The 57671-nt window shown below is 47.1% G+C and carries 48 protein-coding genes and 1 riboswitch (1 of these 49 running past the window's edge); of the genes, 46 read left to right on the top strand and 2 right to left on the bottom strand.

All coding sequences use genetic code 11. The annotated features are described in order from the left end of the window. From dnaE to KGF70_RS06035, 32 genes are all read left to right on the top strand, one after another. A protein-coding gene (gene dnaE / locus KGF70_RS06190) for a DNA polymerase III subunit alpha (protein ID WP_216767801.1) crosses the window boundary here: on the top strand, positions 1-1521 show its end. It extends 1830 nt beyond the left edge of the window; only the last 1521 of its 3351 coding nucleotides appear in the window; its start codon lies beyond the left edge, outside the window; its stop codon occupies positions 1519-1521. 113 nt (positions 1522-1634) lie between these two features. Beyond that, a complete protein-coding gene (gene pfkA, locus KGF70_RS06185; protein ID WP_021336630.1) occupies positions 1635-2597 on the top strand; it encodes a 6-phosphofructokinase in 963 nt (320 codons plus the stop codon). 85 nt (positions 2598-2682) lie between these two features. Beyond that, entirely contained in the window at positions 2683-4443 is a 1761-nt protein-coding gene (pyk, locus tag KGF70_RS06180) for a pyruvate kinase (protein WP_216767800.1), read from the top strand. A 1201-nt stretch (positions 4444-5644) separates the two neighbouring features. Further along, on the top strand, positions 5645-6103 hold the full coding sequence (locus KGF70_RS06175; protein WP_021336629.1) for a DUF441 domain-containing protein: 459 nt from the start codon (positions 5645-5647) through the stop codon (positions 6101-6103). 51 nt (positions 6104-6154) lie between these two features. Further along, a complete protein-coding gene (locus KGF70_RS06170) occupies positions 6155-7042 on the top strand; it encodes a S1 RNA-binding domain-containing protein (RefSeq protein WP_050338584.1) in 888 nt (295 codons plus the stop codon). A 7-nt stretch (positions 7043-7049) separates the two neighbouring features. Further along, positions 7050-7940 (top strand): site-specific tyrosine recombinase XerD, encoded by an 891-nt coding sequence (xerD, locus tag KGF70_RS06165; protein WP_216767817.1) that lies wholly within the window; start codon positions 7050-7052, stop codon positions 7938-7940. 41 nt (positions 7941-7981) lie between these two features. Next, entirely contained in the window at positions 7982-8362 is a 381-nt protein-coding gene (locus tag KGF70_RS06160; RefSeq protein ID WP_003638856.1) for a hypothetical protein, read from the top strand. Continuing rightward, positions 8328-9095, top strand: coding sequence for a ScpA family protein (locus KGF70_RS06155; protein ID WP_082230249.1), 768 nt, complete (start codon positions 8328-8330; stop codon positions 9093-9095). Before KGF70_RS06160 ends, KGF70_RS06155 begins: the two co-directional genes overlap by 35 nt. Further along, a complete protein-coding gene (gene scpB / locus KGF70_RS06150; RefSeq protein WP_216786420.1) occupies positions 9082-9681 on the top strand; it encodes an SMC-Scp complex subunit ScpB in 600 nt (199 codons plus the stop codon). Before KGF70_RS06155 ends, scpB begins: the two co-directional genes overlap by 14 nt. Then, positions 9681-10397 carry a pseudouridine synthase gene (locus KGF70_RS06145; RefSeq protein WP_216767798.1) on the top strand — a complete coding sequence of 239 codons (717 nt, stop codon included), beginning with the start codon at positions 9681-9683 and terminating at the stop codon, positions 10395-10397. Before scpB ends, KGF70_RS06145 begins: the two co-directional genes overlap by 1 nt. A gap of 54 nt (positions 10398-10451) precedes the next feature. After that, a riboswitch (FMN riboswitch) is annotated at positions 10452-10573 on the top strand. 123 nt (positions 10574-10696) lie between these two features. Then, positions 10697-11281 (top strand): ECF transporter S component, encoded by a 585-nt coding sequence (locus tag KGF70_RS06140; RefSeq protein WP_216767797.1) that lies wholly within the window; start codon positions 10697-10699, stop codon positions 11279-11281. Between the two features lie 1385 nt (positions 11282-12666). After that, complete coding sequence (locus tag KGF70_RS06135; RefSeq protein WP_216767796.1) at positions 12667-13710, top strand: helix-turn-helix domain-containing protein; 1044 nt, start codon at positions 12667-12669, stop codon at positions 13708-13710. Continuing rightward, positions 13697-15136: an ATP-dependent DNA helicase RecQ gene (locus KGF70_RS06130; RefSeq protein WP_216767795.1), complete on the top strand. Its 1440-nt coding sequence runs from the start codon at positions 13697-13699 to the stop codon at positions 15134-15136. The genes KGF70_RS06135 and KGF70_RS06130 overlap by 14 nt, the downstream gene beginning before the upstream one ends. A gap of 61 nt (positions 15137-15197) precedes the next feature. After that, positions 15198-15830, top strand: coding sequence for a LysM domain-containing protein (locus tag KGF70_RS06125; RefSeq protein WP_216767794.1), 633 nt, complete (start codon positions 15198-15200; stop codon positions 15828-15830). Between the two features lie 36 nt (positions 15831-15866). Next, positions 15867-16553, top strand: coding sequence for a (d)CMP kinase (cmk, locus tag KGF70_RS06120; protein WP_050338590.1), 687 nt, complete (start codon positions 15867-15869; stop codon positions 16551-16553). Positions 16554-16642: 89 nt separating this feature from the next. Next, positions 16643-17929 carry a 30S ribosomal protein S1 gene (rpsA, locus tag KGF70_RS06115; RefSeq protein ID WP_003638847.1) on the top strand — a complete coding sequence of 429 codons (1287 nt, stop codon included), beginning with the start codon at positions 16643-16645 and terminating at the stop codon, positions 17927-17929. Positions 17930-18066: 137 nt separating this feature from the next. Further along, complete coding sequence (gene der / locus KGF70_RS06110) at positions 18067-19377, top strand: ribosome biogenesis GTPase Der (protein WP_050338591.1); 1311 nt, start codon at positions 18067-18069, stop codon at positions 19375-19377. Between the two features lie 250 nt (positions 19378-19627). Then, on the top strand, positions 19628-19903 hold the full coding sequence (locus KGF70_RS06105; RefSeq protein ID WP_003638844.1) for an HU family DNA-binding protein: 276 nt from the start codon (positions 19628-19630) through the stop codon (positions 19901-19903). Positions 19904-20109: 206 nt separating this feature from the next. Beyond that, positions 20110-21378 (top strand): lipopolysaccharide assembly protein LapB, encoded by a 1269-nt coding sequence (locus KGF70_RS06100; RefSeq protein WP_216767793.1) that lies wholly within the window; start codon positions 20110-20112, stop codon positions 21376-21378. A 116-nt stretch (positions 21379-21494) separates the two neighbouring features. Continuing rightward, on the top strand, positions 21495-22292 hold the full coding sequence (locus KGF70_RS06095; RefSeq protein WP_105921436.1) for a Cof-type HAD-IIB family hydrolase: 798 nt from the start codon (positions 21495-21497) through the stop codon (positions 22290-22292). A gap of 545 nt (positions 22293-22837) precedes the next feature. Continuing rightward, positions 22838-23623 (top strand): 4-hydroxy-tetrahydrodipicolinate reductase, encoded by a 786-nt coding sequence (gene dapB / locus KGF70_RS06090; protein WP_050338594.1) that lies wholly within the window; start codon positions 22838-22840, stop codon positions 23621-23623. After that, positions 23620-24843 carry a CCA tRNA nucleotidyltransferase gene (locus KGF70_RS06085; RefSeq protein ID WP_216767792.1) on the top strand — a complete coding sequence of 408 codons (1224 nt, stop codon included), beginning with the start codon at positions 23620-23622 and terminating at the stop codon, positions 24841-24843. Before dapB ends, KGF70_RS06085 begins: the two co-directional genes overlap by 4 nt. A gap of 56 nt (positions 24844-24899) precedes the next feature. Continuing rightward, positions 24900-25355, top strand: coding sequence for a hypothetical protein (locus tag KGF70_RS06080; protein ID WP_003638839.1), 456 nt, complete (start codon positions 24900-24902; stop codon positions 25353-25355). A gap of 819 nt (positions 25356-26174) precedes the next feature. Further along, entirely contained in the window at positions 26175-28094 is a 1920-nt protein-coding gene (locus KGF70_RS06075; RefSeq protein ID WP_216767791.1) for an ABC-F family ATP-binding cassette domain-containing protein, read from the top strand. Between the two features lie 12 nt (positions 28095-28106). Continuing rightward, on the top strand, positions 28107-29057 hold the full coding sequence (locus tag KGF70_RS06070; RefSeq protein WP_088771238.1) for a thymidylate synthase: 951 nt from the start codon (positions 28107-28109) through the stop codon (positions 29055-29057). A 14-nt stretch (positions 29058-29071) separates the two neighbouring features. Beyond that, a complete protein-coding gene (locus KGF70_RS06065; RefSeq protein ID WP_050338598.1) occupies positions 29072-29563 on the top strand; it encodes a dihydrofolate reductase in 492 nt (163 codons plus the stop codon). A gap of 105 nt (positions 29564-29668) precedes the next feature. Further along, a complete protein-coding gene (locus KGF70_RS06060) occupies positions 29669-30520 on the top strand; it encodes a DegV family protein (protein WP_021336613.1) in 852 nt (283 codons plus the stop codon). A 149-nt stretch (positions 30521-30669) separates the two neighbouring features. Continuing rightward, positions 30670-31614: an SGNH/GDSL hydrolase family protein gene (locus KGF70_RS06055; protein ID WP_105920072.1), complete on the top strand. Its 945-nt coding sequence runs from the start codon at positions 30670-30672 to the stop codon at positions 31612-31614. A gap of 13 nt (positions 31615-31627) precedes the next feature. Beyond that, a complete protein-coding gene (locus KGF70_RS06050; protein ID WP_105921434.1) occupies positions 31628-32266 on the top strand; it encodes a YpmS family protein in 639 nt (212 codons plus the stop codon). Positions 32267-32283: 17 nt separating this feature from the next. Next, on the top strand, positions 32284-32505 hold the full coding sequence (locus tag KGF70_RS06045; protein ID WP_050338602.1) for a YozE family protein: 222 nt from the start codon (positions 32284-32286) through the stop codon (positions 32503-32505). Between the two features lie 30 nt (positions 32506-32535). Then, complete coding sequence (locus tag KGF70_RS06040) at positions 32536-34014, top strand: S41 family peptidase (RefSeq protein WP_101873440.1); 1479 nt, start codon at positions 32536-32538, stop codon at positions 34012-34014. Between the two features lie 331 nt (positions 34015-34345). Further along, the gene (locus KGF70_RS06035; RefSeq protein ID WP_083202662.1) at positions 34346-35821 is read left to right on the top strand and encodes an MFS transporter; all 1476 of its coding nucleotides are present in this window, start codon (positions 34346-34348) and stop codon (positions 35819-35821) included. Positions 35822-35998: 177 nt separating this feature from the next. Here KGF70_RS06035 and KGF70_RS06030 read toward each other — a convergent pair whose 3' ends face one another. Further along, positions 35999-36925, bottom strand: a complete 927-nt coding sequence (locus KGF70_RS06030) for a LysR family transcriptional regulator (protein ID WP_050338604.1) — start codon at positions 36923-36925, stop codon at positions 35999-36001. 184 nt (positions 36926-37109) lie between these two features. On the opposite strand from KGF70_RS06030, the gene KGF70_RS06025 reads away from it, so the two are divergent. The 10 genes from KGF70_RS06025 to KGF70_RS05980 all read left to right on the top strand — a co-directional run bounded on the left by KGF70_RS06025 (position 37110) and on the right by KGF70_RS05980 (position 49689). Then, positions 37110-38258 carry a cobalamin-independent methionine synthase II family protein gene (locus tag KGF70_RS06025; protein ID WP_216767790.1) on the top strand — a complete coding sequence of 383 codons (1149 nt, stop codon included), beginning with the start codon at positions 37110-37112 and terminating at the stop codon, positions 38256-38258. 1137 nt (positions 38259-39395) lie between these two features. Continuing rightward, the gene (ylqF, locus tag KGF70_RS06020; RefSeq protein ID WP_050338606.1) at positions 39396-40250 is read left to right on the top strand and encodes a ribosome biogenesis GTPase YlqF; all 855 of its coding nucleotides are present in this window, start codon (positions 39396-39398) and stop codon (positions 40248-40250) included. Continuing rightward, the gene (locus KGF70_RS06015) at positions 40243-41010 is read left to right on the top strand and encodes a ribonuclease HII (protein ID WP_216767789.1); all 768 of its coding nucleotides are present in this window, start codon (positions 40243-40245) and stop codon (positions 41008-41010) included. Before ylqF ends, KGF70_RS06015 begins: the two co-directional genes overlap by 8 nt. Before the next feature lie 76 nt (positions 41011-41086). Next, on the top strand, positions 41087-41953 hold the full coding sequence (dprA, locus tag KGF70_RS06010; RefSeq protein ID WP_216767788.1) for a DNA-processing protein DprA: 867 nt from the start codon (positions 41087-41089) through the stop codon (positions 41951-41953). 88 nt (positions 41954-42041) lie between these two features. Continuing rightward, positions 42042-44189, top strand: coding sequence for a type I DNA topoisomerase (gene topA / locus KGF70_RS06005; RefSeq protein ID WP_050338609.1), 2148 nt, complete (start codon positions 42042-42044; stop codon positions 44187-44189). Positions 44190-44466: 277 nt separating this feature from the next. After that, on the top strand, positions 44467-45792 hold the full coding sequence (trmFO, locus tag KGF70_RS06000) for an FADH(2)-oxidizing methylenetetrahydrofolate--tRNA-(uracil(54)-C(5))-methyltransferase TrmFO (RefSeq protein WP_216767787.1): 1326 nt from the start codon (positions 44467-44469) through the stop codon (positions 45790-45792). An 87-nt stretch (positions 45793-45879) separates the two neighbouring features. Then, positions 45880-46824 carry a tyrosine recombinase XerC gene (gene xerC / locus KGF70_RS05995; protein ID WP_050338611.1) on the top strand — a complete coding sequence of 315 codons (945 nt, stop codon included), beginning with the start codon at positions 45880-45882 and terminating at the stop codon, positions 46822-46824. Then, positions 46808-47350 (top strand): HslVU peptidase proteolytic subunit, encoded by a 543-nt coding sequence (gene hslV / locus KGF70_RS05990; RefSeq protein ID WP_003638820.1) that lies wholly within the window; start codon positions 46808-46810, stop codon positions 47348-47350. The genes xerC and hslV overlap by 17 nt, the downstream gene beginning before the upstream one ends. Before the next feature lie 15 nt (positions 47351-47365). Then, entirely contained in the window at positions 47366-48784 is a 1419-nt protein-coding gene (hslU, locus tag KGF70_RS05985; RefSeq protein ID WP_050338612.1) for an ATP-dependent protease ATPase subunit HslU, read from the top strand. Between the two features lie 26 nt (positions 48785-48810). Next, positions 48811-49689 carry an aldose 1-epimerase family protein gene (locus KGF70_RS05980; protein ID WP_216786419.1) on the top strand — a complete coding sequence of 293 codons (879 nt, stop codon included), beginning with the start codon at positions 48811-48813 and terminating at the stop codon, positions 49687-49689. A 192-nt stretch (positions 49690-49881) separates the two neighbouring features. Here KGF70_RS05980 and plsY read toward each other — a convergent pair whose 3' ends face one another. Next, positions 49882-50508, bottom strand: coding sequence for a glycerol-3-phosphate 1-O-acyltransferase PlsY (plsY, locus tag KGF70_RS05975; protein WP_216767785.1), 627 nt, complete (start codon positions 50506-50508; stop codon positions 49882-49884). 471 nt (positions 50509-50979) lie between these two features. Between plsY and parE the strand changes: the two genes are divergently transcribed. The 4 genes from parE (at position 50980) to KGF70_RS05955 (ending at position 57548) form a co-directional block, all read left to right on the top strand. Then, complete coding sequence (gene parE / locus KGF70_RS05970) at positions 50980-52986, top strand: DNA topoisomerase IV subunit B (protein WP_003638815.1); 2007 nt, start codon at positions 50980-50982, stop codon at positions 52984-52986. Positions 52987-52999: 13 nt separating this feature from the next. Continuing rightward, the gene (gene parC / locus KGF70_RS05965) at positions 53000-55450 is read left to right on the top strand and encodes a DNA topoisomerase IV subunit A (protein WP_216767784.1); all 2451 of its coding nucleotides are present in this window, start codon (positions 53000-53002) and stop codon (positions 55448-55450) included. Positions 55451-55633: 183 nt separating this feature from the next. Continuing rightward, entirely contained in the window at positions 55634-56596 is a 963-nt protein-coding gene (locus tag KGF70_RS05960; protein WP_003638813.1) for a LysR family transcriptional regulator, read from the top strand. Between the two features lie 22 nt (positions 56597-56618). After that, positions 56619-57548: a manganese-dependent inorganic pyrophosphatase gene (locus tag KGF70_RS05955; protein ID WP_216767783.1), complete on the top strand. Its 930-nt coding sequence runs from the start codon at positions 56619-56621 to the stop codon at positions 57546-57548. Positions 57549-57671 lie beyond the last annotated feature (123 nt).

Raw genomic sequence — 57671 nt, 5'->3', positions numbered from 1 at the left:
GATAACTTCGAGTTAGTGGCGGCGGTCAATGCGTTGTACCGTCCGGGACCGATGGAAAACATTGACCGGTTTATCGCTCGTAAGCAGGGGCAAGAGCCGGTCACGTATCCAGCTGAGCAGCTGGCGCCAATTCTCGGGCCGACTTATGGCATTTTAGTCTACCAAGAACAAGTTATGCAGGTTGCCGCCGTGATGGGGGGCTTTAGCTTAGGCGAAGCCGATTTATTGCGGCGCGCAATGAGTAAGAAAAAACGGGCAGTCATCGATAAGATGCGAGAACAGTTTATTGCTGGGACAACGCAGAAGGGCTATTCAACCGACGTCGCGGTCCAGGTTTATCAATATATCGAACAGTTTGCGAATTACGGATTTAACCGGTCCCACGCGGTTGCCTATAGCAAAATGGCGTTCGAATTGGCCTACCTGAAAGTCCATTATCCAGGGGCCTTCTTTACGTCCTTGATGAACTCAGTCTTGGGTAATGGTACTAAGCTAAAGCAGTACCTGGCCGAGGCTCGTCAACACCAAGTGGGCATTGTGCCACCTGATATTAACCGCAGCGGGCAGTATTTTGACTGGAACGGGCAAGCCATCGTCTTTGGGTTGAGCTCAATTAAGGGCCTGCGTCGTGACTTTATTGCGAGTGTGCTGGATGAGCGTAAAGCCAACGGGCCGTTCAAAAATCTACAACAGTTCATGCAGCGGATCGATGCCAAGTGGCTCAAAAACGATTTAATGAATGCTCTGATCTATGCTGGTGCTTTTGACCGGTTCGGCCTTAATCGTGCGGAATTACTGACGAGTGTGCCCGAACTTATGTCGAGTGCCGAATTGGCCGGTGATAGCATGAGCTTATTTGAATCATTAGCACCAAAAATCAAAAAGCAACCTGAATTGCCGTTACGTGAGCGCTTGGAGAAGGAAGCGGCGACCCTGGGCGTCTACGTTTCTGGCCATCCAGTCGAAGCTTACGACTGGCTCGCACGGCAACGTCATACCCAATTAGTCAGCACGCTCACAAATGAACAACCGGCACAAATATTGGTGTATATTACCAAGGTGCGGACGATTCGAACCAAGCGGGGTCAACCGATGGCGTTTGCCACTGGCAGTGACCTGTCAGGCGAAATCAATTTGACGATTTTTCCGAATACTTTTCAACGCATCCAGTCGGAATTGCAGCCAGAAGCGATTGCTTTGATTGGCGGAAAGGTGGAGCAACAGCGCGATTTGCAAGTGATCGTCAACACTTGGCAATTAGCGGACCAGGTACCAAAACCAGCCGGGCAACTCTTTTTACGGTTGCAACCAGACCAGGCGGATGCCGGGACTCAGAAAGAAATTTTAAAAATCTTAAGTCAATTTCATGGACCTAATCCGGTTTTGATCTATTCCGCAGCTGCCCACCGAACAGTTGAACTAAATTCACAGTATTGGGTGGCTGAAAATCCAGATTTGGTTGCAGCGCTTACAACGTTATTAGGTCGCGATAATGTCGTCATGAAGAACGCTATCCCTTGATACGACAGCGTTTTTTAACGAATTTAATTTGCGAAAATAACAGACAATCCACATGAAAAGTGTTAGAATCACTTATGGAGTTACGAACTCAATTTATTGCCTGAGGTGAAAAAATGAAACGCATTGGTATTTTAACCAGTGGCGGCGACGCTCCTGGTATGAATGCGGCCGTTCGTGCAGTTGCTGGTAAAGCAATGGCAGAAGGGTTGGAAGCATACGGCATCAATTACGGCTTTGCTGGATTAGTTGCCGGTGACATTCACAAAATAGAAGCAGCCGACTTAGATGGTGTCATTCAACGCGGCGGAACCTTGTTATACTCCGCACGTTACCCAGAATTTGCCCATGAAGAAGGTCAATTAAAGGGGATCGAACAATTAAAGCGGTTTGGTATTGATGCTTTAGTTGTTATCGGTGGCGACGGTTCTTATCACGGTGCCTTGCGCCTGACAGAACATGGCTACAATACGATTGGTCTTCCAGGGACTATCGACAACGATATTCCTTACACGGACTTCACGATTGGTTTTGACACGGCTGTCAATACAAACGTGCAAGCTCTTGACCGGATTTATGATACGGCGCACAGTCATGACCGGACTTTCGTTGTGGAAGTTATGGGCCGTGGCGCTGGTGACGTTGCCTTATGGTCTGGTGTTTCAATTGGCGCGACTGCAATTGTCGTTCCAGAAGTTGACTGGAGCATGGAAGCCATTGCCAACAAGATTAAGCATAACCGGGCCAATGGTCATCGGAGTAACTTGATCGTGTTAGCTGAAGGCGTTATGGGTGCCCAGGAATTTGTTGAGAAGTTATCTGAATATGGTGACTTTGATGCTCGTGGCAACACCATTGCGCATATGCAACGTGGTGGTAACCCAACTGCTAAAGACCGTGTGATGGCCAGCAAGATGGGTGCGTACGCTGTGGAACTCTTACTTGCCGGTAAGGGTGGCTTAGCGGTTGGGATTCAAAACAACCAATTAGTTAACCACAACATCTTAGATTTATTTGAATCTAAGCACGACGTTGAAGTGTCATTAGATAAGCTGAATGAAGAAATCTCATTCAAGTAATTCTGCGACACTTATTCTTATTTTAATCTGATAAAAATGACGTTAATGTCTTTTTATAAAAACTTTCAAGGGAGAGATTTTTCTTATGAAAAAAACCAAGATTGTTTCAACACTTGGTCCTGCCAGCACCGATACTGACACTATTGTTAAATTGATCGAAGCCGGCGCAAATATTTTCCGTTTCAACTTTTCACATGGTGACCACGAAGAACATTTGGATCGCTTAAACAAAGTTCACGAAGCAGAAAAGATTACGGGTAAGACCGTTGGTATCATGCTTGATACTAAGGGTGCTGAAATTCGGACGACCGTTCAAGCTAACGGAAAATCTGAATACAAGATCGGTGACAAGGTTCGTATCAGCATGGACGAATCATTAGATACGACCCATGATAAGATTGCCGTTACTTACAAGAACCTCTATGATGATGTTCATGTAGGTGGCCATGTCCTCTTTGATGATGGTTTATTAGACATGAAGATCGACGAAAAGGACGAAGCTAACCGCGAATTGGTTACAACTGTTCAAAACGCCGGTGTCTTAGGCTCACGTAAGGGTGTTAACGCTCCTGGCGTTTCAATCAACTTACCTGGGATTACTGAAAAGGACTCAAGCGATATTCGCTTTGGTTTGGATCACGAAATCAACTACATTGCTGCTTCATTCGTACGTAAGCCACAAGATGTCTTAGACATCCGTGAATTACTTGAAGAAAAGCACATGGAACACGTTCAAATCTTCCCTAAGATCGAATCACAAGAAGGTATCGACAACGCCGATGAAATTCTTAAGGTTTGTGATGGGTTGATGGTTGCTCGTGGTGACATGGGTGTTGAAATTCCTGCTGAAAATGTGCCATTGGTACAAAAGAGTTTAATCAAGAAGTGCAATGCTTTAGGTATGCCTGTTATCACGGCTACTCAAATGTTAGACTCAATGCAAGAAAACCCACGTCCTACTCGTGCCGAAGCTTCTGACGTTGCCAACGCTGTCTTTGACGGTACTGACGCAACGATGCTTTCTGGTGAAAGTGCTAACGGTCTTTACCCTGTTGAATCAGTTGCCATGATGGCTAAGATCGACGAAAAGGCTGAAAACACTTTAGCTGAAAACGGCTCATTACAATTAAACCGTTTCGACAAGACTAGTGTTACGGAAACAATCGGTATTGCGATTGCCCGTGCTGCTAAGAACTTGAACATCAAGACGATTGTTGCTGCGACTGAATCTGGCTACACTGCTAAGATGATTTCGAAGTACCGTCCAAATGCTGATATCTTAGCAATCACTTTTGACGAACGGACTCAACGTGGCTTAATGGTTAACTGGGGTGTTCAACCAATCGTGGCTGACAAACCAGAAACCACTGATGACATGTTTGATTTAGCTGCTTCTAAGGCCGTTGAACTTGGCTTTGCCAAGGAAGGTGACTTAATCTTGATCACTGCCGGTGTTCCAGTTGGCGAACGCGGGACGACTAACATCATGAAGATCCAATTAATTGGTTCTAAGTTAGCTGATGGTCAAGGTGTCGGTGACGAAACGGTTATCGGTAAAGCCGTAATCGCAACGTCTGCTCAAGAAGCTATCGACAAGGCTGTTGAAGGCGGCGTCTTAGTTACTAAGACGACTGACAAAGACTACTTACCAGCAATCGAAAAGTCAAGTGCTTTAGTTGTTGAAAATGGTGGTTTAACTTCACACGCTGCCGTTGTTGGTATCTCAATGGGGATTCCAGTTATCGTTGGTGTTAAGGATGCAACGTCAGTTATCTCCGATGGTCAATTGATCACCGTTGACTCACGTCGTGGCCTTGTTTACCGCGGTGCTTCCAACACGCTTTAAGATCAAATTTAATTTGATACTGAAAAGTCGTCGCAATGCGACGGCTTTTTATATACATAAGGGACGCATTAGGCTAGTTAATTTGTCAGGAATTATGATTGAATCATGCTGTTTTCTAAGTTCAAAGTCGGCCAGCTGGGAACCGCTGGAAACAGTGCGAGTTAGCGTAAACTTGCAGTCGTGGCGTCGTCCTACACCGGCTTCCAGGCATTCTGTGCAATGGCCGTAACGTGGTGGACACAGATTTAAGCCGACAACCCACGTCTTAAATACTGGTCTTTCACTAACCAAGCCAAAAACGCTTGCTAAGTGAAATTTCACCACTGGGCCTTGCCCAGAATACCTTCCAGCCGGGATGCTGTTCGAAAGGCGGACATTTGCGGACTCAACTTTTTGTTGTATTAGTCGTTGGTTCCTTGTCGCACGGTCATTTTGGTATTAACTGTCAGACTGGTTTCAAACAATCGCTATATCTTTTATCCATGCTTTAAGGCTTCTGACGAGTAGCTTCATTAAATTTGTCAGAATTTTCTCTAGGCGACTGAGATAGCAAAATCTGGAATTCTAACGAAAATCATTTTAACGACTAAATTCAAGATCCGTGTCCGCTGAAATTGGTGGCATTGAGAATAGTGAACGCTGTTTGAGTGATGTTCTCAGCACTCAAATCTCCTCAAGCATCAACGGTTCCAAATTAAAAGTTCGCCTGAAGGACCAGTTACCAATATTCGGTGGTCAATTGTACCCAGATAGGTGGCTGTTCATCTGCCATTCGAGCGGCTTCCCGACTGGAGGGGCTGGTTGACAATGCTCAGTAGCCAAATTATTCTTAGTCGGAAGTGGGTTGCTTCCGGCTTAGAATAAGACTCGTATTTGAAATTGCGCAGTGGGTTTCTGCGTGAATTCAAATCGATGTCGGCTACGCTCCAGCAATTGTCAGCCGGCCCCGGAAGTCGGATTAGGACGAACAATGCTGACGAACAGTAATCCGAACTAACCGGCATGATTTAATCATAATTCATGGCAAAATTAACGAGCAGAACGCGTAGAAGCTGATTCATGTCTTCCATAGGATGAACTTGAAGCGTCGGCTAAAATCGGCGAGAGCCCACAGATTAAGCGTAAATTTAGGCTGTCAACGCTAACAACACTCGTAATTCAACCCATTTTCAGTTACAATTAATAACACGTGAGGTGTCGTATGGAAAGCTGGTTATTTTTACTCGCAATCTTAGTAGTCGCATGGTTTGGTAAGAATCAATCCTTGCAGATTGCCACTGTGGTTGTGCTACTGATTAAGTTGATCCCTAATACGAACAAAATATTGACGACCATTGGCCAAAAAGGCATCAATTGGGGTGTGACGGTGATTACGGTTGCCATCCTGATCCCAATTGCGACCGGGCAGATTGGATTTCGTGATTTATGGCACGCCTTCAAGTCACCAGTCGGTTGGATTGCCGTGGCTTGTGGGGTCTTGGTCTCGGTGCTGTCATTTCATGGTGTTGGACTGTTGTCAGCTACGCCAGAAATTACCGTGGCCTTGGTCTTTGGGACCATCATGGGTGTCGTATTACTTAAAGGGGTCGCCGCTGGCCCGATTATCGCTGCCGGCATCACTTATTGTATTATTCAAGTCTTACATTTAAGCTTACAGTAAAATCAAGAAGACGGGCGGCGACACATGTCAGTCGCTCAGAGGAGTTATCACATGGAGAGTATTATTGGAACGGTCGTTACTGCTAAGGTAACGGATGAAAATGACGATGCGTATTTCGTGCAGGTCGATGGCCAAACATTGATGGTCGACAAGACTGAACCTGAAAAGCCGCTGCATATCGGTGGGTTGTATGAAGGCTTTGTTTATGAGAATGAGGACCATCACCTGCAAATGACCCGGCTGGTCCCAGAGATTTCGTTTGACCACTTTGTCTGGGGGACGGTCGTACGGACACGCCATGATTTAGGGGTGTTTGTCGATGTTGGCTTGCCTAATAAGGACCTAGTTGTCTCACTGGATGAACTACCAACCATCAGTCGGTTATGGCCCAAAAAAGATGACCGGCTATACGTTAAGTTAGCGCGGGACAATAAACAACGCTTATGGGCAACTTTAGCTGAATTAACGGACTTTGAAGCAATTTCAAAGCCGTATGACCGGGCACAAATGAAGAATACGGATACGATGGCAACGGTCTTTCGCTTGAAAATGGCTGGGACTTCCGTCATTACCGATGACAATCATCTCGGGTTCATTCATCCTTCTGAACGTGAACAGGAACCACGAATGGGGCAGCACGTCAAGGTGCGGGTGATTGGCTTCTTACGCGATGGTGAATTGAATCTATCTTTGAAGCCCCGTGGCTACGAAGAAATTGGTGACGATGCCCAAATGTTGCTGGCTGCATTGCAACATCAAGCGGATCACACGTTACCATTTTGGGATAAGAGTGATCCGAACGACATTCGCAATTATTTTGGTATCAGCAAGTCGCAATTTAAACGGGCCGTCGGGAATTTACTGAAGCAACGCTTGATTAGCCAACAACCAGGTGAAATCAAGTTGGTTGAAACATCGGATGAGCAAGCCGACGATTGATCAAAAAATGCAGGACCAGCTTGCTGATTACCTGCATTTTTTGCGTGTTGAGCGCGGGTTAGTCGAGAATACGATCAAGAGTTATTCGCAAGATTTGACTGCGTTCAACCAATACTTAGCGACTCAGAAAATGACGGACTACCGGGCGGTTGATCGGTACGTGCTCTTGAATTATTTGCAGTATTTAGATGAAGCGGGCAAGTCCCGTAATACGATCATTCACAGTGTTTCTAGTTTACGGAAGTTTTTTCAATATTTAGCCCAGATGCACGTCATCGACAGTGATCCGATGCTCAAAGTCGATACCCCCAAACGGGCCCAACATTTGCCGCAAGTCTTATCACCACACGAGGTCGAACGACTGCTGGCAGTGCCTAAGCTGGATACGCCACTCGGACTGCGGGACCGGACTTTATTGGAAGTTATGTATGCGACCGGCTTACGGGTGAGCGAGACGATCAGTTTGACGATGGACGACTTGCACCTAGACTTGGGCTTGATCCAAACGATTGGTAAGGGTGACAAAGAACGAATCATTCCGATTGGTGACGTTGCCATCGACTTTATCGACCGGTATTTGAAGACTGCTCGACCGAAGCTGGCCTCACCGAAACGTCGTAACTCATATTTGTTTATTAACAATCACGGCGGTAAATTGAGCCGGCAGGGTGTCTGGAAGAATTTAAAAGCCGAAGTCAAAGCGGCGGGTATTGAGAAAAACGTGACGCCACATACATTGCGGCATTCGTTTGCGACTCACATTTTGGAGAATGGGGCCGATTTACGAGTCGTACAGGAATTACTCGGGCATGCCGATATTTCGACGACTCAAATTTATACGCATATTACGAAAAAACGTCTGGCTGAAGTTTATAATAAGTATCATCCGCGGGCCTAGTGTCCCGTGCGTCAGTCAGACGAGTAAAGGAGGAAGGAACCGTGCTGGTAAAATACCGTAAGGATTACGAGAAGGTCGCGATGGGCTTATTGTCGTTTATTCCTGACTTTAAAGACATCGCCCACTTGCAGACGGAAATGCAGTGGTACCAGTCCACTGATGACCACCAATTACTATTATGGCGGCAAGGCGACGGTGACTTCTGCGGCATCATGGGCATTGAAGTTGGCACTGATTTTATTTTATTGCACCACGACTCTTTGTCACCAGAAGAACGAACGGCGGCCAATCAATATCAGATGTTGGATGAATTGGCCGCATTGTACCCGGATCAGCGCGTGATGGGAACTTTAGAAATGGCACCAATTGTGGGTGCGTGGGAGCGTAATCGTGACAGACGAACAACAACCAATCACCATTAAGATTTCGGAATTTGAGGGACCGCTGGATTTATTATTGCATCTGATTCGGCAAAATAAGATGGATATTTATGATATCCCGATTGCGGCCATCACCCAACAATACTTAGATTATCTGCATTCCATGCGAGCGCTGAAACTCGATATTGCTGGTGATTATTTAGTGATGGCTGCAACCTTGATGACCATTAAAAGTCGCTTCCTGCTACCGCAACCGGAGCCAGAAGATGACGAGGATTTAGAAGATGACACTGACCCCCGTGATTCGCTGGTGGCTGAATTGTTGGCCTACAAGGTCTATCAAGAAGCCGCTGGAGAATTGCGGACCAAGGAACAGGAACGGCATCAACATTTCACACGCGAAGCCATGTTAGTGCCTGCTGATTTAAGTGCGCCTAAGTTGACCGCGGGCATCACGTTGGACGATTTGCAAGCCGCCTTTCGTCAATTAGTGGCAAAACGGCGACGTGTGCGGCCACTCACCAAGACGGTCGTCGCCGAGACGGTTAACATCGATGAACGGATGGTGCAAATTACCACCCAGCTGCAGCAACAACCGCACGGCATGGATTTTGCAGACTTGTTTACAGTCAGTGCAAGTGATGAAATGTTAGTGACAACCTTTATGGCTGTGTTAGAATTAACCAAGCAGGATCAAGTGTCGCTCCAGCAAGCGGCACCGCTGACCCCGATCCATTTATATTTACGACAGGATGAACAGCATGACGAACATTGAACAGATTGAAGGATTATTATTTGTTGCTGGGGATGAGGGCATTACCGTGGCTGAAATCGAACACGCAACGGGGTTTGCCAAGCCTGCAATCACCACGATGCTAACGGAACTTGCGACTCGCTATGAGCAAGACGAGGACAGTGCGTTGATGATTTTATCGACGGAGAACACGTATCGGCTGGCGACTAAGGCCGCAGTTGCCCCAGTATTGAAACGGTATTTTGAAGCACCACTGACGACCAGTTTGTCACAGGCCTCGCTAGAAGTGCTTGCAATCGTCGCGTACCGGCAACCGTTGATTCGAATCGAAATTGATGAGATTCGAGGCGTCCACAGTGGCTCGACGATTCAAAAACTGGTACTTCGGCAACTCGTGACTGAGACGGGGCGGTTAAATGAACCTGGGCGACCGATTCTATATGGGACCACGGAACTGTTTTTGGATTACTTCGGCTTGAAATCACTCGACGATTTACCTGCCATCGATTTGGCGGCGCTGAGTGATGCTGAACATCCCGCTCCAGAAACCGATCTATTTTTGAATGCATTTCAGGATAAACTAAAAGGAAATCGTGAGGAAAACTAATGGCAGAACGATTACAAAAAGTGATGGCAGAAGCCGGCATTACGTCGCGACGGAAGTCCGAAGTCTTGATTACTTCTGGTCACGTGAAAGTCAACGGCAAGACCGTGACAACGTTGGGCGTTAAGGTCGAACCACATGACCACGTCGAAGTTGACGGTGTGCCGTTGAACGCTGAAAAACTTGTGTATTACTTATTTTACAAGCCGCGGGGCGTCGTCACGACGGTTCACGATGAAAAGGGCCGTAAGACGGTCATGGACTTCTTTGAGGACGTGCCTGAACGGATCTATCCGGTGGGACGTTTGGACTATGACACTTCCGGCTTGCTCATTATGACCAATGATGGCGCACTAGCTAATCGGCTGACCCATCCGAAATACGAGGTCAAAAAGACTTATTTAGCGAAGGTTGAAGGAGTCCCGACTAATGCCGACTTGAAGCAATTACGGCTCGGCGTCGAAATCGATGGTCGCAAGACTGCGCCTGCTAAGTCGAATTTGTTAGATAGTGATCACAAGAAAAATAACGCGTTGGTTCAGCTGACGATTCACGAAGGCCACAATCACCAAGTAAAGAAAATGTTGGCAGCAGTCGGTCATCCAGTGACAAAGCTGAAACGTGAACGGTATGGGGTTCTAGATTTACAAAGTTTACAACCCGGCGAATATCGTAAATTGAAGCCGATTGAAATTAGTAAGTTAAAAGGTGAACGATAACGCTTGCATTTTTGAACGGAAGCCATTACAATGAACTTGTAAAAATAAATATTGGTTCATCTTCAGGGCAGGGTGCAATTCCCGACCGGCGGTAATAACCCGCGACCTATGCGTGTGCATAGTGATTTGGTGCAATTCCAAAGTCGACAGTAAAGTCTGGTATAAAGAAGATCGAGCTTATTTGCCAAGCGTTGCAAGTAAGTCCGCCCCGGATGACAGTTAGTGTGATCGGAGCGGATTTTTTTAGTTGAACAAATGGTAATGCGGTTCATTGAAGATGACCCATAGGAGGGTGCGTTATGCAACATACAACGTTACACCGACTAGTGGGCATAGCCTTACTCGGTGCCATTGCGTATATTTTAATGTTACTGGAGTTTCCGATTTTGCCGGTTGCGCCATGGATGAAGATTGATTTTTCGGATATTCCGATTTTGATTGGTCTATTTCTATTCGGCGTCGGCGGTGCGTTTGTCATCACCATCATCAAGTTATTACTGCACTCAGCCATGGTCGGCTTTGCAGTTTATAACTTAATTGGTTCGTTGGCCAGCTTCTTAGGTACGGCTATTCTGATTTTAGCCTTTGCCGCTGTGCTGCGCTATTATCGCGGCAATCCAAAGTGGCGGATGCCACTGGCGATTTGCGTCGCGACGATCGGACTAACGGTCATTGAATCGTTAGCCAACTTGACGTTCGTACTGCCATTTTACTTACAAGTGATGGGCATGAAGCTAAGCATGTCGTTGAATACGATCGTCTTAGTGGCCGTTGTCCCATTCAACTTGATCAAGGGCTTATTGGTCGGCAACGTCTTCTGGTTAGTCTACAACCGCTTAGCAAAGTGGTTGGGAACGCATAATCAATTGACAAGTCGCGTTTAAAAAATAACACGTGAAAAACGTGAGCAGTCATCAATTGCGTAATTGCATGGTGACTGCTTTTTTTTGACCGCCGAGCGTGCTATTCTTAAAGCATTGCGTTTTTTTGAATTGAGTTGATATCTGCGTTCAAATTTATGTTGTGAATGCGCCTGCGTTGTGCTAGCTGTTATTTAGCTTTAAAGATGATTAAATCGTGCCAATTCTAAGTTCAAAGGCTACCAGCTGAGACCCGCTGGAAACAGTGCGAATTACCGTAAACTTGCAGTGGTAGGATCGTCCTAGGTCGGCTTCCAGGCATTCTGGTCAATGGCCGTAACGTGGTGGACGCAGATTTAAGCCGACAGTTCACGTCTTAAATACTGGTCTTTCACGTTGCCCGCGATATTGCCGAAACATGTTCGGGTCAGACTGGGACTTCCGGTTAGCTACGCCAGAACGCCAAGCGGAAATGCGTTGCTTAACGCTCTAGCTAGGCTAATCCTCTGTCCCAAACCGTCTGAACCTCACACTCTAAGAAGCACTGGGCCTTGCCCCGAATACCTTCCAGCCGGGATCTTATTCTAAAGGCAGACATGTGCGGACCTAGCTTTTTGTGGAATTAGTCGTTGATTCCTTGGTACATGGAAATTTTGATAGTCAACTGTCGAACTAGTTTCTAACAACCACTAATTTTTTCGACTCATGTTTCAAGGTCTCAGAAAAGTAACTTTACTCAACTTGTCAGAATCTACACTGGTCGTTTGAGATAGCAAAATTTTGAATTCTACGCAAAGATAATTTTACCGACTAAATTCAGCACTAGTTGCCATTGAAATTAGTGAATCATATTCGGTAAGCTTCTCAGTGCTAAAATACCACAAGCATCATCAAGATAGATTTTAAGTTTGCTCGAAGGACCTGTCTTCTAACGTTCAGTGGTCAGTTGTACCCAGATAGGTGGTCGTTCATCTGCCATTCGAGCGGCTTCCCGACTGGAGGGGCCGGCGGACAATGCTCAGTAGCCAAATTATTCTTATCTGGAAGTGGTCTTCTTCCGGCTTAGAATAAGACTCGTATTTGAAATTGCGCAGTGAACTTCTGCGTGAGTTCAAATCGATGTCGGCTTACGTTCCAGCAATTGTCAGCCGGTCCCGGAAGTCGGAATATGGAGCGCGCCGGCAGACGAACAGTAAGCCAAACAAATGGCAAGTTTTAATCATGATTCAGGACAAATTAACTAGCACAAGGTGTGACTAATATAACGTGTACTCATCAATCTAGTGAATTTTTTCGGCTTGAAATAAGTCGCTGTGTTACTGTAATCAAGGCAAGTTCAATTCGAATCTACATAAAAGTCGTTGTGCTTAGATACCAACGACTAGTTAATTCAGGAAGGAGGTGCCACGGTGTTTACGGATTATGTGCTGCTCTTATTTGGGACGACGCCACGCCGCGCCAAAGGCATGTTCAATGTCTTACGCGGACGCCGCACGGTTTCAACGTTGTTTGCTGGTTTGACCGCGGGCTGTTTAGATTTGCTAGATAGCTGGCACGGGGTCCCCCTCGAAGATTTTATGGCGGCGACTGCGGTTCTGGAAGAGAACAGATTGCTAATTAGTCCGGAAGCGGGCAGTTGGCAGTTGACTGCGGCAGGACAGGCGCGGTGGGTAGCCATTCAGGAACACCGCTACTTGCCACAAGCCTTCAGCCGATTTCAGACGGTCGATGTGCGCCGTTTTCAGCAAGTTAGTCAGCTGGCGCTACAAGTGACTTCCGAGTTGGTCCATCATGAGCGTCGCTACTATCCGACCACGACGGATCCCAGCATTCAAGCGCTGGTCAAACGGTGGTTGCGACAACAGTCGACGACTGATTTGGGTGACCGCGTTCATGCGGCGTTGACCGCTTTTTTGACGATTGTCCCGACCGATGAATTGGCGACGGTGTTTGTTGACAGTTTGACGGGGTATCAGGCACCGGGACGGACCAATGACCAGTTAGCCATGATGCTGCATCGACAGCCGCTTGAGACTGGCTTGATGCGGACAGATGTGAGTTGTCAGTGGGTACGGTGGCTACAAGCCCATCCCGATGACCCGTTGTGGCCATTATTAGCGCCGCTCGTTCAGTCGAGCCCGGTCAGCAAAAGTGCCCAGCAAACCTATCAAGCGTTTACGCAGACACACGCCTTGACCAAAATTGCCACTGCTCGTAAGTTGAAATTGAGTACGGTCCGTGAACACTTGTTGGAAGTCGCTATTTGGTTGCCCAGTTTTCCGTTTACGACGGTGCTAGATGCTCAGGTCATTGAGACGTTAACGCGGTGCTTTGCAGGTCAACCAGAGATTGCCAGTTGGTCGTTTCAAGATGCGCAGGCTGCGTTACCGGAATTGGACTTCTTTGAATTTCGGTTATTTCAAATTATGAGGTGTCACCATGTCGGAAGCTGAATTGTATCAACTGTTAAAAACTAAATATGGCTTCGATGAGTTTCGCCCGGGACAATTGGCGGTTATTCAGGATTTGCTAGCAGGGCAAGATGTCCTGGCTGTTTTACCGACGGGAACTGGGAAATCCTTGATTTATCAGTTGGTCGGTACGGTGGTGCCAGGCATCGTCGTGGTGGTGTCGCCCCTGATTTCACTGATGCAAGACCAAGTCGCCCGCTTAAATTACCAGGGTGAAAAGCAGGTGGCCGCCTTAACCTCACAGCTGGATTTCAGTGCGCGCCAACAGTTGTTAGCCAATTTGAACCAAGTAAAGTTTCTCTTTATTTCGCCGGAAATGTTGCAACAGACCGTGGTTCAAGACGCCTTGGCAAAATTGACGATTGCGTTATTAGTGATTGATGAAGCTCACTGTATTTCGACTTGGGGTCCAGATTTCCGCCCGGATTATCGACGACTCGGCCCGATTCGCCAACAGTTAGGGACGCCGCGTACTTTGATGTTAACCGCGACTGCTACGCCGCAGGTTCGCCAAGATATTTTGACGCAGCTGAATGCGACTGATGCGCAACAAGTGTTGTATTCGGTCAATCGACCTAATATTTATCTGGCCGTGGAAGCGGTCAATGATGAGGTTGATAAACGCGCGACACTCCAGCACCTCGTCACGAGTAGTCGGGGGCCAGCAATCGTGTATTTTACGTCCAAACGCCAAACGGATCTGATTGCTGAATGGTTGCGGACAACGACCGAACTGCGCGTGGCGGCTTATCATGCGGGACTAGCGGCAGAGGATCGCTTTAAGATTCAGCAACAGTTTATGGCCGACCAGTTGGATGTCATTTGTGCGACATCCGCTTTTGGAATGGGGATCAATAAGGCCGATATTCGGTTGGTCATTCATTACCACTTACCGACCACCTTAGCGGATTATGTTCAAGAAATTGGGCGCGCTGGGCGGGATGGTCAACAAGCGTTAGCCGTGATGCTGTATGCACCTGGTGATGAAAACCTCGTTCGGAATTTAAACGAATTGACTGCTGCAACGCCTAACGAAGTCCAACAAGATTTTGCACGTCATCAGGCTGGCCAACCGGTCACTGATGATCGCAGTCGGGTGCTGGAGGCCTACTGGCAACAGGCGGTTTCGCCGGCCGAGGTCGCCGAAATTTTTGCGGCACGTCAGGCGGCCAAGGAACACGAGCTACGCGACTTGATGCGATATGTTCAAACGACGACTTGTCATCGTGCCGTCATGTTAGCTTATTTTGACGAGGCTGAACCGCCGCATACGGGCCGTTGTTGCCAGTTAGCAGGTGAGCCGCTCCCACTAGACGAACTAGGATTGACCGCGGTGAAACCCAGTATAAGTCCGACAGTTGTCACGTGGGAGCAGCGCTTAGCCCAATTGTTTTTACCAAATTCTTAAAGAAATCAATTCTGGGTTATGTTACAATATTGGTTGAAAGTTTTTTGAGGAGGAACACCCTATGAGTCAAAAAAATGATAATGATAAATCCCAAGCTGACAAGCCTTGGGACAAAACTTTTGAAGACGATCGGGATGACTCGGGCAATTTATCGCGAACTCAAAAACGAAAACAAGACAGTAGTAACTCGACTTTAACGACGGTATTAGTCGTTTTGATCCTGTTGCTCGCTTTGGCACCAATTGGCTACTTCTTGGTGAAAAAGAATTCGCTTAATAATCCGCAACAGACCGAACAAGTTGCTAGTTCGAGCTCGAAAAAGTCATCGGCCAGTGCTGCTGACAGTAAATCTTCAGTTGCTGCTAGCAAGAAAAAAGCGGCCGCATCGTCTAAAAAAGCCGCTGCTAAAAGCAGTAGTTTAGCTTTAGCTAGTTCGAAGGCGGCCAGTTCAAAAGCTGCCAGTGAGTCAGCCACCAGCTCCGAATCATCGGCGAGTACTGACGAAAGTAGTGCTAGTAGCAGTAGTAGCTCCTCAGAATCATCTTCAGGCACTAAGTACGTTACGGTAGAGGCTGGTCAAGGGGTCTACCGAGTCGCGACGAATGCCGGAATTTCAGTGGATAAACTGTTAGAACTTAACGGGTTGTCATCTGACTCGACGCTTTCAGCGGGACAACGGCTACGTGTCCGTTAATACACGATTTTTTTGAGATTGTGAGGAGTTAGTTTAATGGCTAAGCAAGCACTACAAGTGGCCATCGACGGTCCAGCTTCAGCTGGTAAAAGCACCGTAGCCAAACTCGTTGCGAAGCGGTTTGGCTATATTTATGTCGATACTGGTGCCATGTATCGGGCGGTCACTTATTGGGCCATGCAACACGACGTGGATTTGACCGACGAGACTGCGGTCATCGCGGCGATGAAGACGCTCAAGATTAGTTTCAAACCTGGCGAACCGGACCAGCTGGTCTTTGCCAACCAGGAAGATATTACGTCAGCGATTCGGCAGCCAGACGTCACGAACAACGTGTCGACGATTGCCGCTTTGCCACAAGTTCGGACCATTTTGACCGACCAACAACGGGAAATGGCAACGGCCGGTGGTATCGTGATGGATGGTCGAGATATCGGGACGACCGTGTTACCGAATGCCGAAGTCAAAATCTTCTTGGTGGCTTCTGCCGCTGAGCGGGCCAAACGCCGGTACGCGGAAAACATCAAAAAGGGAATCGACACGCCCTTGGATCAGCTACAAGCTGAAATCGAATTGCGCGACCATAAAGATTCAACGCGTAAAGTGTCACCATTAACGCAAGCAGCGGATGCCACATTAGTTGATACGACCCCGATGTCGATTGACGAAGTGGTCGCTGCAATTGCTGAAATTATTACAAAAAAACAAAGTTCAACAATCTAATTGCATTAACTTAATGCTTTTAGCTAGCTTTTCATTGCATTTTCAGCTATGATATAGGTTAGAGTTATTGTTGACAGGAGGAAATTTGCATGAGTGAAAACGAAAATAGCCAAGAGAAAAATGAACTTTTAGACGCTTTAAACAGCGTCGAAGAAGTAAACGTCGGTGACGTTGTTAAGGGTGAAGTCTTAGCAATCGACGACGACAAACAAGTAATTGTTGGTATCCAAGGTACCGGTGTTGAAGGGGTCGTTCCATTGAAGGAACTCTCAACACAACGGGTTGACGATGTCAACGAAGCCGCTAAAGTCGGTGATGTTTTAGACTTGGTTGTCATTTCTCGGATTGGCAGCGACAAGGAAAACGGTAGTTACTTACTGTCACATCGTCGGTTAGAAGCTCGCAAAGTTTGGGACGACGTTGAAAAAGAATACGAAGCAGGTCATACGATTAAAGCTCCGGTAACACAAGTTGTTAAGGGCGGGTTAGTCGTTGACGCTGGTGTTCGTGGCTTCATCCCTGCCTCAATGATTGATGATCATTACGTTGAAGATTTAAATGCCTACAAAGGCCAAGAACTTGAACTTAAGATTATTGAAATTGAACCTAGCGAAAATCGCTTGATCTTATCACACCGTGCAGTTGTTGAAAAGCAACGTGAAGCACAACGTGAAGAAGCTTTGAAGACTTTACAAGCTGGCGATGTTGTCGAAGGTAAAGTGGCTCGTTTGACGAACTTCGGTGCTTTCGTTGACCTTGGTGGCATTGATGGGTTAGTTCACGTTTCAGAAATTTCATACGAACGGGTTGAAAAGCCTGCTGACGTTTTGAAAGTTGGTCAAGAAGTTAAGGTTAAGATCTTATCTGTTGACGCTGACCGCGAACGGGTTTCACTTTCAATCAAAGCTACTTTACCAGAACCTTGGGATGGCATTGAAGAAAAAGCCCCTCAAGGTGCCGTACTTGACGGTAAAGTTAAGCGTTTGACGAGTTTTGGTGCCTTTGTGGAAGTCTTCCCTGGTGTTGAAGGGTTAGTTCATATTTCACAAATTTCACACCAACACATTGCAACGCCTAATGACGTGCTTAAAGTTGGTCAAGAAATCAAAGTTAAGGTCTTAGACGTTCGTCCAGACGAAAAGCGGTTAGCTTTATCAATTAAAGCTTTGGAAGAAAAGCCACAAACTGCTGACGATGATAACGAAAGCCAACCAGAACGTCGTAACAACAACCGTCGTCGCAACAACAACCGCGACAACCGGACTGCTAGCGAACGTTCAACGGCTAATGCTCCAGAAGAATCAACTGGATTTACTTTAGGTGATTTGATTGGTGACGAATTGAAGAACGCTGAAAACAACAATGATGAAAACTAATCATTGATTGGTTAAAAATACCCTTCAAGCTTGCCTTGAAGGATATTTTTTTAGGAACAGATTAATTGGGACGTTCCAGTTAATTGATGACTCGTACCGTCCTTGACGGCTGCGAGGGCAAAGGAGGAATTAATACCATGGCAAAACCAGTTGTCGCAATTGTTGGTCGCCCTAACGTGGGTAAGTCGACCATTTTTAACCGTATTGCTGGTGATCGAATCTCAATCGTCGAAGATACGCCCGGGGTTACTCGTGACCGTATTTATGCCAATAGTGAATGGCTTGGGCAAGATTTCAGTTTGATCGACACGGGTGGGATCGATATTGACGATGCCCCGTTTATTAAGCAAATCACACAACAAGCGGAAATCGCGATTGACGAAGCTGACGTCATTATTTACTTGGTCAGCATCAAAGAAGGTGTCACGGATGCCGATGAGCACGTGGCCCAGATTTTGTATCGCTCTAACAAACCAGTCGTCTTAGCCGTCAATAAGGTCGATAATCCCGAATTACGGAGTGAAGTCTATGACTTTTACTCACTCGGATTTGGCGACCCGTACCCAATCTCTGGGGCGCACGGTCTTGGCTTAGGTGACTTGTTAGATGCCGTCATCAAGAACTTCCCTGAAAAGAGCGGTGAAGATGAACCTGGCACGATTCGGTTCAGTCTGATTGGCCGCCCCAACGTGGGTAAGTCTTCGATTGTCAACGCGTTGTTGGGTGAAGAACGGGTAATCGTCTCAGATGTTGCCGGGACGACCCGCGATGCCATTGATACGGCGTTTACGGATGAAGACGGCGACCGCTTCGTGATGGTCGATACGGCCGGAATTCGTAAAAAGGGTAAGGTCTACGAAAATACCGAGCGTTATAGCGTCATGCGGGCGCTAAAGGCGATTGATAATAGTGACGTGGCTCTATTCGTCATTAATGGTGAAGAAGGCATCCGTGAACAAGATAAGCGGGTTGCTGGCTACGCCCATGAAGCGGGTAAAGCCATCGTGATCGTGGTCAACAAGTGGGATACGGTCAAAAAAGACAATCACACGATGCAAGAGTTTGAAGCTTATATTCGTGATCAGTTCGTTTATCTGAGTTACGCGCCAATCATCTTCGTGTCAGCCAAGACTAATCAGCGTTTGGCTCAACTGCCAGCACTGATTAAGAAGGTCAATACGAACCATATGCGTCGGATTCAATCATCCGTCTTAAATGATGTCATCATGGATGCGATTGCGATGAATCCAACGCCAAGTGATAACGGTAAGCGGCTCCGGGTCTACTATGCGACTCAAGTGGCGATTCAACCACCAACCTTCGTGGTCTTCGTCAATGACCCTGATATGATGCACTTTTCGTATGAACGTTTCTTGGAAAATCAGATTCGAAATGCGTTTGATTTTACCGGAACGCCAATCCATATGATCGAACGACGGCGTAAGTAGTCAAAAGCGCATAAGGTCGGCATTTTAGCACATTTTGAGATTGATGTAAATAAATATCACTTTTTTGCGATATTTTAGCTGAAAACGCTAAAAAAGCTTGCTATTAAGGCATTCCTATGCTATCTTTGATGAAGAAATGATGCTTGTTATCGTTTCTCTCATTTTTGGACCACTCAAAAATGATCATCTGGATCAACCGTGTTAAAAAGCGCGGTGATCCTTCACTCTGTAACGGGGAGGTGAATCAAACATGGCAAACAAAGCTGAATTAGTTAACAACGTTGCTGCGGCAACTAACTTAACGAAGAAAGACGCAACTGCTGCAGTTGACGCAGTCTTTGCATCAATCCAAGAAACCCTTGCAAAGGGCGAAAAAGTTCAACTGATCGGATTTGGTAACTTCGAAGTACGTGAACGTGCTGCTCGTAAGGGCCGTAACCCACAAACTGGTGACGAAATCCAAATTCCTGCAAGCAAAGTACCTGCATTTAAGCCAGGTAAAGCTTTAAAGGATGCAGTTAAATAATGCAGATCATTAATTGAAATGCAACCGGAAAAGTCAGTATAGCGACCGTTATACTGGCTTTTTTGGTGTCGTCTGCGTTATGATTATATGTCAGGTAAATCGACAGAACGGGTGGTCGAAATTAATGAGACCGACGTTCGCCTAAATAAAATTGAGTGACTAGTGGGCCGTTGGATGCGGCCGCACTAGTACAAAGGACGGGTGTAATGAGTTATTCAGAAAAAATGCTCGCAGCACTATCGAACGGGCAAATCGACACAGCCAAGAAACATTTTGCTTGGGCACTGCGCAAAGACGACGATGACACACTGTACAGTTTGGCTGAAGAATTATACGGACTGGGCTTTTTGAAGCAAGCTGAACGCACTTACAAAAAGCTGCTCGCTAAGTATCCCGATGAAGATGACTTGCGAACTAGTCTTGCAGACATTGCGATTGATGAAGATGATACGGACACGGCGCTGGATTTTTTGCACCAAGTCAAGCCGGATTCACCAGCCTATGTGCAAGCACTACTGGTGGAAGCTGACTTGTATCAAACGCAAGAGTTGTTCGAAGTCAGTGAGCAAAAGTTGAAGGAAGCCTACGAATTGGCACCAGATGAACCCATCGTGGAATTTGCGTTAGCCGAATTTTACTTCTTGATTCGCAACTACCGCCAGGCGATCCGTTTTTACTTGGATTTGATCAAGCAGGGTGAGTTGGAAATCTCCAAAGTCAATCTGGTTGAACGTCTGGGGGTATCCTACGCGGAGTCCGGGCGTTTTGAACAAGCGGTCGGCTACCTTGAACAGATCAAACCGGCCAAGTTAACACCAGACAGTCAGTTTGAACTGGGCTTTACCTACCTGCAGCTGGGCGAACCGCAAAAAGCCATCGATATTTTTAATAAGTTACGGGAATCTGACGACCAGTACGCGTCACTGTATCCTTACTTAGCGCAAGCTCAAGAACAGCTGCATCAGCTTGATAAGGCGTTATTGACGCTACAAGAAGGGTTAGCGGTAGACCAGTACAATGAGCAGTTGTACTTGCAAACGGCCCGCTTAGCCCTGAAATTGGACGATCAGGAGCTGGCTGAAAAGTACCTGCGCGAAGGCTTGAGTATTGACCCTGACAATTTGACGACCGTTTTGGAGCTCTCTAACTTGCTCGTTCAACGCGAACGGTATCAAGACAACGTCGATTTATTGGATCAATATCTCCAAAGCGATGAGTTTGACCCGCAGTTCTACTGGAACTTGGCGATTTCAAATGATCGATTAGACAACTTCCAAGCGGCCAAGGATAACTACGAGGCAGCTTATCCCTTCTTCGAACATAACAAGGACTTCCTCAAACCTGCCATTTACTTCTTCCGTGAAGCTGGGATGGCGGATTCTGCGGTGGCCGCCTTACGCAATTACTTGGTGATCGAACCAGACGATGGTGAAATGGTCGCGATGTTAGAAGATTACGAAGACCAGGGTTACTAGTTGAAAACACTTTCATTTTTGGTAGAATGAACTTAGTTACGAATGCCTTCGTCGGTTGCGTTCAATGAACCGATGACTGATTCGTTTAGATTAAGTTAAGTGAGGAGCCAATTATCGTGAAAGTAGCCATCATTGCCACGGATTTAGACGGGACATTTTTAAGAGACGACCACCAGTTTGACCATCCGCGTTTTCAAGCTCAGTTAGACCAGATGAACGCGCAGGGTCAACACTTTGTTGTGGCCAGCGGAAACCAATTACAGCACTGTATCGACGTTTTTGATGGCATTCACGGCGAGCTGACCTACGTTGCCGAAAATGGGGGCCTGGTGATCGACAATCACGGCAAGGTCCTGGCTGAAAGTCTGATTGACTTGCCACTGTATCAAGAATTGTTGACCTTTGTCGCCACTGAACCGGCGTTAGCGGGAGCTGAGATCTCAGTTTCTGGCAAACAAGCCGCCTATATTCGACCACAGGATGATAGCCCACTGATGCGCTATTATCTGAGTCGGTTGCGGGTCGTGCCATCCTTGATGACGATTGACGACCATATTTATAAGGCGACGTTTAGCTGGCAAGATACGGATGCCAACGCTCACGCTGATCTGATTAATCGCCAGTTTGCGGGCCGACTGCGAGCGACGGTCAGTGGTGGTAACGGGCTAGATGTCATCCCACCACATGTCAATAAAGCGACCGGACTCGCGTATTTGCAGTCACACTGGCACATCAACGCCAGCCAGACGGCCGCTTTCGGCGACAATGGGAACGACCTAGAAATGTTGCACGAAGCCGATTACAGCTTTGCTATGCAGAACGCGATTGCACCGGTCAAGCGAACGGCGACCTATTTGACGCCCCATGACAATAATCATGATGGCGTCTTAGCGGCGATCGATACGTTGATTTAAACAATGCGGCTTTTAGATGCTTGTTTTATTGCGGCTAAACCGTGCGAAATCGTTGCCGACTCAGATAAGTTTTGAATTTTGCGCTTCGAAGGCGTCCGGAAATGCAGCTGGCCCCGATGTCGTTTGGCGCTCGTGCAATTGTCAAGGACTGACTTCGGCTTACAAAACCAACACACTGCAGACTCAGTGCGACGTCCACATGGTTAACAAGGCAATACTAGTCCAATAAATCCTATTTAACAGTGATGATCCGGTCAAATGATGACTAGGTCACCACTGTTTTTTTGATTTCTAGTGAGGCGATTTCAGGGCGCAAGTGGAATACAAGTCGACGTTCTCGCGAGTGATAGACAATTCTACTGCCTAATTGCGTGATAGTCTGCTAAAATATAAGGGTATACGCGGTGGCGGATGCGTGAGTGGTGAAGGTGCCACTTGACTTGATTGGCACGCCAAAATAGCTCAGGTGGCGAGTAACTAGTATTTGCGGCGCTTGAGCAACCAGCCACCGTGTCAGGTAGTTTAATCTTGAGGAGGAATTTATTGTGGTAAAAGTAATTGTTGCCGGCTACAAGGGTCGGATGGGTAGTACTGCTGCACAAATGGTGATCGATAATCCTGATTTTGAATTGGTTGGGGTCTATGACGCCCGCAGTAAGGACCAAAATTTAAATGAAGATGACCGTTTTAAGAGCCAAGACGTCCCAGCTTTTCATGACTTAGACCAAATCAAGACCGATGCAACGGTGTGGATCGACTTTACGATTCCAACTGCGGTCTATGAAAATGCCAAGTTTGCGCTCAATCATGGTATTTCACCAGTGATTGGGACAACCGGGATGACCGACGAACAAGTCGCAGACCTACAAAAATTGGCTAAGGAAAAACAAGTCGGCGGTTTGATTGCACCCAACTTCGGCATCAGTGCCGTCTTATTGATGCAATTTGCCCAACAAGCGGCCAAGTACTTCCCAGATGTTGAAATCATTGAAATGCACCATGATGACAAAATCGATTCCCCAAGTGGAACGGCCATCAGTACGGCCAAGAAGATCGCGGAAGTGCGTCAGCCTAAACAACAAGGCAATCCTGACGCCACTGAAACGTTACCAGGGGCGCGTGGTGCGGAATACGAAGGCATGCGGATTCACGCTGTTCGGTTACCAGGACTCGTTGCGCACGAAGAAGTGATGTTTGGTGGCCCAGGTGAAGGCTTGACGATTCGCCAAGATTCCTTTGACCGGATCTCATTTATGACCGGGGTCAAAGTTGCGGTTGAAAAGGTCAACCAGTACCACGAACTCTTCGTTGGTTTGGAGCACTTACTATGATTTTGACGCAATTACCAGCGGCGTTTCAAGCGGCCAAACCAATCATTGAAACGATCGAAGCGGCTGGTTTTGAAGCGTACTTTGTTGGTGGCTGTGTCCGCGATACGATTCTCGGCAAGCCACTGCATGACGTCGATATTGCGACTAGTGCTTTTCCAGCCGAGGTCAAACAACTGTTTAAGCGCACCGTCGATACCGGTATTGAGCACGGGACCGTCATGATTTTAGACCATGGTAACGGCTATGAGACGACCACGTTTCGAACTGAGTCGGGCTACCAGGATTTTCGGCGTCCGGACCAAGTGACGTTTGTGCGTTCACTAAAAGAAGACCTGAAGCGCCGTGATTTTACGATCAACGCGCTGGCGATGACGGCCAAGGGTGAAGTGATCGACTTATTCGATGGCTTGGCTGACTTAAAACGTGGCGTGCTGCGGGCCGTGGGTGTCGCGGAAGAACGCTTTCATGAAGACGCGTTGCGGATGATGCGGGCGGTCCGCTTTGCTAGCCAGCTGGATTTTGCCATCGAGCCCCAAACGCAACAAGCAATCACCGATAATGCGGCCTTACTCACAAAGATTGCCGTTGAACGGACCCGTGTGGAATGGGAGAAGTTACTAATGGGACAGCATCCCGATGCCGGGTTGAAAAGCTTGCTGACGACCGGATTATACCAGTACATGCCAATGATGGCGGCCCAAAAGCCGATGCTACAACAACTACTAGCGCTACCAGATTGGCACTTATCGACGATTGAGAGCGTCTGGACCTTGTTGAGTTGGCAAATGCAGCTGCGCGATGCCGCTGCGATTCGCCACTTATTAAAGACTTGGAAGACGAGCAATGAGTTGATCAGCCACGTCACAGCCGCTGTCAACGCGCTCAACGCCTTAGAACGATCTGGTCGACTAACGTCCGAGGAAAACTTCTACACTGGCTTAGACGCGCTAACAACGGCCAATCAGGTGGCAACGATATTAGGCTTCGGTCAGGATCAAGCTCAGTTAGCCCAATCGTATGCCAGTCTACCGATTCATGATAAGCATGAATTAGCAGTTAATGGCGGCGATTTGTTGAAAGCGAAGTTGGTGACACCGGGACCGATGATGGGGTCGATTTTGGCTGCTTGTTTGCAGGCCGTCATCACTGGAAAAGTTGAAAATCAGCAAGACGCTTTGCTTGATTTTGCACGGATGGTAGCGGATTCAAAAAACCATTGATATTTTCTATGAATCTGTTACGATTAAAGTGAAACTAATTCAATGAGGTGATTTAAATGGAACGAGCATTAGAAGCATTGAAATTTCATTTTCGGAATGGTGACACTTGGACGGTGCATCATCAAGATATCTCCGACCTGTGGATTGGCCGTGTAACGACGAGTTACGGCCGTATCAAGGGTGGTCACATGACGATCATTCATCCTTGCAAGTCCTTCAAAGCTGAATTCAAGCCAGATGCCGACGCAATCGACCCTGAAACGACCCAATTGTCTTCTGTGACAAGTGGGATGTTCGAACGGGTGACCCATTACCAAGATATTGAAAAAATCGATATTTTATTTGGTGACGAACGGGGTAGTGAACAAATCTACCTCCCATTCAAGCCACGGGATGCAGACGGTATCGACAACATTTATCAAACCAGTTCATTAGCCAGCGACGGCAAGTTACACTTAGTTGTCGATGACGAACGGACCGTCTTTGATGTTTATGGTGACCGGAACAAGTAAGCGCTGGTGCCAAATAAATTAATTGAACGTTGAAGTAGCTGCCTTAGGAGACAATTTCCTAGGGCGGCTATTTTTGTCCTGATCATTTGTTGTGAGGCATGATTAAAAGGCGTTAGTTCTTAAGCTCAAAGGCCACCAGCTCAGACCCACTGGAAACAAGGAGAACTTTGCGTAAACTTGCAGTGCTTGGTTCGTCTTACGCCAGCTTCCAGGCATTTATGACAACGCTGGAACGCGATAGACACAGACTTGAGCCGACAACCCACGTCTTAAATACTGGTATTCTACGTTCTATGCAATATTGCCGAAATGTGTTCGGGTCAGACTGAGACTCCCGGTTAGCTACGCCAGAACGCCAAGCGGAAATTCACCGCTTAACGCTCTAGCTAGGTTAATCCTCAGTCCCAACCGGTCTGAACCTCACAGGCTATGAGCCGCTGAGCATTGTTAGAAACGCCTTCCAGCCGGGATGGTATTTGAAAGGCGAGCACGTGCGGACCCAACGATGAATGAAATGCTCACTATTACTTGATAACCATAACGCTGCCTTTGAACTGTGAGACTAGTTCCTGATAACTTCCTAGCTATCTTACTCGATGGAATATTAACATTACTGCATATTGTCAGCCAGCCCCGGAAGTCGGAATCGGACGCGCATTGGCTGACGAACAGTAAACCAACCAATCGGGCCTTTCAACCATGATTCATGTCACTCAGCTTTCCAAAATATTAATCGGATTTGCGCGTTTGTCAGTTGTGTTTTAGGCCAATTCTAGCTAAGATAGAACTTAATGATGTAAAAAAGGGTGGATCGTGAGAATGCAAACTTTAAGAGCAGAAAATCTGACCCGAACTTATGGTGAGAAGACGTTATTTCATGATATTTCGTTTATTGTGAATGAACATGACCGGATTGGTGTCATTGGCGTTAACGGGTCCGGGAAGACGAATTTATTAGACGTATTAGCGGGCGTGACGGCACCAGAAGCTGGTCAGCTGATCATGCCAAAGAATTATACGATTGGTTATTTAAAACAAAAACCAGAACTGGATGAAAACTTAACGGTGATCGATGCCGTTTTGGCTGGTAGTCAGCAAGTCTTTCGGACGATTCGGCACTACGAGCAAACGCTCGCGGTCTATGCCGACCATCCAGAAGACCCCGCTGCGCAAAAAGCATACGTGGCCGCTGAAGACCAGATGAATCAGGAAGACGCGTGGACGGCGGAAAGTGATGTCAAAACGATTTTGACCCAGTTGCACATTACGGATTTGACGAAGACGATCAAGCAGATGTCCGGGGGTCAGCAGAAGCGGGTCGGCCTGGCACAGGTTTTGATTCAATCGCCAGATTTACTGTTGCTAGACGAACCGACTAACCACCTCGATTTTGATTCGATTGAATGGCTAGAAAGTTACTTGGCGAGCTATAAAGGTGCACTGATTGTCGTGACCCATGACCGGTATTTCTTAGATCAGGTCGCTAATCAGATGTTTGAGCTCTCGTTTGGTGAGCTGCACAAGTACACTGGAAACTACCAAGACTTCGTGCAAGCCAAAGCTGAACGGGTCGCCCGCGACGTGTTGGCCGAACATAAGCAGCAACAGCTGTATAAAAAGGAACTGGCCTGGATGCGTGCCGGTGCGCCTGCCCGGAGTACCAAACAACAGGGGCGTATCAATCGGTTCAACGATTTAAAGGACAATTTGAACACCTTACAAGTGGATGGTGACGTCGATATTTCACTGGGCCAGCAACGGCTTGGTAAAAAGGTAATCGAGTTAAAAGATGCTAGTCTCCAATTTGACCAACAGACGATTCTGGACCACTTTTCCATGTTGATTCAGGCCAATGACCGAATCGGAATCACTGGGATCAATGGTGCCGGCAAGTCCAGCCTGTTAAACGTGATTGCTGGGCGTTTACCACTAGACAGCGGTACGGTGACGATTGGTGAAACGGTCAAAATGGCCTATTACACGCAACAGACCGAACCGATTCCAGGTGATAAACGGATCATCAATTACTTGCAGGACGTCGGTGAGACGGTGCTCAGCAAACAGGGTGAACACGTGTCAGTGACCGAATTGTTAGAGGAATTCCTCTTTCCACGGTCAATGCACGGAACGTTGATCCGCAAGCTCTCTGGTGGTGAACAGCGGCGGTTATATTTGCTGAAATTATTGATGCAACAACCAAACGTGTTACTACTGGATGAACCGACCAATGATCTGGATATTGGGACGTTGACCGTCCTTGAAAATTACCTGGATGACTTTGCCGGTACCGTCATTACCGTTTCACATGACCGGTACTTCCTGGATAAAGTCGGCACGAAGCTCCTGATTTTTGATGGCCAAGGCCACATTGAACGGTACGCGGGGCGTTTCTCAAGTTATTTGAAGGACCAAAAAGCGGCTAGTACGGATGCTTCAAAGTCGCACACGAAGTCCAGTTCAGCCAAATCAACTAGCGCTGCTGATAAGGAACCAGCATCCGCCGCGGCACCTAAGCAAAAAGTAAAATTGACGTATGCTGAACAGTTAGAATATGACAAGATTGAAGAAGTCATTGAAGGACTCGACAGCCATAAGAGTGAGATTGAAGAAGCGATGGCCGCCAATGCTAGTGATTACGGCAAGTTAGCGGACTTACAAAAAGAACTGACCAAAACCGAGCAGACCATTGATGAAAAGATGGAACGTTGGGATTACCTCAGTCAGTACGCAGAAGCCTGAAAGGATGATCGCATGTTAGAAGATAGTTATTTACAACTCGCGCGCACCATTTTAGAACATGGCACGTACAAGGATGACCGTACCGGAACTGGGACTTACAGTATTTTCGGTTATCAGATGCGCTTTGATTTGAGTCAGGGTTTCCCATTACTGACGACTAAAAAGGTGCCATTTGGGTTGATCAAAAGTGAATTGTTATGGTTCTTACACGGTGACACGAACATTCAATATTTGTTAAAACACCACAATCATATCTGGGACGAATGGGCCTTTAAGAATTGGGTCACGAGTGCCGATTATGATGGCCCGGACATGACGAATTTTGAACATCGACGGTTGGATGACCCGGCATTTGCACCGGTTTATCAAGCCCAAATGAAAGCTTTTGATGACCAAATCGTGAATGACGATGCCTTTGCGGCCAAATTTGGTAACTTAGGTGACGTTTACGGTGCACAGTGGCGTCATTGGCAAACACGTCAAGGGTCGACGATCGACCAAATCGCCAATGTCATCGACATGATCAAGACGCATCCTGATTCACGCCGTCTGATCGTTTCGGCGTGGAACCCAGAAGACGTGCCAAGTATGGCGTTACCGCCTTGTCACACGCTGTTCCAGTTTTATGTCGCGGATGGCAAACTCTCTTGTCAGCTCTATCAACGTTCAGGAGACGTCTTCTTAGGGGTGCCGTTTAACATTGCGAGTTATGCGTTGTTGACCCATCTGATTGCGAAGGAGACTGGACTAGAAGTCGGCGAGTTCGTGCATACGTTGGGGGACGCCCATATTTATACCAACCACATCGAACAAATCAAGACGCAGTTGGCACGGCAACCCAAGCCAGCACCACAGTTAGTTCTAAATGGTGCGCATACCAGCATTTTTGATTATCAGATGAGCGATATTAAGTTAGAAGGCTATGACCCCGCACCGGCCATTAAAGCGCCGGTTGCAATTTAGGAGGCTGGATGACGATGATTGCTTTGATCTGGGCGGAGGACCAAAATGGCCTGATTGGCAAGCAGGGCCAGTTACCTTGGCACCTGCCAGCGGACATGCACCGTTTTAAAACATTGACGACAGGACACCACGTGGTGATGGGACGCAAAACTTTTATGGGATTCAAACGCCCGTTGCCACACCGGACAAACTGGGTCCTGTCGCAACAGTCGGACCTCGCATTGCCGGCGGGGGTGCAACAACTGACTGATTTGGCGGCCTTAAAGGACCTGGCCGCCAAAAATCCGGATGAACTGATTTTCGTCATTGGGGGCGCGGTGGTCTTTCAGGCCGTGCTGCCAATTGCGGACTATCTCTATCGGACGCGTATCAACGCGCGTTTTGACGGTGACACTTGGATGCCTGCGATCGACTATTCGCAGTGGCAACTCGTCACTAAGCAGGTTGGAACGGTGGACGACAAAAACCGTTATCCGTATGAATTTGACGATTTTCGCCGCCGTTAATTCAGCGCGAATCGTGAAAGTCAAGCAGATTTCTGCTATACTGAAAGCATTAATTTATTGTAACGATTTTATTAACGTTACAAGTATAAGAAAGCGTGGCAAAGTATGACGAAAATCAAGATTGTGACCGATTCTTCGGCAAATTTGACGGATGCCGAGGTAAAAAAATACGATATTACCGTGATTCCGTTAACTGTCATGATCGATGGCACTATTTACGTGGAAGATGAAACCATCACACGTGAGGAATTTATTAGCAAAATGGCAACGGCCAAGTCCTTGCCTAAGACGAGTCAGCCCGCGCTGGGAACGTTTATTGAAACTTTTGACAAGTTAGGTGCGGATGGCTCAAGCGTGATTTGCATCAACATGCTCGAAGCGATTTCAGGAACGGTTCACACCGCAGAACAGGCCGCATCGATTACCAAGACCGATGTAACGGTGATTGATGCGCGCACCACGGACCGGGCGTTGGCCTTTCAAGTGATTGCCGCAGCCAAGTTAGCCCAGGATGGTGCTGACAAGCAGACGGTGATTGATCAAATCCACACCACTCAGGCCCACACCAAGTTATTTATGGGTGTGATGACGCTCAATAACTTAGTTGCCGGTGGCCGTATCAGTCGTTTGACCGGGGCAATCAGTACGTTACTGAACGTGAAAATTGCGCTCGAAGTTGACGATGGCACTTTAGATGTGAAGATGAAGGGCCGCGGCGTCAAAGCGATTAATAAGTTTTTTGATAAAGTTCTTGAAGATATTATTGCGACACCGAACGTGGTGGAAGTCGCAATCTCACACGTTGGTGCGACGGAACGCGTTGAAGAATATAAGGCGCGCTTGCAAGCCGCTTTACCAAGCTTACGGGTCAGCGTTCAACCAACAGTACCGATCATCGCAACCCATGGTGGTCCGGGCGCTTTTGCGGTGGAATATCATACCCAGGCACCAGCTTAAAGTTAACGAAGGCTTACAGACGACCTGTCTGCGAGTGCTAACGGTAAATGGTGATCGTCCCAGTTTGGGGATGATGACCATTTTATTGTTTTAGGGGTAAGTTGTCAGCCAATCGTTCAAATAACCAGTGTCAGAAAGGTTGGAGGTTCATGTCCAAAATTAAAGAAACCATCAAAGTCGTACTGGTGGTTGCAGTCCTCGCGGTGGCCGTCTTTTTCGGCGTCAACTACTTGATGCATCCGCACGACGAGGCCACTACGACCAAGCCCACGACGACTAAAAAGGCCACGCAAAAAACGACCCCGCACAAGAGCAGTATCAACCTCGTGGCAGTCGGGGATTCATTGACAGAAGGGGTCGGTGATGAATCCGAAGGCGGCTATGTCGGTCAGATCAAGCAGACGTTAGCCAAGAAACAAGATTTGACGGTCAAAACGACCAATGCCGGTAAATCCGGTGACCGCAGTGACCAGATTTTGGCGCGAATCAATAAGTCTAAAGCGTTGCAACAAAAAATTGCTAAGGCCGACGTTTTAACAGTGACGGTCGGAGGTAATGACTTGTTGCAGACGTTGGAAGGATCGATCACGTCGAATAATACGGCTAAGAACAATGCCACGGTCGCCAAGGCGCAGACCTTGTATGCTACGAAGCTGACGAAACTGTTTAATAAATTACAAAGTTTGAATGGATCAGCGTCGATTTTTGTCTTTAGCATCTATAATCCAATTTATGTGAACTTCCCGAATGTGACGTCGATCACCCACTATATCAGTCAGTGGAATGATCAGACGCAGACGACGGTCAGTCAATATAAGCATACTTATTTTATGGATATTAATTGGACGATGTCACATGGTCAGTACAAGACGGCCGCGCAAATTCGCAAGTTGAAGCGAGCAGCCAGTGCCACAACGCTGACGAGTCTCACGAGTGCGAAGGCCATCAATGGCGCGTTGGCGACGGAGAATAAGACCAATGACCTGATTTCGACGAGTGATAATTTCCATCCGAATAAACGGGGTTATCGGGTCTTCACGTCGAAGCTGTACCAGACGATGATGACGCACGATGCCTGGTTACTTAAAAAATAAAGGAGGAATTGAGATGCGGGAAGCACAACACACCAAAACGACGAGTCCGAAGCCGCCCAAGTCGACGGGGCCCGTCAATATTTGGAAATGGGTCGCAATCGTGTTGATTGCCTTAATTATTGGGACCGGCGCTTACGTTGGAACGCAAGTGTTTCGGTCACCAAGTGAAAGTACCAGTTTGACCACCAGCCGTAATGACGCCGCTAGTGTACCAATCACCATGAATCGCAAGCAATTGAACGCCTTAGCGAGCTACTATCTAGCCGACTTACAAAAGGGTCAAGACATGAAGTATCGCTTCGTCGTCCGGTCCACGGGCGCCTACCTGTTAGGGACGACCAAAGTATTAGGTCAGGATGTTTCGTTTGTGATTACCATGAAGCCAAGCGTGATCGATGATGGTAATATTTCACTGAAGGCCACGAACTTATCGGTCGGCACAATGTCGTTGCCAATCAGCTTCGTTATTAATTACATCAATAATAATTACAAAACGCCTAAGTGGGTCAAGTTGAATGCCAAGAATAAGACGATCGACCTGTATTTGAATAAACTGGTCGGTAAACACGATGTTCGTTATAGTGTTGATAAGCTTGATTTGAAGAACGATCAGTTCAAGTTTGAAATGCACATTCCAAAAACTAGTGATTAAGAAGATGAGGTGAATACATGCACAAAACATTTTATACGTTTTTGATGACCCAACGGAACCCTGATAGTACCGATGCGATTGCTGAATTTGCGAACAATGCGTTTCTGGATCAGTCGTTTCCGAAGCAGAGCAAGGATTTTCATGAGGTCTCTCAATATTTAGAATTGAACGCGGGTTACCTGCCTTCAATGACGATATTTGATGATGCGTGGCAAGCCTATCTCGCAAGTGAAGCATAAATTTATTCGTAGGAAAGAGGACGTTCGGTTATGTCAGAGGAACCCAAACAAACCAATCCGCATTTGAAAAAAACACCGCGGCCCAAACGACGCGTCGGCTTATGGACTTACATTATTTCCGTCGTCGTTGCGCTCGGGATCGGGGTTGGCGGAACGTACTGGTTGATTGGTCGGCAAGTTAATGCCCAACTCAGCAGTATGCAACAGACTAGTAAGGCAATGAAAAAGATTGAATCGGTCTACGAGACCATCAATCAAAATTATTATAAACCGGTCAATGCCAACAAGTTGGCGAATGGTGCCATCAACGGGATGGTCAATTCTTTAGGAGATAAATTCTCCGAGTACATGGATAAGAGTGAGACCGAGAGCCTGAACGACACCATCGATAGTTCATTTTCTGGGATTGGGGCTCAGGTTCAAAAGTCCGGCAATTATGTTCAAATTATCTCGCCAATTGCCGGTACCCCTGCCAAGAAGGCCGGTTTAAAGCCTAAGGATATCATCAAGGCGGTCAATGGTAAGTCTGTTTCTGGCAAGACATTGACACAAGCGGTCAATATGATGCGCGGTAAAGTCGGCACGACCGTTAAATTGACGATTGAACGTAGCGGACAGACCTTCACAGTGAGCCTGAAGCGGGCCAAGATTCCGGTGACGACCGTTGACTATAAACTCGTCGGCGGTAGCAAGAAGATCGGCTACATCACCGTCTCGACTTTCTCGACCAATACGGCCAAAGAATTCAAGACTGCATTGAAGGCTCTCGATAAGAAGGGCGCCAAGAAGTTAGTTATCGATATGCGTGGGAACCCCGGTGGTTTGATGACGGCAGCGCTCAAGATGGCCTCTATCTTCCTGAAGAACGGGAAGACTATCATGCAAGTCGAAGCACGGGACGGTTCAACTGAGAAGTACACCGCTTCTAAGAAGTATGACGGTGGCTTTAAGGAGACCAAACCAACGACCGTTTTGATCGACGGTGGGAGTGCCTCGGCTGCAGAAATCTTCTCGGCCGCCTTGCACCAGTCTGCTGGCGTTAAATTAGTTGGTTCACAGTCCTATGGTAAAGGGACGGTCCAAACAGTCACGACCTTTAGCGATAAGACCGAAATGAAGATTACCGTTGCCAAGTGGCTCACGCCGAATGGCACGTGGATCAACAAGAAGGGCTTGACGCCGGATGTCAAAGCGGATGAACCAAGTTATGCTAGTTTGACGGTCATCAGTAAAGTGAGTGACTTGCAAGCAGATAAGGTCAACAGTAACGTCAAGACGTTCCAGAAGTACTTGCAAGCGTTAGGTTACTTCAAGGGAACGGTCAACGGTTACTTCGGTGATTCCACCACGGCAGCTGTCAAACAATATCAGAAGCACGCAAAGTTGAGTGCCACTGGTAAAGTTGACAAGCAGACGTTGACGAAGATTGAAACTGAATTAGCAAATAAAATCAGCGACAACGACCGCGCCTATGATGCGGCCATGAAGTTGATCGAAAAAACGAATTAATTTAGAAACCAAGCTTGGGCTTTTCCGGGCTTGGTTTTTATTTAGCTGTGTGTTTGGACACGCGCGCTTCATTTATTGGTGAGCAATGGACTTCATGATCGGATTTACTGCTAAGCTCAGCGCAGCGGATTGGTTTTAAGATTACTAGTCGCAAATAACTCGAATTCTGTTCGTAAAAAGACCGTTTGGGGCTTGCCAGGGGATGGAGCGGTATACTAGAAAGCGTACGTTAATTTGCAGGCGCGTATTTTCGGATACCGCCTGTTTTTTGCGGGAAATTACAGGTCACCACAGCGGTTACGGTGGTGACGGCATAGAAAGAAGTCTTTTTGTGAATCGACGCGCCATTTATTTTGTTCAAGGGGCCCTCTTACTCTCAAACGTGATGGCCGGAATCGATAGTACTAACGTGAATACGGCGTTACCCGCCATTATCGCGGATTTGCACGGGTTGCGATTGATGGCCTGGATCGTGGCCGTCTTCCTGCTTGGAACGGCTGTCTCCACTTTGATTTGGTCGAAGTTGGGCGAGCGGTTAGGGAATAAACGGGCCTACCAGATGACGACTAGCCTGTTTATCGTTGGCTCGTTGTTACAAGGTCTCGCACCTAATATCTGGTTCTTGATTATTGCCCGTGGTATCGCCGGGCTGGGTAACGGTGGGATGATCTCACTGCCATACATTATGTACGCGGATATTTTTAAGGATCCGCGCGAACGGATGCGGGCACTGGGCTTGGTCTCAGCTTGCTTTAGCATGGCAACGATCATTGGGCCAATGGTCGGCGGGGTGATCGTCGATGTTTGGTCCTGGCACTGGATCTTTTATCTAAACGTGCCGATTGGGATCTTATCGGCCGTGCTGTTGCAGATCTTCTATCAGGAACCCAAACGACAACATAACTTGCAGCCGATGGATCGCGCCGGTGCGTTGTTGATGGCAGTCGGCATCATCAGCCTGCTTGGTGGTATCGAATTGATTGGGATGGTCTCACTCTGGATCGTGGCGATCGTCATCGTGGCGGCGCTGGTCATACTTGGCAGTTTAACAATTGTTGAGCGACGAGCAGTCGATCCGGTCATTCCTGGCCGACTGTTTAAAAACAGCCCCTTAGTGGTCGACTTCGTCTTATTCGTGCTCATTTGGGGTGCGTTCGTGGCCTTTTTGACCTATAGTCCTATGTGGGCGCAGGGCTTATTAGGAACGTCGGCATTAATTGGGGGTGCCACGCAGATTCCGAGCGCCTTTGCCAATTTTGGCGGCAGTGAGTCGGTACCGCGGATGCGGCGGCGTTTGACCCCGCATCAGGTCTTGACGATTAATATTATTATTTTAACGCTGACCTTCGTCCCATTGATGCTTGGTGGTGTCAAATTACCATACTGGGTCTTGCTTTTGGCTGGCTTTTTCGAAGGTTGGGGCAACGGGGCTTGCTTTAATGAGCTACAAGTTAAAGTGCAAGTTGATGCGGATCAGCGCGATATTCCAGTTGCGACCTCTTTTAGCTATTTAATTCGAATGCTGAGCCAGACCTTTACGACGGCCATCTTTGGTTTAATCATGAACCAAGCCTTAGCTAGTGGTGTCGCCCGTTCCGATGGCAAAATCACCATGGCGATGATGAATCAGCTCAGTGATGCGAGTCGCGCCGGACGGTTGCCTGCCAACCTCGTCCCGATGATGCGCCAGATTCTGCATACCGGACTACAGAATATCATGATTCTAGCGTTTGGGCTGATGATTGCCGCCTTAGTCCTGAATCTGTGGGCGCAACGGCGAGAAGCCCGGCGGCAGGCAGAAGCGTGATATACTTGAATAACGCGCAGCGAATTATGTCGTGACTAGTCGTGTGTTTCGATGAAACGATGCTAGATCATAAAAGGACCTTCCAGGTGGGAGGTCCTTTTATAATCCGTGGTGAATTCGCGGTAGCCTGCTGCATTAAGTCCCCATTTGCGTTGCCCCGAGGCTAAAAATTGGCATCTAATCATCAAAAACGTCGAACCCATACCCCCGAATATGCTGCTTCAGCAGTGCCAAGTAGCGTTGGGCCGTCGCACTCAATTCGATTTTTTTATGCCGCAGATAGCCCAGCGTCATGGCATCGTCGACTTTGAGCGGAATGGCGACGATTTTTTCGTCATTGAGTTCGCTACTAATGATTCCAGAACTGATGGTGTAGCCGTTTAAGCCGACCATCAGATTAAAAATCGTGGCGCGGTCACTGATGCGGATGTGCTTTTTGTGCGGCAAGGTGCTGAGAATTTCTTCTGAGAAATAAAATGAGCTGGTGTCGCCCTGCTCATAAGAGAGATAGGGGTAATCTTGAAGGTCGGCCAGCGTCAACGTCTTTTTGCGCGTCAGCGGGTTGTCGCGCCCCACAAAGACGTGCGGGTGTGCTTCAAAGAGTGGGACGAACTGTAGGTCTTTTTCGGCAATCAGGCGGCTCAGGACGGTCCGGTTGAATTGATTGAGGTAAATGACGCCGAGTTCGCTCTTCAGCGTCTGGACGTCATTGAGCACGTTTTCGGTTTCCGTCTCGCGCAGGGTAAACTGGTAGGTATCGCCACCAATTTCTTTGACTAGTTGGACAAAGGCGTGAACGACGAAGGCATAGTGCTGGGCCGACACACTGAAGATTCGCTTGCGAACGGTCCCCTGACCAAAATGTTCGTTGAGCAGGTTGACTTGGTCGAGTACGCTGCGCGAATAGTTGATAAATTCGCGGCCGGCATCCGTTAGCGTGATCCCGGTCTTGCTACGATAAAACAACTGGACTTGATATTCCCGTTCCAGTTCCTTCATCGCTTGCGAGAGTGACGGCTGACTGATAAATAACTGTTTGGCAGCCTCGTTGATCGAGCCAGTGGCCGCAATCTTTTCTAAGTATTTTAATTGTTGGATTCGCATGTCAGGGTAACCTCCTTGAAGATGATGACGAAAATGTGGGCGTAACGCGGTGCTGATTTCAGCGTTTCGCTCGCGTGACGTTATAGGTAATGCCTATTATATCATCTAAGCAATCCGTCTTATCTATTTTCTAATCTGATTGTTATAATAAACTCATCAAATCAAAGACGGAGGCTGTCAATTTATGACAAAAACACATTTTCAATTGGTCGGTTCACTGTTACGGCCAGCCAGCTTACTGAGTTACAAGAATCAAATCGAACATCGGGATGACATTCAATATCCATTTTATGATGCTTTTCCAGGTTACCAAGCGGCTGAAGCGGCGGCCGTCAAAAAAGTAATCGCAACTGAAAAGGCCCATGGGATCGATGTGCTGACTGACGGGGAATATACCAAATCAATGTGGCATCTGGACTTTGTCTGGGGCTTTAGCGGAATTCGCCGTTTTATCGCGGATGAGGGTTACAATTTCCGTGACCATGACGGTAGTGATTTTGAAACGCGTAAGGATATCGGCATTGAGATCACGGCGCCACTCTCTGGCAAACATCATCATTTTATTGATATTTACAAGCAACTGAAGGCACAGGCGGATGATAATGATGTCAAACTAACCATCTGGAGCCCAGCGCACGCCTTCGTGGAATTCGGATACATCGACAAGCTGTATGGTCCAGACCAGGTCTACAAGACCGTGGATGAACTCCACACCGGCTTAGTCAAGGCCTACAAGGAGTTTCTGACAGATTATCAGGCAGCGGGCGGCCAAATCATTCAATTTGACGACTGTCTGTGGGAAGTGTTTGCTAGCGATAATCAACAAAATCCCTTCGGTGCCGGCAATGGTAGCCTCCAGGAACTGGCGGATGTGGCGGTCAATACGAATAATGAATTGGTCGATTTCGGGCATCAGCTGGGGTTAAAGGTCTGGACCCATAATTGTCGTGGTAATTACGAAAGTCGCCATTTTGCGGAAGGTAGTTACAACACGATTGCCAAAAAATTCTTGCATGACCAACATTACGACCGCTTCTTCCTCGAATGGGATGACGACCGTGCCGGTGACATTTCGGTGCTGAAGGTACTAGAAGACCGGCCCAACGTTGAAGTTGTCTTGGGACTACTATCAAGTAAGACCAACACTTTAGATGACGAAGACCGGGCCCTGCGACTCTTGACGCAGGCCAGCCAGATTTTAGATAAAGACCGGCTCTACTTATCGCACCAGTGTGGTTTCGCCTCCTGCGATTCAGGTAACGAATTGACCGAAGCCCAGCAGTGGGCCAAGATCGACCAGGGACAACAGATTGCGGCGAAGTTCTGGGATTAAGTTAGTTCAATAACCATAAAATAAACGCAGTAGATGAATAAAAATGATTGTGCAGTTGAAACATCAATTGATTTTATATTTATCAAGTATAAAAAAGACAATAGCTGTCATGATAAAACATAAGATGAGTTCGAACGTGTCTGTGCTTAGTTGAGCTGTGTCGAGGATGGGCAACAGATTAGTAGTGATCTTAGACTTGGAGTCGATGATGAACCAAACCAATTTGTAGGCAGTAACTATAGTAATCATAATATTTGAAACAGATGTTAACACTTGAATCAAGATATATGAAAATGTACTTTTTACCCATGCTGCAAAAAGTAAGAAGAGTAGATTTAGTAATATGAGTAAAAGACCTAAGGCAAAAGCTCTCATATTTTTGTTTTCTAATGACAGAAGTCCATTATGACCTTGCCACGTTATCGAGAAAGCCAATCCATACACGATTAAAAGAGTGGCATAAAAAATAGATACAAGATATATAAAGGTAGCCGTATTCTCTATTATGAGTTTGGTCTTTGTGTGTGTGGACCAGTATATGCTCACATGATAATGAAGAAGACAAATAAGAATTTGGAGTAGAGGTATTAAAAATGGAATTGCTTGGTTACTTAATAATCGGTACTGCATACATTTTTCTCACTTTCGGCTATTATCTGAAAGTAAATATACACTTCTAATCTGTGAATTTAATGGAAATTCGGTATTGATTTAAACGGTCCTCAATTTGATAGTCTACTGAAAAACTATATTGTCGAATTTAAGTTCGTCATTATCAAAGTAAAATAAACCCTCAAAGTGGAGTTGAATTTCCATTTTGAGGGTTTGTTTTGTGCCTTTGGGAGACGTTGACAAAGCCTTTTATAAATCGGTGACTTCTTCAGTAGCCACCAATTAGTATGATAGGTATAAATGAATAATAGACCAATAAATCTGTCTTTAGTTGAGAGTTGTACATGATAATACGAGCATGTTCTGCATGACAAAGTTTTAAAGATACAGCGAACCTATTTTAAAAATGGTAGAATGAGAATTGCTAATTGTTAAGTATTAACTCTATGAATGTAATCATGACCAATTGAGACACCGTGAAGAAATTCTCATAAATTCAATCAAAAATTGTAAAGGAGCTATCACATGGCAAACATTCAATGGTATCCCGGTCATATGGCTAAGGCGATTCACCAAATTCAAGACAATTTACACTTAGTAGACATCGTCTTTGAATTGGTGGACGCCCGTATTCCAGTGGCCTCACGTAATCCAGAAATCGAAAAAACGATTCAACAAAAACCACACTTATTGATCATGACCAAGAAGGACTTGGCGGATCCGCAAGCGACGGCCGATTGGGTCAAGTATTATGAAGCGCAAGGCCAAGTCGCAATCGCTGTTGATTCGCGTAGTCGCACGATTGGTAAACAAATGACGCAGGCCGCCACCGACATGTTGGCGGATAAACTAGCCAAGATTGCCGCACGGGGTATCACTAATCGCCCGATTCGTGCAGTCTGTGTCGGGATTCCGAACGTGGGTAAGTCGACCTTATTAAACCACATCGTCAACAAGAAGATCGCCAAGGTCGGGGACCGTCCCGGGGTGACGAAGGGTCAACAGTGGCTCAAGGCCTCTAAAAAGCTTGAATTACTCGATACGCCCGGTATTTTGTGGCCAAAATTTGAAGACCAAGTTGTCGGTACGAAACTAGCGGTTACGGGCGCCATCAAAGAAAATATTTATCCTAATGATGACGTCGCCCTGTTTGCCTTAGACTTCTTCAAACAGCACTACGCTGATCGGTTAGTTGACCGATATCATTTGACGACTGACCAATTGGCGCTACCCAATCCAGAGCTCTTGATTGCGATGACCAAGAATGCTGGGATGCGTGATGATTGGGAACGCTTCTGCGTCGCCTTTCTACTGGATATTCGCAAGGGGCGTCTCGGGCGTTTTACGTTGGACTTAACGGGGGATCAGCCGGATGCCTGAACGAACGATTGCGGAATTTAAACGTTTGTTAGCCGACCATCCGGATGAAGACGTGTTAACGGCCGCGCAAGCTGACAGTCGTAAAGGGGTTCAACAGGCTTATCAACGCTATCTTCGCCAAGCTGAAAAACACGCAGCGTTAGTGACCCGGTTTAATCAGCACATGCAACTCGAACGTGACTTTTGGGCACGCGGTGGGCAATACGTCGCTGGCATCGATGAAGTCGGTCGGGGGCCATTAGCAGGACCGGTCGTGACTGCGGCAGTCGTGTTGGATAACCAGTTCGATTTAATCGAAGTCAATGATTCCAAACAATTGACAGCTAAAAAACGGGCGGAATTGATGCCCAAAATCTTAGAAGAAGCCGTGGCGGTGGGGATTGGTGTCGCGGATGCCCCAACGATCGACCGGCTCAATATTTATGAGGCCACCCGGGTCGCGATGGCCCAAGCGGTCAATAACCTGCCTGTCCGCCCAACGCGCTTATTGGTGGATGCGATGCAAGTGCCAGTTCCCATCGAACAGACCCGCTTGATCAAGGGTGATGCTAAGAGTGCCAGCATCTCTGCGGCCAGCATCGTGGCCAAGGTCGTCCGGGACCATTTGATGGTGATGTATGACCAAGTCTATCCCGGCTATGATTTCGCGGATAATATGGGTTATGGGACGGCCAAACACCTCGCTGGGCTAGCGACTTACGGGGCGACGCCGATTCATCGCCAATCTTTTTCGCCCGTTCAAAACGCCAGCCGTCATTAAAGACGTAACTACTCTGTATCAGCAGTCCGCCGTTCATGCAATTAACGGTTCGGACTGACTCAGAGGAGTGGCAAACATGCAACTACGTAGTTTATTAATTCGGCTTCAACTGGCTCACGGCATCGGTTATGCTGGGATGGTGCGAGTGCTCCAGGCTTGTCGACGACGGCAAACGGTGGTGACCGACCCACAACAGCTCAGTCAGATTGCCCAGCTAACGGCTAGTCGCCGGTCCCGGTTTATCGCGGATTGGCAAGCGGCTGACTTTCAGCACCGCTTAAAACGGCACGCCCAGGTCGATATTTTGACGATTTTGGATGCCGATTATCCACCCGCCTTACTGGAAGGCTACCAACCACCACTCGTGTTATTTTTGCGTGGCCACCGGGAGCTATTAGCGAGTCGCCAATTAGCGGTGGTCGGGGCCCGGCAAGCAACGGGCTATGCTGAACGGGCGGTCAAGCACTTACTAGCACCATTGGCGACAGACCCGGTGACGATCGTGAGTGGTTTGGCCAAGGGGGCGGATGGATTAGCTCACCGCGCCGCCTTACAATTCCACTTACCAACGATTGCGGTCATCGGGACGGGACTAGATATTAGTTACCCCCGTCAACACTCGGAATTGCAAGAACAAATCGCCCGAGCTGGTTTAGTAGTCAGCGAGTACCCTTTAGGCGTTGGTCCGGAACCATACCACTTTGTTGCCCGCAATCGTATAATCGCCGGTCTGTGTCAAACGCTGATTGTGGTGGAAGCCCAGGCCCACTCGGGTAGCTTGATTACTGCCAACATAGCGTTACAGAACAATCGTAACGTGCTCGCAGTACCTGGACCAATCGACGCGCCGTACTCGGTTGGCTGCAATGAATTGATCGTCGCGGGAGCCAAACCAGTCTTAAATTCGCGACATATAATAGAAGAGTTTTTACCAAAAATTTGACAAGCCGTTTTTTTTGAAATATGATTACAGGGATTTCTTAAAGTGATATTTATAATAATGATAACGAAACCTGTAAGGAGCTGATCGAGTGGCTGCAAGTACAACGAAAGCCAAACCGGCGGCAAAGCGGAAAACCGCAACTAAGACCGCTACTAAGCGGAAAAGCAAAACTCCCGCTAAAAAATTAGTGATTGTGGAATCACCTTCCAAAGCAAAAACGATTGAAAAGTATTTAGGCCGTTCTTATAAGGTCGTTGCTAGTCTGGGCCATATTCGGGATTTACCGAAGAGCAAGATGGGCGTCGACGTTGATAATGAATACGAACCGCACTATATTTCGATTCGTGGTAAGGGCGATGTGATCAAGAGTTTACGGAAAGAGGCCAAAAAAGCTAAAGCCGTCTACCTCGCATCTGACCCGGACCGTGAAGGAGAAGCGATTGCCTGGCACTTGTCCTATTTATTGGGCTTGGACCCTAAGGACAAGAACCGCGTCGTGTTCAATGAAATTACCAAGGATACGGTCAAAAATGCGTTCAAAGAACCACGTTCGATCGATATGGACCTGGTGGATGCGCAACAAGCCCGGCGAATTTTAGACCGGCTAGTCGGGTATTCAATCAGTCCATTGTTGTGGAAAAAAGTCAAAAAGGGCTTATCGGCGGGCCGGGTCCAGTCGATTGCCCTAGACTTGATTATTCAACGTGAAAATGAAATTAAAGCGTTCAAGCCGCAAGAATACTGGACGATCGACAGTGAGTTCCAGAAAGGCCGTTCCAAGTTTATGGCCAGTTTTTATGGCACTCACGGTAAGAAGCAAGCCTTAGACGATAACGACGCTGTTCAGAAGATTCTGGGCCAACTTGACCGTCAAGGTGACTTCAATGTCGTGAAGGTCGTTAAGAAGGAACGCAAACGGTTCCCAGCCCCGCCATTTACGACCTCAACCATGCAACAAGATGCGAACCGTAAGTTGAACTTCCGAACCCGAAAGACAATGATGGCGGCACAGCAATTGTATGAAGGTATCAACGTTGGTGGTAAGGAAGGCAGCGTTGGGCTGATCACTTACATGCGGACTGACTCGACGCGGATCTCTTCGATTGCCAAACACGAAGCTTCCCAGTTCCTGCATAAGGAATACGGCGCTGAATATGCGGCCACCAAGCCAGTCAAGGGCAAGTTGCCAGAAGGCGCGCAAGATGCCCATGAAGCGATTCGGCCATCTTCCGTCTTCCGGACCCCGGCTAGCATCAAGGACTATTTGACTAAGGACCAATTCCGCTTATACCAATTGATTTGGTCGCGGTTTGTGGCTAGTCAGATGACGCCAGAAGTGCTCGACACGATGGCGGTTACGATCGACCAAAATGACGTCCAGTTCCGTGCTAATGGGTCCAAGACTAAGTTCGCGGGGTTCACGAAGATCTATGATAAGACTGAAAAGAACAACGTCTTACCCGATTTGAATGAAGGCGACGTGGTCAAGTTATCTAAGACTGACCCCCAACAACACTTTACTCAGCCACCAGCACGTTATTCTGAAGCCAACCTGATCAAAGCGTTGGAAGAAAACGGTGTCGGCCGGCCATCAACCTACGCCCCAACGCTGGATACGATTCAACGCCGCTACTACGTGAAGTTAGAAGCCCGGCGATTCGTCCCAACTGAACTGGGTGAAATCGTCAATGACATCATTCAGGAATACTTCCCAGATGTCGTTAACGTCGGTTTTACCGCCAGTTTAGAAGAACAGTTGGATGCCACGGAAGAAGGCAAGGAGAACTGGGTCAAAGTCGTGGATAGTTTCTATAAGCCGTTCTCTAAAGAGGTTGCGACGGCCGAAGAAAGTATGGAAAAGATCCAGATCAAAGACGAATTGGCCGGCTTCAATTGTGATATCTGTGGCGCCCCAATGGTCGTTAAGATGGGCCGTTACGGCAAGTTCTTTGCTTGCTCACGCTTCCCAGATTGTCGCAATACGAAGCCAATCGTCAAGGAAATCGGGGTCGTTTGTCCGCAATGTAAGCAGGGTCAAGTCATCGAACGGAAGTCGAAGAAGAACCGGATTTTCTACGGTTGCTCACGCTTCCCTGACTGTGACTTTGTCTCGTGGGACAAACCAGTTGGTCGCGATTGTCCAAAGGATGGTCACTACTTGGTCGAAAAGAAGGTCAAGGGTGGCAAACAAGTCTTGTGTCCAAATGGCGATTACAAAGAAAATGTACAAAAGTAAGGATTTTGAAAAGGTCATCTGCGGATGATCTTTTTTTGCGAGCTGAATATGAACGATTTGTGTTTAATGATGATTATTGTTTGCAATATCACGAGAATAGCAGGTGTTTTCTCGGTAAAACACTTGCCACGAACAATTAAAGTTCGACTTTTAGTGAATTGAATCGCTCGCAACGTTTATGACCAGCCAGCGTGATTGCTTGTATTCAGCTAGCTTCTCAGGTATGATGACTTCAATACTATCAACGGTATGATCACTAAGAAAAGAGGAATTCTGGATGGCATCAACACCAACAGTAAACGTTATCGGCGCCGGACTAGCAGGTTCGGAGGCCGCTTGGCACATCGCCAATATGGGCGTCAACGTTCGTTTATACGAAATGCGCCCAAGCAAAATGACTCCCGCACACCACACGGCACAATTCGCGGAGTTAGTCTGCACCAACTCATTACGTGCGAACCAACTCGCTAATGCGGCGGGACTTTTGAAAGCTGAAATGCGGCAAATGGATTCAATCGTCATGCAAGCGGCTGAACATCACGCCGTGCCAGCCGGGGGCGCGTTAGCCGTCGACCGTGATACGTTCTCAGCTGAGATTACTGAAGCGATTACCGCGTTACCAAATGTCGAAATTATTAATGAAGAAATCACCATTTTACCAGATGGCATCACCGTGGTGGCGACCGGGCCATTAACGGCGGCCTCACTAGCGAAGTCGATCCAAGCTTTCAATGACGAAGACGACCTGCACTTCTTTGATGCGGCTGCGCCAATTTTGACTAAAGATTCGATCGATATGGATAAGGTTTATCTGAAGTCACGTTATGACCGTGGCGAAGCGGCTTACCTGAACTGCCCAATGACGGAAGAAGAATTCAATGTCTTCTACGACGCTTTGATCCATGCGGAAATGGCAGAAGCCCATGACTTTGAAAATTCGGATGTCTTCGAAGGCTGCATGCCAATCGAAGTCATGGCTCAACGCGGTCGTCAGACGATGCTGTTCGGACCGCTTAAGCCGGTGGGGTTGGAAGATCCAAAGACCGGGAAGCAGCCGTTCGCTGTTGTTCAATTACGCCAAGACGATGCGACAGGGGCCCTGTACAACATCGTGGGTTTCCAGACGCATTTAAAATGGGGCGAACAAAAACGGGTCTTCTCGTTGATCCCAGGCCTGGAAAACGTCGAATTTGTCCGCTATGGTGTCATGCATCGCAATACCTTCATGAAGTCACCGAAACTGTTGTTACCAACGTATCAGACACAACAACGGGCTGATCTGTTCTTTGCGGGGCAAATGACTGGTGTGGAAGGTTACATTGAAAGTGCGGCAAGTGGGATCGTCGCCGGGACCAACGCGGCTCGTTTAGCCCTCGGACTGGAACCCCTAGTTTTCCCAACGGATACGATGATGGGTGCAATGGCCCATTACATTACGCATACCAATGCGAATAATTTCCAGCCGATGAACGCTAACTTTGGAATTATGCCGAAATTAAGTCAACGGATTCGCGACAAGCGTGAGCGCAACACGGCGATTTCAGAACGCGCGTTAGCTGATTTGGCAACGTTCAAAGACGAAACCTTGACCGTTAATAACTAATCATTAATATTTGCACCTAATTATCAGGGCGCATAATTGTGTTTTCCTCCATACTTTGCTAAAGTAGCAACGTATGGAGGTTTTTGTATGGAGACAGATTATTTGGCCCTTTTTTTGAAATACGTGCGGGTCGAACGGCAATATTCAGAAGAGACCGCCGCAGCTTACCGGGAAGATATTCAAGCTTTTAATGATTTCTTAACGGCAAACGGCGGCGCGAAAGCGTATACTGAAGTTGACCGGTTGGATGTCAATGTTTATTTGAGTCACCTATATGACCGGCATTTGACGCGGAATTCGATTGCTCGTAAAGTGTCAAGCTTACGGTCGTTCTATAACTTTTTAGTTAAGAACGATTTAGCGCAATTGAATCCGTTTGTCTACGTGCAACTAAAAAAACACGCCGCGCGCTTACCCCGGTTCTTTTATCAAAAAGAATTGGACGTGCTCTTCAAAACCGTCTATGCGGATGACAGTATCATGGGCGCTCGTAATGCCGCCTTGCTTGAAGTCTTGTACGGGACTGGTATCCGGCTGAGTGAATGCGTCGATCTGCAATTAAGCGACATCGACTATGACCTCAAAATGATGTTGATTCGTGGGAAGGGCGACAAGGAGCGTTACGTGCCATTTGGCCGTTACGCTGCCGCCGCCCTGCAACACTATCAAACTGTCTGTCGGCAACCTGTGATGGAAAAGTATGGTCAGACCCATCAAACCGTGTTTATCAACCGGCACGGGGGCCCAATCACGGGCGGTGGCATCGAATACGTGCTTAATCAAATCGTGAAAAAGAGCAGTTTGACGGCGGATATTCATCCGCATATGTTGCGGCATACGTTTGCGACCCAGATGCTGAACAATGGGGCGGATCTCCGGACCGTACAAGAACTATTGGGGCATACGAGCTTGTCGACGACGCAAATATACGCGCACGTGACTAAGGAACACTTACAACAAGATTATCGTCAATTTTTCCCACGAGCCACGCGGGAATCGACAAAGGAGACTGAACATGACAACGAAATTTGAAGCAACAACGATCTGTGCCGTTCGTCAAAACGGCCATAATGCTATGGCTGGTGATGGCCAAGTGACGATGGGTGAAAAAGTCGTCATGAAGGGGACGGCGCACAAGGTCCGTCGTATTTACAATGACCAAGTTGTCGTTGGCTTTGCGGGCAGTGTCGCGGATGCTTTTAACCTCGAAGATCGTTTTGAAAAGAAACTCAACGAATTTTCTGGTAACTTACAACGGGCTGCCGTTGAATTAGCACAGGAATGGCGTAGCGACCAAGCCCTCCAAAAATTGGAAGCTTTGTTGATCGTTATGAACAAAGACGACATGCTACTGGTTTCAGGGAGCGGTGAAGTCATTACGCCGGATAACGACGTGCTGGCCATCGGTTCTGGTGGTAACTTTGCCTTAGCAGCGGCGCGGGCAATGCAGTTGCATGCCAAGGACATGAGCGCAAAAGAAGTTGCTGAAGCAGCGATCCACATCGCTGGTGACATCGATATCTTTACGAACCATAACGTTATTTCAGAAACCTTGTAAGGTGGGAGGAAACTCATGGAAGAAATCAATAAGACACCCAAACAAATCGTCGCTGCGCTGGACAACTATGTGATTGGTCAAGGCCAAGCTAAGAAAGCCGTTGCCATCGCTTTGCGCAACCGTTATCGGCGGATGGAACTGTCTGCTGAAATGCAAGAAGAGATCACACCTAAAAACATGCTGATGATTGGACCAACCGGGGTCGGTAAAACGGAAATTGCGCGGCGGTTAGCTAAAATCGTGCACGCGCCTTTCGTCAAGGTCGAAGCGACCAAGTTTACTGAAGTCGGCTATGTTGGTCGTGACGTGGAATCGATGGTGCGTGACCTCGTTGACGTCGCAATTGAAATGGAAAAGCAACAAGCTTATTCTGGCGTTCGGGCCAAGGCGGTCCAAGCTGCGGATAAGCGCCTCGTTAAGCTGTTAGTGCCCGCACAAAAGAAACAGGCCAAGCAAAACGGCAATGAATTCCAAAACATGATGAACATGTTTACCCAGATGCAGAATGGCCAAACACCGGACATGAACGAATCATCGAACGAAGAAGTGACGGATGATGTTCGTAACCAACGCTTATCCGTGGCTGATCAGCTCAAGAGCGGTCGCTTAGAACAATCCGAAGTCACGATTGAAATGGATGATCCACAACAGGCTGCTGCTGGTAGCAATAACATGTTGGGCCAAATGGGCATCGACTTGGGTGATAGCTTAGGTGCCTTAATGCCGAAGAAGCGCATCAAGCGGACAATGCCAGTTGCAGAAGCTCGTGAGATCTTAGTGCGTGAAGAATCTGAAAAATTAGTCAATAATGCGGATATTTATCACGACGCGATTGTCCGTGCCGAAAATACCGGGATTATTTTTATTGATGAAATTGATAAGATTACCAAGGGCGGCCAACAGGGTTCTGGTGAAGTTTCACGTGAAGGCGTTCAACGCGATATCTTACCAATCGTTGAAGGTTCTCAAATCTCAACCAAATACGGGCCAATCAACACTGATCACATCCTGTTTATTGCTTCTGGTGCCTTTGCCGAAAGTAAGCCTAGTGATCTGATTGCTGAATTACAGGGTCGTTTCCCAATTCGGGTCGAACTTGACGACTTGAGCCAAGCAGACTTCGTTAAGATTTTAACGGAACCGAAGAACGCGTTGATCAAACAATATATTGCCTTGATCGGTACAGACAATATCAAGGTGACCTTCACGATCGAAGCGATTGAAGCCATTGCCTCGATCGCCTACAAGGTCAACCATGAGACGCAAAATATCGGTGCGCGGCGTTTGCATACCATTCTTGAAAAATTGCTTGAAGAATTGCTGTACGAAGGCCCAGATATGGAAATGGGTGAAGTGACGATCACGGAAAATTACGTTAACGAGCGTATCGGCAATATTGCACAGGATAAGGACCTTAGTCGCTATATCTTATAATATAATCAAAGGGGGCGTTGACACGGATGACAGTCGTATTAAAGAATCAATATCTGACCGTTTCAATCAATGAAGCGGGGGCCGAATTAAGTAGTGTAAAGTCAAATGATGGCATCGAATATATGTGGCAAGCGGATAAGAAATATTGGGGACGGCATGCACCCGTCCTGTTTCCAATCGTCGGCCGCTTGAAAGATGACCAGTATACCGTTGCCGGTCAAGCTTATCACATGGGCCAACATGGTTTTGCACGGGACAACGATTTCTCCGTCGTGAACCAAACGGACACGACGGCAACCTTGGAATTGACTGATACCAGTGCAACCCGGGCGATGTACCCGTATGCATTTCGGTTACGTCTGATTTATACGTTGACGGATCATGAATTGACCGTTAACTATAACGTGCATAATCCAGCCAACCAGGAATTGCTATTTGCAGTCGGGGGACATCCCGCTTTTAATGTGCCGCTAGCGGATCCTAATGGGGACTTGGCGGATTACCGGATTCGAGTGGCGCCACGCCAAGTTTACTCACATATTCCATTGAAGGCACCGCTGAATGATGCGGCCAATGCGGATGAGTTAGATTTGACGAAACCACTTGAACTGAACCGCGAATTGTTCAAAGATGATGCCGTTATTTTGGCTCTAGATCATCATGAGACGACTTTAATGCTGGAAACGGATTTAGATGATCATGGGGTGGCGATGACGATTGAAGACGCACCGTACGTCGGCATGTGGTCACCATACCCCGCAGAAGCGCCATTCGTCTGCTTAGAGCCATGGCGGGGCATCGCGGATAACGTGGACAGCGATGGCCAATTAAGCCATAAGATGGGCATTAATCGCCTTGGTTCGAATAAGACGTTTGATGCGAAATATGACATTAGTTTCTTTTAGCAAAGTTAGATAACGCACTAAAAAGACCAACGAATCTCAATTTGTTGGTCTTTTTAGTGTGGCATGACAATCAAGTATACTGTAACTTCTTACTTTAACTAAAATTAAAAAACAACTCAAAAACACAGCACCTAGCTTACCACGTGCAAAACAAAAAGGCCACACGCAATTGTGTGACCTTTAAATCCTAATTTATTTGCGATTAGCGCGTTGCTGGCGGCGCCAACCAATCCCAAAATGGACCAGTGACTCAGTCCCGTTTTTAATTCGAGCAATGTTGCTGCGATGCCGGTAAAAAATGAAGCATGTCAGGACAAGTGCCACCACGGAAAGTAGCCAGTCTTGATAATAAAAGATGGCAATTAAGGTGACGATTGGAAATGCCGTCATACTGGCGACACTCACCATACTGGTTGTGTAGACTAAGATGAACATGATGACACTCGCAATCAGGAAGAACTCCCAATTGTAGGCAAGCAGAATACCGGCACTGGTTGCGACGGCTTTACCGCCCTTGAAGCCAATGTAAATCGAAAAGGTGTGCCCCAGGATGGCGGCTAATCCGATCAAAAGGGTGTAGCGATTAGCCATATGAAATAAGAGCGTCGGTTGAAGTGCTGCAATTGTGCCTTTCAAGATGTCCATTGCCATGACGATCGTCCCAGCAGTCGGCCCTAACACGCGATACGTATTGGTCGTGCCAATATTGCCGCTTCCAGCTAAGCGGATATCAGTTTGAAAGAATAGCTTGCCAATGATGACACCCGAAGGAATCGAGCCGATTAAGTAGGCAACGATCAGCATAATTAATGTTTTCAAAATTGGTTCCTCCTGCAATAGAATCACTCAATATTTTAGCATTCTTTTGATGATTGTGGGACTAAATCGATTTAAAAAAATAATAGAATGTGCTGGAATTATGAAAATAAAATGATTTTTTGATAATTTTTAATTGGATAAATGCCGGTGATTCAGGCTTTTAAAGCGCCTACAGCCAAATTAGCCGCGCATTTTAAGAACTTGTCGTGAATCACAATAAGTTTATTCATTGAACTGGCGCTTAGAATCAACATGAGGTAAGCTAGTAAGTGGCATTAATTTTATGGCGTGCACGAACATATGTTTGCTAAACGGATTAATTAAGTGTATGCTAACAGATGACAAGCCAGCAGATAAGATTTAAAAAGACAACTGTCGCTTGACAAGTTCAGCATCGGTGGACTATTTTAAAACGGTTACCGTTGCTCGACTGAATGGGACAGATGATAAAATTCAAAAGGAGTTGTGAGAATGGCCAAGAAAAGCCCAAAATATGATGATTCTTCAATCCAGGTGCTTGAAGGATTAGAAGCCGTTCGGAAGCGTCCCGGAATGTATATTGGTTCCACGGACGGCCGCGGACTCCATCACCTAGTTTATGAAATTGTTGATAATGCGGTCGATGAGGCGTTAGCCGGTTATGGGAAAGAGATTAACGTCACGATTCACGCAGATAACAGTATTACCGTCGTTGACCATGGTCGTGGAATGCCAGTCGGGATGCATGCTTCCGGTATTCCAACCCCTGAAGTTATTTTGACGGTCCTCCACGCGGGCGGTAAGTTTGGTCAAGGGGGCTACAAGACGTCTGGGGGCCTTCACGGCGTCGGCGCGAGCGTGGTTAATGCGCTTTCGTCTGAGTTAACTGTCACGATCATCCGTGATGGCTATCGATACGTGGAACACTTTAAGGACGGTGGTCATCCAGTTGGGACCCTTGAAAAGAAGGGCAAGACGAACAAACCAACTGGGACGACGATGACGTTTAAGCCCGATGCCAGCATCTTTACGACGACCGTTTATAATTTTCAGACGTTAGCTGAACGGCTTCGTGAGTCAGCCTTCTTGTTGAAAGGCGTTAAGATCACGTTAACTGACGAACGAGAAAACCAGGAACAAGAACTGGTTTTCCACTACGAAGATGGTATCAAAGCGTTTGTCAGTTACCTCAACGAGGATAAAGATACGCTTGGTGACATCATGTTCTTTGATGGCACTAAAGAAGGCGTGGAAGTGGAAGTCGCCGCACAATACAACGACGGCTACTCCGAAAACTTGTTATCATTCGTTAACAACGTGCGGACGCCAGATGGTGGGACTCATGAAGTTGGGTTCCGGAGCGCCTGGACCAAAGCATTTAACGAATACGCCCGTAAAGTCGGCCTGTTAAAGGATAAGGATAAAAATCTTGAAGGCTCCGACGTGCGTGAAGGGTTATCGGCAGTTATTTCGTTGCGTGTGCCCGAAAATCTACTGCAATTTGAAGGTCAAACCAAAGAAAAACTGGGCACTCCAGAAGCCCGGACGATCGTTGACAATATCGTGAGCGAGCAGTTGCAATTCTTCTTGATGGAAAATGGCGAATTTGCGCAGATGCTGATCCGTAAGTCGACCAAAGCAAGGCAAGCTCGCGAAGCCGCACGCAAAGCCCGCGATGAGAGCCGGAATGGTAAACGCCGTCACAAGCAAGAACGGTTGCTATCCGGAAAGCTAACGCCTGCACAATCCAAGAACGCGAAGAAAAATGAATTGTTCCTCGTCGAAGGGGATTCAGCCGGTGGTTCTGCCAAACAAGGCCGTGACCGTAAGTTCCAAGCAATTTTACCGTTACGTGGTAAAGTGTTAAATACAGAAAAGGCCAAACTGGCAGATATTGTTAAAAATGAAGAAATCAACACGATGATTTACACGATTGGTGCGGGGGTTGGTCCAGAATTCGATATCAAGGCCAGCAACTACGACAAAGTCATCATCATGACCGATGCGGATACCGATGGTGCCCATATTCAAATTCTGTTATTGACCTTCTTCTACAAATACATGCGGCCAATGATCGATGCAGGCAAAATCTACATCGCCTTACCGCCACTGTATCGATTACAGAAGCGGCAGAATAAGCAAATGCGGACCGAATATGCTTGGACCGATGAAGAATTGACACTTAAGACCAAGACGTTCGGCAAGGGCTATGCGCTGCAACGGTATAAGGGTCTTGGTGAAATGAACGCAGAACAACTGTGGGAAACCACGATGGATCCTGAAAAGCGGACGTTGGTACGGGTTCGTATTGACGATGCAGCGTTAGCCGAAAAACGGGTCACGACCTTGATGGGTGATAAAGTGGAACCTCGTCGTAAATGGATCGAAAGTAACGTTCAATTTACGTTAGATGAGGATGGCTCATTACTTGATAATGAAGCCGTTTCATCCGCCCATCAGCAAGCTGACGAAGAGTTAGCACAACAATTAAAGCATTAGAGGAGGTCGTATAATGGCAACAGAACAGCCAAAAATTCAAGAATTAACGCTTGAAGACGTCATGGGCGACCGCTTCGGCCGTTATTCTAAGTATATTATTCAAGAGCGGGCACTTCCTGACATTCGTGATGGCTTAAAACCGGTTCAACGCCGGATTCTATACGCGATGAATCAGGATGGCAATACCTTTGATAAGGCCTTCCGTAAGTCTGCTAAGTCAGTTGGGAACGTCATGGGTAACTTTCACCCCCATGGTGATTCGTCAATTTACGAAGCAATGGTGCGTCTGAGTCAGGATTGGAAGCTACGAGAACCACTCATCGAGATGCACGGGAACAATGGGTCGATGGACGGTGACCCGGCCGCTGCCATGCGGTATACCGAGGCTCGTTTGAGTAAAATTTCGGGTGAAATGCTCCAAGACATCGATAAAAAGACCGTTGATATGGTCCTGAACTTCGATGATACCGAGTATGAGCCAACCGTGCTACCAGCGCGGTTCCCGAACTTATTGGTGAACGGTGCAACTGGGATTTCAGCCGGTTATGCCACTGAAATTCCACCGCACAATCTGAGTGAAGTCATCGACGCGATTTTGTTCTTGATGAATCATCCCAAGGCGAGTCTGGAAGACTTGATGGACTTTGTGAAGGGGCCTGATTTCCCGACTGGCGGGATTATCCAAGGCTTGGCTGGTATCAAGCAAGCTTACGAAACTGGTCGTGGTCGCATCGTTGTCCGGTCGCAGACGAAAATCGTGCCACTCAAGGGTAATAAGTCCCAAATCGAAGTTTCTGAGATTCCTTATGAAGTCAACAAAGCGCAACTCGTTAAGAAAATTGACGAGATTCGCATCTTAAAGAAGATCGAAGGAATTGCTGAAGTTCGCGATGAAAGTGACCGTAAAGGCCTCTCAGTCGTGATTGAATTGAAGCGCGATGTTAACGCGGAAGGTATTTTGACTTACTTGCTCAAAAACACCGACTTGCAAATCACGTATAACTTCAACATGGTGGCTATCTATCATCAACGTCCTGAACACGTTGGACTGAAGACGATTTTATCGGCCTACTTAGAACATCAGCGCGACGTCATCACTCGTCGGACCAAGTTTAACTTGCAAAAGGCAGCTGATCGTCAGCATATCGTTCAAGGGCTGATCAAAGCGATGTCGATTCTGGATCAAGTTATCAAGACGATCCGGGGCAGCAAGGATAAAAAAGACGCCAAGCAGAACTTGGTCAGTCAATTTGATTTCACTGAAATTCAAGCTGAAGCCATCGTCACGATGCAACTATACCGCTTGACGAATACCGACGTGACCCAGTTGGAAAAGGAAGCTGCGGACTTAGCTAAGTCGATTGAAACTTATCAATTGATTCTGGCTGAACCCAAAGAACTCGATAAGGTATTGCGGCGGGAACTAAAGGCCGTTCAAAAAGCCTATCCAACCAGTCGTTTGACCGAAATTCAAAATGAGATTCAAGAGTTGAAGGTCAAAACCGAAGTGGTCATTCCACAAGAAGATGTCGTCGTGATGATTAGTCATGATGGCTATATCAAACGGACTAGTTTACGCTCCTATTCGGCTTCTGAACCTGATGATAATGGACTCAAGGACGAAGATTATCCCATCTATTTGGCTAAGAATAGTACGTTAGACCATTTGATGATGTTCACAAATATGGGCCATCTGATCTATCGGCCAGTCTATGAGATTTCAGATGCCAAGTGGAAAGATACTGGCGAGCATATTTCGCAGACGATTGGGCTTGCGGACAACGAACGCATTACTTGGGTCTACAGTTTTGAAAATCTGAAAGCCACCGGTAAGTTCTTAGTTGCTACTAGTGACGGTTACATTAAACAGACGGCGTTTGCGGACTACACCCCTGGTCGGACGTATAAGACCCGCGCCAGTCAATTTATCAAACTGAAATCAGACGATGCGAGTGTCGTCACGGTCGATTATCTGCCTGCTGCACCAACTGGAACTTTAGTGCTAGTCACGCAACACGGCTATGGCTTACGTTACGATTTAAGTGAAGTGCCAACGATTGGTGCCAAAGCAGTCGGCGTTAAGTCAATGGATCTTCGCGACGATGCCATCGTTCGTGCGACGATTGCCAATGAAACCGACTTGTTAGACATGATTACGCAGCGCGGTTCATTTAAGAAAATGAAGGTCGCAGATATTCCAGTCACCAGTCGTGCACGTCGTGGGGTTCAAGTCTTACGTGAATTGAAGAGTCATCCGCACCGGGTCGCTGATTACGTCTTAGTGGCTGCTGATGCAAGTGGCGTGGCCCTCGATGTCTTGACAGACCGGGGCAAGCACCATTCGATTTTAAGCGATGATCATCCGGTCAGCGCACGGTATTCAAACGGGTCCTTCGTGGTCGATACCGATACAGAAGGGGAACCCGTTGCAATGCAAGTTCACCCAATTCCGTTAACTGTTTAGTTGCCAATGCGAATGCTTGCACGTTAATCCGTATTCGATTAAGATAAAGTTATGGCAATGTAAAAGATTATGAATTAGTTAAGCTTTATTTACCGATAACAACCGCTTGCTTTCACCATGAATCTTGTATAAAATTATAGGTATCATAAGATGGCGATAAGAAGAAAGGATCAGGTAAAATTCATGAAGACAACTCAAGAAAGTATTTTCTCCTCGAAAACGTTAACGTATTTCTTGCAATTAGCCGAAACAATGAATTACACACAGGCTGCTCAAATTTTGGGTATTACGCAACCAGCGTTGACGCAACAAATTAAAAAGTTGGAACGCACGGTTGGGGCCCCATTATTCTATTCAGTGGGTAAGAAGTTACGACTCTCTGATGCGGGTTACACCATGTTAAATGCCACACACAGTATTTACGATGTCCTGAACAAAGCGACCGACGAGATTCAACAAACGACCAGCGCCACCCAAGGAACGATTAATATTGGGGTGCTGGCTTCAATTGAAGATCACGTGTTTGAAGACTTTGCAATCAAGTATTATGAAGCCAATCCAAATGTCATTATTTCGCTACACATGTTGACCCGCAAAGAAATTTGGGAACGACTAGAAAATAACCGCATTGATTTGGCCGTCATGTATTTGCCTGACGAAAGCATTAAAAACTGGAAGCCATACCAATCGAAGAAGATTATTCAAGACGAATTGCTCTTCATTTCGGGTGACCCCAAGTTAGCTAAGAAGAAGCGGATCAAGTTCAAGGATACGACGCTCAGTCCATGGGTCACTTATCCAGAGAACTACTATTTGGATCAAGTGGTGAAGGAATCCTACAAGAACCAGCTCGCTGATTTACCAACTGCAGCAGCTCGGTTCACGACACCACAACAGATCTACCGGTTCGTTGCGGCAACGACCAACACGAACACGGCATTACCAAATTCATTCATGGTTGCGAACCCAGCGACTGACAAGTTACACACGCTGTCATTTGAACCAGCAATCAAGTTTGATTTGAACTTCGTCTTCCGTAAAGATAAGGACCAAATTCCACGGATCAAGAACTTCTTGGACGAATTTGATGCTTACTTACGGGCTGAAGATTATATTTCACGGTTACAAAAAATTAATCAAAAATAAGTTTTAAGGGAGTTTTGTGCTAATGAGTAAGGAATTAATTTTTGGACACCAAAATCCTGATACCGACGCAATCGTGGCGGCAAAGGCATTCTCATATTTCGAAAATAAAATGGGTGCGGATACTGAAGCCGTTGCATTGGGCGAACCCAATGAAGAAACCCAATTTGTTTTGGATCACTTTGACGAACCAGCACTGCGGGTCATCACTAAAGCTAGTGACGAAGTTGATAGTGTCATGCTTGTTGACCACAACGAACCACAACAAAGTGTCAGTGATATTGCCGACGTTACGGTGAGTCACGTGGTTGATCATCACCGGATCGCCGGTTTTGAAACCGCACAACCATTATTCTATCGTGCCGAACCACTTGGCTGCTGCAGCACGGTTATCTACAAGCTGTTCCAAGAAAACGACATTGAAATTCCTGCTAAGTTGGCCGGTTTGATGCTTTCTGCCATCATCTCCGACACCTTATTATTGAAGTCACCAACGACGACTGAAACTGATGTCGCCGTGGTTAAGGACTTAGCTAATATTGCTGATATCGATTATGAAACTTACGGTTTAGCAATGCTTAAGGCTGGGACTAACCTTGATAGCAAGTCAGAAAAAGAATTAATCGATGCCGATGCTAAGTCATTTGAAATGGCTGGTTCAACGGTACGTGTCGCTCAAATCAACACGGTTGATTTAGATGATGTTTTCAAGCGTCAAGCAGCCTTAGAAGATGCTGCTAAAGCTGAAAATGCCAGTGACGGCTATGACTTGTTCTTGATCCTTGCCACTAACATTTTAGATAGCAATTCCGAATTGTTAGTCGTTGGGGGCCCAACAGAACCCGTTGAAAAGGCCTTTGGTAAGACGATTGCCAACAATCGTTTAAGCTTACCAGGTGTCGTTTCACGGAAGAAGCAAGTTGTCCCACAATTAACGGACGCATTCAACGCCTAAGCTAATCGGGATAAAATCTGAATAGTGACTAAAGAAGCTGCCAGTTTTGGGAGCTTCTTTTTTGCAGTGCGCCCGGCATGGGTGATAACTAGGCGGTGCAAGTCCGCTGTGGGCCGTAGTAGT

Source organism: Lactiplantibacillus sp. 7.2.4 (assembly GCF_018991185.1).
In the GTDB taxonomy this organism is placed as follows: Bacteria; Bacillota; Bacilli; order Lactobacillales; family Lactobacillaceae; genus Lactiplantibacillus; species Lactiplantibacillus pentosus.
The sequence above is the reverse complement of the archived record's forward strand: the minus strand, read 5'-3'. Positions and strand labels throughout refer to the sequence as shown.

Coding starts and splice junctions, on each gene's coding strand:
- pfkA (WP_021336630.1), top strand. CDS start 1,635: ATGAAACGCATTGGTATTTTAACCAGTGGCGGCGACGCTCCTGGTATG.
- pyk (WP_216767800.1), top strand. CDS start 2,683: ATGAAAAAAACCAAGATTGTTTCAACACTTGGTCCTGCCAGCACCGAT.
- KGF70_RS06175 (WP_021336629.1), top strand. CDS start 5,645: ATGGAAAGCTGGTTATTTTTACTCGCAATCTTAGTAGTCGCATGGTTT.
- KGF70_RS06170 (WP_050338584.1), top strand. CDS start 6,155: ATGGAGAGTATTATTGGAACGGTCGTTACTGCTAAGGTAACGGATGAA.
- xerD (WP_216767817.1), top strand. CDS start 7,050: ATGCAGGACCAGCTTGCTGATTACCTGCATTTTTTGCGTGTTGAGCGC.
- scpB (WP_216786420.1), top strand. CDS start 9,082: ATGACGAACATTGAACAGATTGAAGGATTATTATTTGTTGCTGGGGAT.
- KGF70_RS06145 (WP_216767798.1), top strand. CDS start 9,681: ATGGCAGAACGATTACAAAAAGTGATGGCAGAAGCCGGCATTACGTCG.
- KGF70_RS06140 (WP_216767797.1), top strand. CDS start 10,697: ATGCAACATACAACGTTACACCGACTAGTGGGCATAGCCTTACTCGGT.
- KGF70_RS06130 (WP_216767795.1), top strand. CDS start 13,697: ATGTCGGAAGCTGAATTGTATCAACTGTTAAAAACTAAATATGGCTTC.
- KGF70_RS06125 (WP_216767794.1), top strand. CDS start 15,198: ATGAGTCAAAAAAATGATAATGATAAATCCCAAGCTGACAAGCCTTGG.
- cmk (WP_050338590.1), top strand. CDS start 15,867: ATGGCTAAGCAAGCACTACAAGTGGCCATCGACGGTCCAGCTTCAGCT.
- rpsA (WP_003638847.1), top strand. CDS start 16,643: ATGAGTGAAAACGAAAATAGCCAAGAGAAAAATGAACTTTTAGACGCT.
- der (WP_050338591.1), top strand. CDS start 18,067: ATGGCAAAACCAGTTGTCGCAATTGTTGGTCGCCCTAACGTGGGTAAG.
- KGF70_RS06105 (WP_003638844.1), top strand. CDS start 19,628: ATGGCAAACAAAGCTGAATTAGTTAACAACGTTGCTGCGGCAACTAAC.
- KGF70_RS06100 (WP_216767793.1), top strand. CDS start 20,110: ATGAGTTATTCAGAAAAAATGCTCGCAGCACTATCGAACGGGCAAATC.
- KGF70_RS06085 (WP_216767792.1), top strand. CDS start 23,620: ATGATTTTGACGCAATTACCAGCGGCGTTTCAAGCGGCCAAACCAATC.
- KGF70_RS06080 (WP_003638839.1), top strand. CDS start 24,900: ATGGAACGAGCATTAGAAGCATTGAAATTTCATTTTCGGAATGGTGAC.
- KGF70_RS06075 (WP_216767791.1), top strand. CDS start 26,175: ATGCAAACTTTAAGAGCAGAAAATCTGACCCGAACTTATGGTGAGAAG.
- KGF70_RS06070 (WP_088771238.1), top strand. CDS start 28,107: ATGTTAGAAGATAGTTATTTACAACTCGCGCGCACCATTTTAGAACAT.
- KGF70_RS06065 (WP_050338598.1), top strand. CDS start 29,072: ATGATTGCTTTGATCTGGGCGGAGGACCAAAATGGCCTGATTGGCAAG.
- KGF70_RS06060 (WP_021336613.1), top strand. CDS start 29,669: ATGACGAAAATCAAGATTGTGACCGATTCTTCGGCAAATTTGACGGAT.
- KGF70_RS06055 (WP_105920072.1), top strand. CDS start 30,670: ATGTCCAAAATTAAAGAAACCATCAAAGTCGTACTGGTGGTTGCAGTC.
- KGF70_RS06050 (WP_105921434.1), top strand. CDS start 31,628: ATGCGGGAAGCACAACACACCAAAACGACGAGTCCGAAGCCGCCCAAG.
- KGF70_RS06045 (WP_050338602.1), top strand. CDS start 32,284: ATGCACAAAACATTTTATACGTTTTTGATGACCCAACGGAACCCTGAT.
- KGF70_RS06040 (WP_101873440.1), top strand. CDS start 32,536: ATGTCAGAGGAACCCAAACAAACCAATCCGCATTTGAAAAAAACACCG.
- KGF70_RS06030 (WP_050338604.1), bottom strand. CDS start 36,925: ATGCGAATCCAACAATTAAAATACTTAGAAAAGATTGCGGCCACTGGC.
- KGF70_RS06025 (WP_216767790.1), top strand. CDS start 37,110: ATGACAAAAACACATTTTCAATTGGTCGGTTCACTGTTACGGCCAGCC.
- ylqF (WP_050338606.1), top strand. CDS start 39,396: ATGGCAAACATTCAATGGTATCCCGGTCATATGGCTAAGGCGATTCAC.
- KGF70_RS06015 (WP_216767789.1), top strand. CDS start 40,243: ATGCCTGAACGAACGATTGCGGAATTTAAACGTTTGTTAGCCGACCAT.
- dprA (WP_216767788.1), top strand. CDS start 41,087: ATGCAACTACGTAGTTTATTAATTCGGCTTCAACTGGCTCACGGCATC.
- trmFO (WP_216767787.1), top strand. CDS start 44,467: ATGGCATCAACACCAACAGTAAACGTTATCGGCGCCGGACTAGCAGGT.
- xerC (WP_050338611.1), top strand. CDS start 45,880: ATGGAGACAGATTATTTGGCCCTTTTTTTGAAATACGTGCGGGTCGAA.
- hslV (WP_003638820.1), top strand. CDS start 46,808: ATGACAACGAAATTTGAAGCAACAACGATCTGTGCCGTTCGTCAAAAC.
- hslU (WP_050338612.1), top strand. CDS start 47,366: ATGGAAGAAATCAATAAGACACCCAAACAAATCGTCGCTGCGCTGGAC.
- KGF70_RS05980 (WP_216786419.1), top strand. CDS start 48,811: ATGACAGTCGTATTAAAGAATCAATATCTGACCGTTTCAATCAATGAA.
- parE (WP_003638815.1), top strand. CDS start 50,980: ATGGCCAAGAAAAGCCCAAAATATGATGATTCTTCAATCCAGGTGCTT.
- parC (WP_216767784.1), top strand. CDS start 53,000: ATGGCAACAGAACAGCCAAAAATTCAAGAATTAACGCTTGAAGACGTC.
- KGF70_RS05960 (WP_003638813.1), top strand. CDS start 55,634: ATGAAGACAACTCAAGAAAGTATTTTCTCCTCGAAAACGTTAACGTAT.
- KGF70_RS05955 (WP_216767783.1), top strand. CDS start 56,619: ATGAGTAAGGAATTAATTTTTGGACACCAAAATCCTGATACCGACGCA.